This window comes from Pseudomonas sp. GW821-FHT11D10, assembly GCF_058808435.1.
Window position 1 is genome coordinate 55,678 of sequence record NZ_JBXARR010000001.1, and the last position, 57,671, is coordinate 113,348.

Here is a 57,671-nt window from a genome sequence, read left to right on the forward strand (position 1 = left end):
TGCTCGACACCAAAAATGCCGACACTCAAGCGGTGTTGGTCGATGCGCCGAAAATGGCGGATTACCTTGACGACGAATCCCGTGCCCACTTCGAAGGCCTGAAGGCCCGTCTGGATGCCGTCGGCATTCCTTACGTGCTGAACCCGAAACTGGTGCGTGGTCTGGATTACTACAGCAAAACCGTATTCGAATGGGTCACCGACAAGCTCGGCGCCCAGGGCACCGTCTGCGCGGGTGGGCGCTATGACGGCCTGGTCGAGCAGATGGGCGGCAAGCCGACCCCGGGCGTCGGTTTCGCCATGGGCATCGAGCGACTGGTGCTGCTGCTGGAAACCCTGGAGCAGATCCCGGAAGAAATCTCCCGTCAGGTCGACGTCTATCTCTGCGCCTTCGGCGAAGAAGCAGAGCTGGCCGGTCTGGCCCTGGCCGAGCGTGTACGCGACCAACTGCCCAACCTGCGCCTGCAAGTCAATGCCGGCGCCGGCAGCTTCAAGAGCCAGTTCAAGAAAGCCGACAAGAGCGGTGCGCTGTACGCACTGATCCTCGGTGACGACGAAATGGCCCAGCAAGTGGTAGGTTTCAAACCCCTGCGTGGCCAGGGCGAACAACAAAGCATTGCCTGGGATGCGCTCGCTGCACACCTGGCCACCTGCGTCGTGCAGGGTTGAAGCTGTCTAAACAGCCGATTTAGCGATTAAGGAGTATTGGGGTGTCGAGTACCGAAGACGAACAGTTGGCGGATTTGAAGGACTGGTGGACACGCAACGGCAAACCTCTGGTCACCGGCGGCCTGTTGGCGCTGGTCATCGTGTTCGGCTGGCAGGCTTTTCACAAGTATCAGAGCAACCAGTCGCAAGGCGCCTCGGTGCTCTATCAGCAATTGCTGGAAACCACGCTGACTCCGGACGGCAAGCCTGACGCCGCGCGCGTTGCGGATCTGGCCGGCAAGCTCAACAGCGAATTCGGCGGTTCTGCCTACGCGCAGTACGGCAGCCTGTTCGTGGCCAAGGTAGCGGTCGACAGCGGCAAGCTGGACGACGCGGCGACCGAACTCAAGGCCATCGTTGCCAAACCGGCCAACCCGGCGCTGGGCGAAATCGCCCGTCAGCGTCTGGCGCAGGTACTGGGTGCACAGAACAAGGCCGATGAAGCCCTGAAACTGCTCGAAGGCGATGCCGACAAGTCGTTCCTGGCCACTCGCGAAGAACTCAAGGGCGACCTGCTGGTACAGCTGGGCCGTACCGACGAAGCGAACGCGGCGTATCAAAAAGCCAAGGCGGCACTGTCGGATGAAGCGGCGGTCGGTGGCCTTCAAATCAAGCTGGACGACCTGGCCAAAGGGGATGCGTGACGTGATCCGTTGGAAGCATGCAGCATTGCTGGCTCTGGCCATTCTGGCCGCGGGTTGCAGCAGCAACAGCAAAAAAGAACTGCCACCGGCCGAGCTGACCGACTTCAAAGAAGAAGTGGTCCTGCACAAGCAGTGGAGCCGCTCGATCGGTGACGGTCAGGGCGAAACGTACAACATGCTGGTACCGGCGATCGACGGTGACACCATCTACGCGGCCGACGTGACCGGTATCGTGATGGGCCTGGATCGCGGCAATGGCGACGTGAAATGGAAGAAAGACCTCGAACTGCCTGTGTCCGGCGCCGTTGGCGTGGGTTACGGTCTGGTCATGGTCGGCACCCTGCGCGGTGAAGTCGTTGCCCTCGACGCCATCAACGGTGAAGAGAAGTGGCGCTCGCGCGTCAACAGCGAAGTCCTCGCGCCACCGGCCAACAACGGTGACGTGGTGGTGGTACAGACCCAGGACGATCGTCTGATCGGTCTGGACGCGTCCACCGGCAATCAGCGCTGGGTGTATGACAGCACTCCGGCCGTGCTGACCCTGCGCGGCACCAGCGCACCGATCGTCACCAACCGCCTCGCGGTGGCTGGGCTGTCGACCGGTAAAGTGGTCGCTCTCGACATTTCCAACGGCGTGCCGGTCTGGGAACAGCGGATCGCGATTCCACAAGGTCGTTCGGAACTGGAGCGCGTGGTCGACATCGACGGCGGTCTGCTGCTGTCCGGCGGTACCTTGTACGTCGCCAGCTATCAGGGTCGCGTTGCGGCACTGGATCTGGAAAGCGGCCGTCAACTCTGGCAGCGCGACGCGTCGAGCTACGCCGGTGTTGCCCAGGGTTTCGGCAACGTCTACGTAAGCCTGTCGTCGGGCACCGTTGAAGGCGTCGACGAGCGTTCCACCACAGCACTGTGGAGCAACGACTCGCTGGCCCGTCGTCAACTGTCGGCGCCGGAAGTGTTCTCCAGCTACGTTGCAGTCGGTGACCTGGAAGGTTACCTGCACCTGCTGAGTCAGGTGGACGGTCGTTTCGTCGGCCGCGAGCGCATCGACAGCGACGGCCTGCGTGCCCGTCCGCTGGTGGTGGGCGACACGATTTATGTGTATGGCAACAGCGGCAAACTGGAAGCCCTGACCATCAAGTAACAACTATGCTTGGGGTTAATCCCCAAGCGGCCTTGTATTTACAAGGCTTGCAGCACCCATGGGTGTTGCCCCGAGCACCAGCCGCTGCCTCGCAGCGGCTTTTGTATTTTCTGAAATAACGAAGTGGAGAGCCGCATGGTTCCCGTAATCGCCCTGGTGGGCCGACCGAACGTCGGCAAGTCCACCTTGTTCAACCGCCTGACCAGGACTCGCGACGCCATCGTCGGCGACTTGTCCGGTCTGACCCGTGATCGCCAGTACGGTGAGGCCAAGTGGCAAGGGCGTTCCTACATTCTGATCGACACCGGCGGTATCTCCGGTGACGAGCATGGTATGGACGAAAAAATGGCCGAGCAGTCGCTGCTGGCCATCGAAGAAGCGGATGTCGTTCTGTTCCTGGTAGATGCCAAGGCCGGTTTCACCGCCGCCGACCAGATGATCGCCGAACACTTGCGCAAACGTAACAAGCGTTCCCACGTGGTGGCCAACAAGGTCGACAACATCGACCCGGAAATGGCCCGTGCCGAATTCGCCCCGCTGGGCATGGGCCACGCGATCCCGATCGCCGGCGCCCACGGTCGCGGCATCACGCAATTGCTGGAAGCCGCCCTGAGCGATTTCCCGCGCGATGATGACGAGCCGGCCGAAGGTGAAGAGGAAGAAGTGGTCGCCGAAGGCGAGGAAGCCAAGCGCATTCCTGGCCCGAGCGAAAAGGATGGCATCAAGATCGCCATCATCGGCCGCCCGAACGTCGGCAAGTCGACCCTGGTCAACCGCATGCTCGGTGAAGACCGGGTTATCGTCTATGACCAGCCCGGCACCACCCGCGACAGTATCTACATCCCGTTCGAGCGTAACGACGAGAAGTACACGCTGATCGACACCGCCGGTGTGCGCAAGCGCGGCAAGATCCACGAGGAAGTCGAAAAGTTCTCCGTGGTCAAAACCCTGCAGGCGATCAAAGACGCCAACGTGGTGATCTTCGTGATGGACGCCCGCGAAGGCGTGGTCGATCACGACCTCAACCTGCTGGGCTTCGCCCTTGAAGCAGGTCGTGCGCTGGTGATCGCGATCAACAAGTGGGACGGCATGACGCCAAGCGAGCGCGACTTCGTGAAGGTCGAGCTGCAGCGTCGGTTGTTCTTCGTTGACTTCGCCGATATCCACTTCATCTCGGCACTGCACGGTACTGGCGTGGGCAACCTTTACGCCTCGGTGCAGAACTCGTTCAAGTCGGCGGTCACCCGCTGGCCGACCAGCCGCCTGACGCAGATTCTCGAAGACGCGGTCAGCGAGCACCAGCCGCCGATGGTCAACAGCCGCCGGATCAAGCTGCGTTACGCTCACCTGGGTGGTGCGAACCCGCCGATTATCGTGATCCACGGCAACCAGATCGAGAAAGTGCCGAAGTCGTACGTGCGTTATCTGGAAAACACTTATCGCCGTGTGCTCAAACTGGTCGGTACGCCGATCCGTATCGAGTTCAAGGGCGGCGAGAACCCGTACGAAGGCAACAAGAACACGCTGACCGACCGCCAGGTCAACAAGAAGCGTCGCTTGATGTCGCACAACAAGAAGGCCAGCAAGAAGCGTCGCGACAAGAAGTAAGGTCGTTGCGAACAGAGAGAAGGGGCGCCGTTTGGCGCCCTTTTTTTATGGACGTCGGATGGGCTATCCTCGGGCTCTCCCGCGCCGTCGTCAGAGCCGGGGCAGAGCAGGGAACCCCGATGATCACCAGCAAGCTGCCGAATGTCGGCATCACTATTTTCACGCAGATGTCTCAGCTCGCGGCGCAGACCGGAGCGATCAACCTATCCCAGGGTTTTCCCGATTTCGACGGCCCGCAGGCACTGCGCGACGCGGTCGGTCGACACATCGCCAGCGGCCATAACCAGTACTCGCCCATGACCGGCCTGCCGGCGCTGCGCCAGCAGATCGCGGCGAAAATCGCCCGCAGTTATGGCGCCAACGTCGATGCCGATACCGAAGTAACCGTGACCCCCGGCGCAACCCAGGCGATCTTCTGCGCCATCCAGGCGGTTATCCACAGCGGCGACGAAGTCATCGTGTTCGACCCGGCCTACGACAGCTACGAGCCAGCAGTAGAGCTGGCCGGCGGGCGCTGCGTGCATGTGCAACTTGGGCTGAAAGATTTCTCCATCGACTTCGACAAACTCAGCGCAGCCATGAGCCCGCGCACGCGGATGATCATCCTCAACACCCCGCACAACCCGAGCGGTGCATTGATCAGCCGCGCCGAGCTGGATCAGTTGGCTGCGTTGATTCGTGATCGCGACATCTACGTGATCAGCGACGAAGTCTACGAACACCTGGTATTCGACGGCGTGCCGCACGTCAGCGTGCTGGCCCATGAAGAGCTGTATCAGCGCGCCTTCGTGGTCAGCTCGTTCGGCAAGACCTATCACGTCACCGGCTGGAAAACCGGCTACGTCGTGGCGCCGCCGGCCCTGACGGCGGAGCTGCGCAAGGTGCATCAATACGTCAGCTTCTGTGGCGTGACGCCGTTGCAGTTCGCTTTGGCCGATTACATGGCCGAGCATCCAGAACATGTCGAAGAACTGCCGGGCTTCTATCAGGCCAAGCGCGATCTGTTCTGTGATCTGCTGGCGCCATCGCGATTCAGTTTCACCCGCGTCACCGGCACCTATTTCCAGCTGGTCGATTACTCGCAAATTCGCCCTGACTTGAACGATGTCGAGATGGCGATGTGGATGACCCGCGAGCACGGCGTTGCGAGTATTCCGGTGTCGGTGTTCTACCAGAATCCACCCGAAGGCCAGCGCCTGGTGCGCCTGTGCTTTGCCAAACGTGAGGAGACGCTGCGGGAAGCGGCGGCCAAGCTATGCGTGATCTGAGTGCGTTACCCGATCTCAATCTGGCGCTGATCCAGACCAGCCTGGCCTGGCATGATCGTCAGGCCAATCTCGAGCATTTCGACGCCTTGCTGGAGCAGGCGCGCGGTGCGGATCTGATTATCCTGCCGGAGATGTTCACCACTGGGTTCTCCATGGAGTCCGAAACCCTGGCCGAAGCCGAAAACGGCCCGACCAGCAAATGGCTGCGGATCCAGGCGGCGAAACTGAACGCGGTCGTCACCGGCAGCGTGATCATCCAGGCTGCCGACGGCAGTCACCGCAACCGCTTGCTGTGGGCGCGCCCGGACGGCGAAGTGCTGCATTACGACAAGCGGCACCTGTTCCGCATGGCCGGCGAGCACAACCACTACACCCCCGGCGAGCGCCAGGTGCAGTTCGAGCTCAAGGGCTGGCGGGTGCGGCCGCTGATCTGCTACGACTTGCGCTTCCCGGTGTGGAGCCGCGACGCCCAGGACACCGATCTGCTGCTGTACACCGCCAACTGGCCGGGTGCGCGACGTCAGCACTGGAACCGGCTGCTGCCGGCCCGGGCGATCGAAAACCTGTGTTATGTGGCGGCGGTCAATCGCGTGGGCACCGATGGCAAGGGTTTCGCGTATACCGGCGACAGTCAGGTGCTGGATTTCCAGGGCGAGAGTTTGCTGGCGGCGGGGGAGGCGGACGGGGTGTTCAAGGTGGTTCTGGAAGCGGCTTCGCTGGCCGCTTACCGGGAGCGGTTCCCGGCGAATCTGGATGCGGACACCTTCGAGTTCACCTGACATTTGCAGTGTCTACAAGGCCCTCTTCGCGGGCAAGCCCGCTCCCACAGTGTTCTATGGTGTACATGAGTCTGGGGTGCACCAGCGTCCCCTGTGGGAGCGGGCTTGCCCGCGAAGGGGTCATTACAGACAGCACTAAAATGGCAGGCAAAAAAAGGCCCCGGAATTCGCACTCCGGGGCCTTTTGCTTTGCAGCGGTCAGTTACGCCGCTTTCGCTTCCGGCTGGCTCAGCGAGCGATTCAGCGCGCTGAACAGGGCCTTGAAGCTGGCGGTGGTGATGTTTTCATCGATGCCCACGCCGTGCACCGCACGTTCGCCGTTCACACGCAGTTCGATGTAGGCCGCCGCCTTGGCGTTGGTGCCCGCGCCGATGGCGTGTTCGTTGTAGTCCATGATCTCCACCGGAATCGGCAGACCGGCCACCAGCGCTTCCAGCGCGCCGTTGCCCTTGCCGCGCCAGTGCAGGTTGGTTTCGCCCTGACCCTTGCTCGCCACTTCCACTTCGACGGCGCTGTTGCCGTTTTCTTCCTGCAGGCGATGGCTGACCAGCGCGTACGGGGTGTTGGCTTGCAGGTATTCGCTGTGCAGCAGCGCGTGGATTTGCTGCGCAGTCATCTCCAGACCCAGGCGATCGGTTTCACGTTGCACGACCTGGCTGAATTCGATCTGCATGCGACGTGGCAGGCTGATGCCGTATTCCTGTTCCAGCAAGTAGGCGATGCCGCCCTTGCCCGACTGGCTGTTGACGCGGATCACCGCCTCGTAGCTGCGGCCGATGTCGGCCGGGTCGATCGGCAGGTACGGTACTTCCCACAGGGCGTCGGATTTCTGCTGGGCGAAGCCCTTGCGGATCGCGTCCTGGTGGGAGCCGGAGAACGCGGTGTGCACCAGGTCGCCGACGTACGGGTGACGCGGGTGAACCTGAATCTGGTTGCACTCTTCGACGACTTTGCGCACGCCGTCGATGTCGGAGAAGTCCAGTTGCGGGTCGAGGCCCTGGGTGTACATGTTCAGCGCCACGGTCACGAGGTCGACGTTGCCGGTACGCTCGCCGTTACCGAACAGGCAGCCTTCGACGCGGTCGGCGCCGGCCATCAGGCCCAACTCGGTGGCGGCCACACCGGTGCCACGGTCGTTGTGGGTGTGCAGGCTGATGATCACGCTGTCACGACGGTTGATGTTGCGGTGGAACCACTCGATCTGGTCGGCGTAGACGTTCGGGGTCGCGCATTCAACAGTGGCCGGCAGGTTGAGGATGATCTTGTGCTCAGGCGTCGGGTTCCAGACCTCGATCACCGCGTCACAGACTTCCTTGGCGAATTCCAGCTCAGTGGCGCTGAAGGTTTCCGGCGAGTACTCGAAGGTCCACTCGGTGTCCGGCTGCATGGCTGCGTATTTGACGAACAGCTTGGCGGCGTTGACGGCGATGGCCTTGATTCCGTCCTTGTCCTGGTTGAACACGATGCGACGGAAAGAAGGAGAGGTGGCGTTGTACAGGTGAACGATGGCTTTCTTCGCCCCACGCAGGGATTCGAAGGTGCGCTCGATCAGGTCTTCACGGCCCTGGGTCAGCACCTGAATGGTGGTGTCGTCCGGGATGTGGCCGTCTTCGATCAGGGTGCGCACGAAGTCGAAGTCGGTTTGCGAAGCGGCCGGGAACGAGGCTTCGATTTCTTTCACGCCCACTTGCACCAGGGTTTTCCAGAAGCGCAGCTTTTTCACCGCGTCCATTGGCTCGATCAACGACTGGTTGCCATCACGCAGGTCGGAGCTGCACCAGATCGGCGCGGCATCGATGGTTTTCGACGGCCAGGTGCGGTCCGGCAGGTTGATCACAGGAAACGCGCGGTATTTCGAAGACGGGTCTTTGAGCATGCTCATCGGGAAATTCCTTATTGTCTGGGCCGAAAAGAGGCGGCCTGCCGGTGGAACGAACGTTCTTGGAAAAGCGTGGGACGAGGCGCAGCGATTCAGCCCGGCAGTCGTGCGCTGACGAGGCACAGGCTGCGGTGCTGGCGAAGCTGAATGAGGGTGTGAGAGGTTTTCATGCCTTCAACCCTAACCGCGGGGGATGAGGATGGCAAGCAGTCGAAAAAAATTGAGAGGAATACCCGGAAAGCGGTTTTTTCCGAGATTTTATTCTTGATATGGCTGTAATTGTTGGCGGGGATTGCGCGGACCATTCGTCGTGCGCAATCCCTGCTGGAATGGCTTCAGCCTGAAATCAAGGCTGGAAGGCCCCAATGAAAATCGCCGGATCGACCCGCGCATCGTTCAGGCTGACGTTCCAGTGCATGTGCGGCCCGGTCGCCCGACCTGTAGCGCCCACCTTGCCCACCACCGCACCGCGCGCCAGTTGCTGGCCGTTCTGCACATCAATCTTCGACATATGGCAGAACATGCTGATGAAGCCTTGGCCATGGTCGACGAACACCGTATTGCCATTGAAGAAGTAGTTGCCGATCAGGATTACCTTGCCCGCCGCCGGGGTCTTGATCGGCGTGCCGGCCGGCACTGCGAAGTCGAGGCCCGCGTGCGGATTGCGCTCTTCACCGTTGAAGAAGCGGCGCACGCCGAACTTGCTCGACAGCGGTCCGTTGACCGGTTTGTCCAGCAGCAGGTTGCTCGGCGTATTCGGGCTGAAACTGCGGTAGGCCTTGATCTGCTCGGCCAGTTCGCCCTCGATGCGCTTGAGGTTGGCCGGGTTCGGATTGACCTGCTGGGTGTTCTTCAGGGTGATGTGCTGTTCCGGGTATTTCTTGTTGCCGACATTGAAGTTGAGGCTACGGCCGCCACTGCTGATCTGCTGAACGCCGGGTTTGACGGTCAACGGAACACCGACAATCGCCAGCCAGTTGTTCTGTTCCTTGACCACCAGCACCGGTTTGCCCTGATACGTGGCTTTCGGCGCTTGCGCAGCGGTCCCCAGATCGACGACAGCCACGCCGCCCGGCACCGGTTTGTTCAGTAGCCGGGTGATGTAACTGTCGGCGTGGGCATTGAAGGAGGTCAGGCACAGCAACAGCAGCGGAGCGAGAAAACGCGGCATGGATCAGTCCAGTAAAGAAAGGGTGACGGGCGTCAGGTGATTGTCCTCGACGCGCACTTGCAGTTCGCCTTCGCCCAGTCTGGCCTTTAGGCGCTGGCCGGTGTGGGTCTGCGCGGCGTTGCGAATCGCGTTGCCGCGCTCATCCAGCAGAATGCTGTAGCCACGACCGAGGGTCGCCAGCGGGCTGACCACGTGCAGGGTCTGCATCTGGCTTTGCAACTGCAGGCGACGGCGTTTCAGGCCTTCGTTCATGGCGCGCGGCAAGCGTTCAGCGAGGCTGTCGAGGCGCTGGCGCAACAGGGCCAGTTGGCGTCCCGGATGCTGCCCGGCGAGGCGGGTTTCCAGGCGGATCAGGCGTTCACGACGGGTATTGAGCTGGCGCTCGAACGCCCGGCGCATGCGCATGTCCAGATCATCCAGACGCTGTGCCTGCTGGCGCAGACGCTCGCCGGGATGGCGCAAGCGGCGGGTCATGCCTTCCAGGCGCAGGCGATCACGCATCAGTCGGTCGCGCATGCGCATCACCAGTCGACGATGCAGGCTTTCGACCTGCCGGATCAGGTGGCTGGAATCCGGGGCAAGCAGTTCAGCAGCGGCGGACGGCGTCGGTGCGCGAACGTCCGCCACGAAGTCACTGATCGACACATCGGTTTCATGGCCGACCGCGCTGACGATCGGCGTCACGCAGGCATCTACCGCCCGGGCCACCGCCTCTTCGTTGAAGCACCAGAGGTCTTCCAGCGAGCCGCCGCCGCGAGCCAGGATCAGTGCGTCGAAACCACGGGCATCCGCCAGTTTCAGGGCGCGGACGATCTGCGCGGTGGCTTCGCGGCCCTGAACGGCGGTCGGGATCAGCGTCAGTTGCACCTGCGGCGCGCGGCGGCGGAACACGCTGATGATGTCGCGGATCACCGCGCCGGTCGGCGAACTGATGATGCCGATGCGCTGCGGGTGTGCCGGCAGCTGTACCTTGCGCTCGGCACTGAACAGGCCTTCGGCGCTGAGCTTTTCCTTCAAGGCATCGAAGGCCAGACGCAGGGCGCCATCACCGGCCGGCTCCACGGTGTCGAGGATCAACTGATAGTCGCCACGCCCTTCGAACAGCGAGACCTTGCCGCGCACCTTGACCGCCAGACCGTCCTTCAGCGCCTGACGCACCCGCGCGGCGTTCTGGCGGAACAGCGCGCAACGCACCTGCGCGCCGCTGTCCTTGAGCGTGAAATACACGTGGCCGGACGCCGGGCGGGCGAGGTTGGAGATTTCGCCTTCGACCCAGATGTTGCTGAACACGTCTTCGAGCAACACCCGCGCGCGGCCGTTGAGCTGGCTGACGGTCAGGACTTCGCGGTCGAGGCCGAGTCTTGCAAAGGGATCTTTAATCATGGGGCGCAGTTTAAAGGCATTCGCCGGTGAATGTCTGGAGGAAGTGTTGCACCAGAGGTGTGGGATTTTGCCGAGAAGCGAGGGCGACGGTGCTCTGGCAATCGCCGGTCAGCGATAGAAATCTCACGCCGGCGGGCGCGATGTCCTGCATTGATTCCGGTAGCAGGGCGATGCCGAATCCGGCCTGGATCAACTGCAATTGCGTGGTCTTGCGCGACATCACTCGTGCAGCCCGGGGGAAGAAACCGTGACGCATGCACAGGTCGGCGCACAAATAACTCAGCCCGCCGCGCTGCGGGTGCGGGATGGAGATGAAGGCTTCGTCTTTCAGTTGTGCCAGATCGACGGCCTCCGCCAACGCCAGTCGATGATCCGCCGGCACGGCAAGCAGCAAACGTTCGGTGTAGAGCGGCACAACCTGAACGCCCTCACGCTGGCGTAGCACTGGCAGGCGCAGAAGGCCGATGTCGAGCCGGCCCTCGGCCAGTTCTTCAAGTTGCGCCTCCGAGGAGAGGGTGCCGATATCCAGCGAAACGCCGGGCTGCTGCTCCAGATAAGTGCTCATGTCGCGCAACAACCGGCCACTGATCGGCACGGTGCTGGAGTGACACACGCGCAAGGTGCCGCGTTGGCCGTGGCCTATTTCCGTAGCCAGAGTGCTCGCCTTGTTCAGTTCATTGAGCAGGTTTCTCGCCCGGGGCAGGAACGCTTCGCCAGCGGCGGTGAGCCGGGGCTGGCGCGCGGTGCGTTCGAACAGCGGCGTTTGCAGGCGGGTTTCCATGTCCTTGATCTGCCGGCTCAGCGCCGACTGAGCGATGAACAGCCGTTCGGCCGCGGCGCTGAAGCTGCCGCTCTCGGCGATTTCCACGAAGTAGCGCAATTGGCGGGTTGAAAGCACGAGGCATGCCTTTTCGAGATGGCTTGGCGGTTTCGATGATATTAGTCGCAACCCTCGGCGCTGGCTAAAGTCATCGCAGGCTTATAAAGGAAGCGAGCGAATGAGTGTGGCGGGGTTGTTGAGCGAATGGTCGTGGGGCGCGCAGGGTTGGGTTGTAATTGGACTGGCCATCGCGCTGGCCTACATCGTGTTCGGGATTGCCGGTTTCGGTACGGCGCTGGTGGCGGGGCCGATTCTGATTCTGTTCATGCCGTTGTCGAAGATTGTGCCGTTGCTGGTGCTGCTGGATTTCGTCGCGGCGTTCGGCAACCTGCTGCCATCGCGGCGCGATGTGGCGAAACCGGAGTTGCTGCGGCTGTTGCCGTGCATGGCAGTGGGGTGCACGTTGGGGGTGATTTTCCTGCTTAACCTCAAGTCCGATCTGCTGTTGTTGCTGATGGGGTTGTTCATCAGTGCTTATGCAATCTACAGCTTGTGGATAAAGGCGCGACCGGCGCAGTTGTCCGCTGGGTGGGCGTTGCCGATGGGCACGGTGGGCGGTTTGTTCGGGGCGTTGTTCGGCAGCGGCGGCTTCCTTTATGCGATCTACCTCAACAGCCGACTGCCCAAGGACGCGGCGCGGGCCACGCAAAGTGCGCTGATCAGTTGCAGCACGGTGGTGCGTTTGAGCCTGTTCGCCATCGCCGGGGTGTATGCCGAGCTACCCTTGTTAATGCTTGCGCTGTGCCTGTTGCCGGCCATGGCGCTGGGCTTGTGGGTCGGGCGGCGGTTGACCATGCGCCTGTCCCGCGAGGCCTTCGTGCGGCTGGTGACCTGGCTGGTGCTGGCGAGCGGGATTGCGCTGATCGGCCGCTATTTAAGCACTTGACCGGATTTTGTCAGGGATTAAGCTGCCGGCCGCGTTCGTCGCAGAACATCCTTTGACGCAGCAGGCTTGCACCATGAATTCCCAAAGCATCATCGTCCCGAAAATCTCCAACCTGCCCGTGCACGAGCCCCGGGCCCGGGCGATCCTGCGCTGGCTGGTGCGCAAGAACATCGTCAAGGAAGAGCTGAGCACCTGCGGACGTACCGGCAATCGCATGGCCTACGCCATCGCCGATGGTGCTCGCGCGGTGGTGCTGCACCCCGAGGCGCTGCCGTTCGGTGAGCCGATCAATGGGCTGGAGGTCATCACCAAGCGCTGCATCTACACCCCGGCCAAAGGATTTCTCGAAGAAGCCGGGTGCGCCGAATGCCGTCAGGAGGTCGGCGAAGCGCTGTTCGAAAGCCTGGAAGACTGGATGCCGGGCCGCACCGACAATTTCACTTGCCCAGAATGCGGGCACGAAGACGACATCAACGGCTTCCTGTATTTGCAGGAGTGCGGTTTTTCCAACCTCGGCTTCATCTTCAATAACTGGCTGGAGGCGGGGTTCAAGCAGAGCTTCATCGACGAATTCGCCGACTGGCTGGATCAACCGGTGAGCTGGGTCAAGGTCGAGTTGTAGGGGGCGCTTTTCCCGTACATCAGCAACATTGATATAAGACAAGTTTTACATTGAACCCGAAGGGGTGTCTGACTATAATGGCGCGCTTCCATTTTCCCGCTCGGGAGCCCCCGCGATGCTGCGTATCAGCCAAGAAGCTCTGACCTTCGACGACATTCTTTTAGTGCCCGGTTATTCCGAGGTGCTTCCTAACGAAGTCAGTCTCAAGACCCGCCTCACCCGTGGCATCGAACTGAATATTCCTCTGGTTTCTGCCGCCATGGACACCGTTACTGAAGCCCGTCTGGCAATCGCCATGGCTCAGGAAGGTGGCATCGGCATTATCCACAAGAACATGACCATCGAGCAGCAAGCTGCCGAAGTTCGCAAGGTCAAGAAGTTCGAAGCCGGTGTGGTCAAGGACCCAATCACCATCGAGGCTGACGCCACGGTTCGTGATCTGTTCGAACTGACCCGCATGCACAACATTTCCGGCGTTCCGGTTCTGCACGATGGCGACCTGGTCGGCATCGTCACTTCCCGTGACGTGCGTTTCGAAACCCGTCTGGATGCCACCGTTCGTGAAGTGATGACGCCTAAAGAGCGTCTGGTCACTGTTCGCGAAGGCGCCGACAAGAACGAAGTCCGCGAGCTGCTGCACAAGCACCGCCTGGAAAAAGTCCTGATCGTCGACGACAAGTTTGCCCTCAAAGGCATGATGACCGTCAAAGACATCGAAAAAGCCAAGGCCTACCCGCTGGCCAGCAAGGACGACCAAGGTCGTCTGCGCGTCGGCGCTGCGGTCGGTACCGGTAAAGACACCGGTGACCGCGTTGCAGCCCTGGTCAATGCCGGCGTGGACGTGGTGGTGGTCGACACTGCTCACGGTCACTCCAAAGGCGTGATCGACCGCGTTCGCTGGGTCAAAGAGAACTTCCCTGAAGTGCAGGTGATCGGCGGCAACATCGCCACCGGCGCAGCCGCCAAGGCTCTGGCCGAAGCTGGTGCCGACGCCGTCAAGGTCGGTATCGGCCCTGGCTCGATCTGCACCACCCGTATCGTCGCCGGTGTCGGCGTTCCGCAAATCAGTGCCATCGCCAACGTTGCCGCTGCCCTTGAAGGCACCGGTGTTCCGTTGATCGCCGACGGCGGCATCCGTTTCTCCGGTGACCTGTCCAAGGCCATCGTGGCCGGTGCGTCCTGCGTGATGATGGGCTCGATGTTCGCCGGTACCGAAGAAGCGCCGGGCGAGATCGAACTGTTCCAGGGCCGTTCGTACAAGGCTTATCGCGGCATGGGCTCGCTGGGCGCCATGTCCCAGGCTCAAGGTTCCTCCGACCGTTACTTCCAGGACTCCTCGGCAGGCGCCGAGAAACTCGTTCCGGAAGGCATCGAAGGCCGTGTTCCTTACAAGGGCACCCTGAGCGCGATCATTCACCAGTTGATGGGCGGTCTGCGTTCCTCGATGGGTTACACCGGCAGCGCCAACATCGAAGAAATGCGTACCAAGCCTGAATTCGTGCGGATCACCGGTGCCGGCATGGCCGAATCCCACGTTCACGACGTGCAGATCACCAAGGAAGCGCCAAACTACCGCGTAGGTTGAGGCTTCAAGCAAAACGTTAAATGACCGGGGCTGTTTTATTCAGCCCCGAGTCGTTTCTGAATCAAAGACTGTTTCTGAATTACTTAGACGAGACTGAATCATGGCCCTCGACATTCACGCTCACCGCATCCTGATCCTCGACTTCGGTTCGCAATACACCCAACTGATCGCCCGCCGCGTGCGCGAGATCGGTGTGTATTGCGAACTGCACCCGTTCGACATGGACGAAGATGCGATCCGCGAATTTGCGCCAAAAGGCGTGATCCTCGCCGGCGGTCCCGAGTCCGTGCACGAAGCCAACAGCCCGCGCTGCCCGCAAGCGGTGTTCGACCTGGGCGTACCGGTCTTCGGTATTTGCTACGGCATGCAGACCATGGCCGAGCAACTGGGCGGCAAGGTTGAAGGCTCCGAACTGCGTGAGTTCGGTTATGCCCGCGTTGACGTGGTCGGCAAGAGCCGTCTGCTCGACGGCATCGAAGACCACATCGACGCCGACGGCCTGTTCGGCCTCGACGTGTGGATGAGTCACGGTGACAAGGTCACCAAGATGCCGGAAGACTTCCACATCCTGGCCAGCACCCCGAGCTGCCCGATCGCCGGCATGTTCAACGACGAGCGCGCCTACTACGGCGTGCAGTTCCACCCGGAAGTGACCCACACCAAGCAGGGCGGTCGCATCCTGTCGCGTTTCGTTCTCGACATCTGCGGCTGTGAAGCCCTGTGGACTCCGTCGAAGATCGCCGAAGACGCCATCGCCAACATCCGCGCACAGGTCGGTACCGACAACGTGCTGCTGGGTCTGTCCGGCGGTGTGGACTCCTCGGTGGTTGCGGCACTGCTGCACAAGGCCATCGGCGACCAGCTGACCTGCGTCTTCGTCGACAACGGCCTGCTGCGTCTGCACGAAGGCGAGCAAGTGATGGCCATGTTCGCCGAGAACATGGGCGTCAAGGTGATCCGCGCCAACGCGGAAGACCAGTTCCTGAACAACCTGGCCGGCGAAGCCGATCCAGAGAAGAAGCGCAAGATCATCGGCCGTACCTTCATCGACGTGTTCGATGCCGAATCCTGCAAGCTGGACAACATCAAGTACCTGGCTCAGGGCACCATCTACCCGGACGTGATCGAATCGGCTGGCGCGAAAAGCGGCAAGGCCCACGTGATCAAGTCGCACCACAACGTGGGCGGCCTGCCGGAAGAGATGAACCTGAAACTGGTCGAGCCACTGCGCGAACTGTTCAAGGACGAAGTCCGTCGTCTGGGCCTGGAACTGGGCCTGCCGTACGACATGGTCTACCGTCACCCGTTCCCGGGCCCGGGCCTGGGCGTGCGGATCCTCGGCGAAGTGAAGAAGGAATACGCCGACCTGCTGCGTCGCGCCGACCACATCTTCATCGAAGAACTGCGCAAGGCCGACTGGTACCACAAGGTCAGCCAGGCCTTCGTAGTGTTCCAGCCAGTGAAATCGGTTGGCGTGGTCGGCGATGGCCGTCGTTACGCCTGGGTCGTGGCCCTGCGTGCCGTGGAAACCATCGACTTCATGACCGCACGTTGGGCACACCTGCCTTACGAACTGCTGGAAACCGTCAGCGGCCGCATCATCAATGAAATCGAAGGCATCTCGCGCGTGACTTACGACGTGTCGAGCAAGCCGCCGGCGACTATTGAGTGGGAGTGATCCCGCGTCGCGCCCTCTAGAGTTCGAGGTTGGATTCGCGGAGGCGCAAAGGGGTTATAAAAAATGCCAGTCAGTTAATCTGACTGGCATTTTTGTTTTTGGGCGGAAAGTGCGGAGGCAGGCGCAGGTATTAGAGGAACTGTGACCGAATCAAATCCGTATCGAACGGTGTTATCCCTTGATCAGGTGCAAACACCGCTTGTGCCTGCTGCGGCGAAGCCACTCGTTCGCCTCGTGCTCGTACATGCAAATCGAACAAAGTCTCCAGATCAGGCCGTGGTGTATGTACCAAAGCCCGCAGCATCAACGAAATCCCGCTGAGGTTGTTCCCGACATTGTTCCACCGGGGAGCTGAGGTCAGTCCCAGGTCGGCCCAGATCACGCGCCGCTCCTGCAAGTCCATCACGAATGGCAGACAGATCTGTGTGTCGGAAGCGATATCGATACGATCGAAGACCGTTCGTGGCTCGAATACTTCTCCCGATGCCGTGTCGGTGCGGGCCATCCAGCCAGCGAAGCACTCTGGAAGATCGCAGTACGGCTGCTGGGTGTACGAGTTGATGGACGTGACGACATAACGGATTCCCTTCTCGACAAGGACGTCAAGGTCGAGGTCGATGAACTCCGAGGCCCCTTCGGGTGCGTCGACGATGTCGCCGCTGTGGCAGCCGCCGTAATCTCGCAGGTTGTAGTACGCAACCGTTTCTCTGAACACGAAGTTGGCATCGAAAAATGCGGCGGACAAATCGATGTCCGTGCGTGAACGGCCGTTTTTCCACCACAGGAACAGACGAATGAAACGTGTGTCAGGCATCGGCAAACGGCTGCCCCGCACCAGTGTCCGTAGCGATTTCGAAGAAGCGCGTTGTGCCAGCGGTACCCTGTATTCGTGCAATTCTGGATCGATGTAGCAGCGACCCAATGGCGGGAGTGTCGCAAAACGCGTTACCAGAGCGTCCTCGCAGATTCGGGCTGCACGGGCCAGCACCTCGGGTGCGAGAGGCTCTCGGTCATCCTTGATGCCATAGACTTTGGCGAATGAACCTTTGGGTGTGAACGCCCGAAGAGGCAAGGGGCGCGGCGCACGTGACTGGGCCAGCAACTGCAGCAGGACAGGCGAGGACACTTGTGGGGCAACAGTCTTGAACGCGTCGAGAACCGGCTCTGGTTCCGTCGCGCGCCGCAGGGTCGCGTCCAGCCGTCGTGCGAACTCGCCGGGACGACTCTGTAGTACGGGCACAAGCTCGGCAATATCGCGCTGGGCGAACAATGTTTCGACACGTGAACCAAACGAGGCAGGCGCTTCGTTGCGACGCGCCGCCGTAATGGCGGCCAGCGCTCGTGGGTATTTATCGGCGTAATCGCCCGGATGAAGTACTTCAGCCAGGCGTTTCCATCGCTCGGCTTGCCGCATCACGTCTTCTGTAGCGTTGGGTATTCGATCGAGCAGGCTCAACAGCAGACGGCGCATCGAGCGCTTCATCGCTTTGAAACGTGTCGTGGCGGTCGCCAGTGACACGTCCCCTCCATTCAGCGCGATCGCAAGGCGTAGCACATCAGTCGCCGTTTCGACGTTTTGCTTCAGGAATGCATCCACCCGAGCATCGCCAGCTACATGCAGGATCAGTGTGCCGCCAACTTGTGCCCGGATCTCCCGGAACGGGACGACCTCAGGCAGCAGACGGAACACATCACTTTTGTATGCGCGGATAAACCAGATGACATCGGCCACTTCTTCTGCGGAGAGCGAGGTGCGTGATGAAACCAGTGGCTCGAGCAGTGACTCGAACTCAGGGATGCTTCCAGGTTCGATAACCCAGGAAATGAAGTTGCCTTCAAGCAGTGGAGGTCGAGATTCTTCAGTCGCGGGTAAACGTCGAAGCGTGTGGTAATGCATGACGGCGTTGAGGTACAGCTCGGCCTCCGAGGCCGTCAGAACCTGCTCTGGAAAGCCAGGATAAAACGGCCTGTGGTGCACATGAGCGCCACTCCTGCGCCGAAGCACTCTGACAATGTCACGCAACCAGGACTTGAGTTCTGTCGCCGACAACAGGCCGATTTGTTCAATCAGAGGCTCTGACAGTACGCAGCGGAACGCCGCGATTTCCCGGACAGCCGACGCGACCTGAGCGCGCGTGGCACCACCAGTGCCCATCGGGACGTGAACTTTGCTGCGGCGACGCAGGAACAGCTCCTGATTCATGCTTGATTTTCTCCCTGGGTCGCCGTCGTGAGCGAGCTGCAGCGTCATGTCTACAGCCGATATGAAAACGCCTGCTGGGAGCAGGCGCGGTGTGGAGAGCGGAACCCCTAGTTCATAGGGTTTAGAAGGAAGGTGTTCCATAGCCACGCCGGCATTCTACGGAAGGTTTTCGCTTTTTGTCAGGTTGCTGCGTTTTTCAACAGTAACAAGCTGCTTCGCGAGTGGAGTGGAGTGCTGCCCCTGCGGCCTGCGGTCACGGCCGCTTTGCTGTTTCTTTCTCAATTGCAGGTGTATCGTATTCGCCCTTTACGGGCCTGCGGGCCCGCCGCAGATACGTGAGGTAGTTGAGTTCATGTCCTTTACCCGTCGCCAAATCCTCGGTGGCCTGGCCGGTCTTGTTGTCGTTGGCGTGGGAGCGGGGGGCGCGTCGCGTTACTGGCTGGGCAAGATGGCTGATGCCGATGCGGGGCATGACTATGAGCTGATCGCCGCGCCGCTGGATGTCGAGCTGGTGCCAGGGCACAAGACCGAAGCCTGGGCGTTCGGCCCGTCGGCGCCGGGTACCGAGTTGCGCGTGCGTCAGGGCGAGTGGCTGCGAGTGCGCTTCATCAACCATCTGCCGGTGGCGACGACCATTCACTGGCACGGTATTCGCCTGCCGCTGGAAATGGACGGCGTGCCCTATGTCTCGCAATTGCCGGTGCTGCCGGGCGAATACTTCGATTACAAATTCCGTGTGCCGGATGCGGGCAGCTACTGGTATCACCCGCACGTCAGCAGCAGCGAAGAACTCGGTCGCGGGCTGGTCGGGCCGTTGATTGTCGAGGAGCGCGAGCCGACCGGGTTCAAGTATGAAAAGACCCTGAGCCTGAAAAACTGGCACATCGATGACGAGGGCAACTTTGTCGAGTTCAGCATTCCGCGCGAAGCGGCCCGTGGCGGTACGGCGGGGCGGCTGTCGACCATCAACGGTGTGCCTTCGCCGGTGATCGAGTTGCCGGCGGGGCAGATCACTCGGGTGCGCCTGCTCAACCTCGACAACACCCTGACCTATCGCATCAACATTCCCGGTGTCGAAGCGCAGATCTATGCGCTGGACGGCAACCCGGTCGAGCCGCGGCCGTTGGGCAAGGAATACTGGCTCGGCCCGGGCATGCGCATCTGCCTGGCGATCAAGGCACCGCCGGCCGGTGAGGAACTGTCGCTGCGTAACGGCCCGGTGCGTCTGGGCACTCTGCGTTCGGTAGCCAACAATGACGCGCCGACCGAATGGCCGAAGGCATTGCCCGCCAACCCGGTCGCCGAGCCGGACCTGGCCAATGCCGAGAAACTCAACTTCAATTTCGAATGGGTCGGTTCGGTGTCGGTGAATGTCGACAACGGCAAGCCGCCGAGCCTGTGGCAGATCAACGGCAAGGCCTGGGACATCACCGACAAGACTTGCGCCGACCGGCCGATTGCCAGCCTGAAACTGGGCCAGAGCTATATTTTCGAATTGAAGAACATGACCCAGTACCAGCACCCGATCCACCTGCACGGCATGAGCTTCAAGGTGATTGCGTCGAATCGGCACAAGATCGTGCCGTACTTCACCGACACTTATCTGCTGGGCAAGAACGAGCGCGCACAAGTGGCGCTGGTGGCGGATAACCCGGGTGTGTGGATGTTCCACTGCCACGTGATCGACCACATGGAAACCGGCCTGATGGCCGCCATCGAGGTGAAGTGATGCGCCAGATTCGCCCCGCGGCGATCATCGACCGCAGCCGTGACCGCGATTTCATGCGCGAAGCCCTGGCGTTGGCCGCCCAAGGCGCGGCCCTCGGCGAAGTGCCGGTGGGCGCGGTGCTGGTGCAGGACGGCGAGATCATCGGTCGCGGCTTCAACTGCCCGATCACGGGGAGCGATCCGAGCGCGCATGCGGAGATGGTTGCTATCCGTGCCGCCGCTCAGGCAGTCAGCAATTATCGCCTGCCGGGCAGCACGCTCTACGTGACGCTGGAACCGTGCAGCATGTGCGCCGGGCTGATCGTGCATTCACGGATTGCACGGGTGGTGTACGGCGCGCTGGAGCCCAAGGCCGGGATTGTGCAGAGCCAGGGGCAGTTCTTCACTCAGGGCTTTCTCAACCATCGAGTGCTGTATGAAGGCGGGGTGTTGGCGGAAGAGTGCGGGGCGGTGCTGACTGAGTTCTTCAGGGCGCGACGCGCGAAACCTGCAGACTGAATAAAAAACTGTGGGAACGAGCATGCCCACTCCCACAGTTTTTTTAGTGTTCGGAAGATTTACTTCTTCGCGACGATTACGGCCCGCATCGGCGCCGGCAACCCTTCGATCGTCTTGCTGTGATCTTCCGGATCAAGGAAATCGCTCAGCGACTGATACTTCATCCACTCGGTCCCACGCTGCTCTTCAACAGTGGTGGTGCTCACGTCCACGCATTTCACATCCGTAAACCCGGCACGACGCAACCACAGTTCCAGCGCCGGCACGGACGGCAGGAACCACACGTTGCGCATCTGCGCATAACGGTCTTCCGGCACCAGCACCTGATGCTTGTCACCTTCGACCACCAGCGTTTCCAGCACCAGCTCGCCACCCTTGACCAGGCAATCCTTCAGCGCCAGCAAATGCTCGATCGGCGAACGACGGTGATAGAACACGCCCATGGAAAACACCGTGTCGAAGCCTTCCAGATTCGGCGGCAGGTCTTCAAACGGGAACGGCAAGTGCCAGGCATTCGGCTCTGACAGATAACGCTGCACCGCCTGGAACTGGCAGAAGAACAGCCAATTCGGATCGACGCCGATCACGCTGTCGGCGCCGGCACCGAGCATGCGCCACATGTAATAGCCGTTACCGCAACCGACATCGAGGATGCGTTTGCCCTTCAGGTCCAGATGCGGAGCGACCCGCGACCACTTCCAGTCCGAGCGCCATTCGGTGTCGACGTGCACGCCGAACAGATCGAACGGCCCCTTGCGCCACGGCGACAGGCCCATCAGCGCGGTGCGCATCTGGGCACGGGTTTCATCGTCACAATCGGTGTCCAGCTTCAGGCCGTCGAGCAGGTCGACTTCGCTCGGCTGGATCTTCGGCAAGGCGTCCAGCGCACTTTGCCAGCGCTCCAGATCGCCGTGGCCTTTCTCCATTTTCTTGTCGAGCTGCACTTGCAGGGTGTTGGCCCATTCGGCCAGCGGCGTGCCGGCCAGACGGCGGGCGAGGGGGGACAGATCAATCATGGCAAGGCAATCAACGAGGCAAAGTTAAGACACTGGAACCACGGCACGACTTTCGAGAACCCGGCGGCCAGCAGGCGCTCGCGGTGTTCTTCGAGGCTGTCGGGCTTCATGACGTTTTCGATGGCGCTGCGCTTCTGGGCGATTTCCAGTTCGCTGTAGCCGTTGGCGCGTTTGAACGCGACGTGCAGATCGGTCAGCAGCGCGTGTTCTTCGGCATCGTTGAAGCGCAGCTTCTCCGACAGAATCAGCGCGCCGCCCGGCAGCAATGATTGGCGAATGCGCGACAGCAATGCCGTGCGCTGATCCGGGGCGATGAATTGCAGGGTGAAGTTCAGCGCCGCCACCGAGGCCGGTTTGAAATCGAGGGCGAGGATGTCGCCTTCGATCACCTCGACCGGCAGCAACTCCTGGAACATCGAATCCTGACCGTTGAGGTACTCGCGGCAGCGCTCGGCCATCGCCGCCGAGTTATCCACAGCGATGACCCGGCAACCGTCGGTGCGCACGTGACGGCGCAGCGCTTGGGTCACCGCACCGAGCGAGGCGCCGAGGTCGTAGAGCACGCTGTTCGGCTGGGCGAACTGCGCCGCGAGCACGCCGAGGTTCTCGACGATGGTCGGGTAACCCGGCACCGAACGCTTGATCATGTCCGGGAACACCCGCACCACGTCTTCGTTGAAGGCGAAGTCAGGCACCTGTGCCATCGGCTGGGCGAAAATGCGATCGGGTTCTTTGCTCACGGCGGTTCCGGCGGTGTCGATGAAAAGGCCGGCATTTTAGCCAAACTGGCGCGCAGATGCGCGGGTTGTCTGATAAACCGTGCTGGTCGGAGTCAGGCTAAAGTTCAAAACTCGATCAACTTAGCCTGAAACCTTCTCGGGTCCAGATTGCTGCAAGACTTACGAGATAATGTAAATGGCTGCGAAATTTCCGTTCACATCGTTTCCTGGTTCAACTACCCCTCCATAGTCCTGCACGGTCTGGATGGCGTATACGCCGGAGATGCTCTTGGAGGAGTGATCTACCGTGAGTTTCAGGGTCAAAGATGTCGCGGTATATCGAGTGTTCGCCCAGCCTGTTCTGACATCAACGTGGACGCCCGGATCATTGAGTTTGTATTCGCCACTTTGGATGTCGGGAGCAAAGTTGAATTCGAGATTCTCAATTTGCTGCTCAAACTCCTCCTGCGCTCCCGTAATCCTTAAAAAATTGCTGAGAAAGCAATTCACGATTGGGAAGTAGAAGGCCTCGCCGCTATCAATCTGGCATTTGAAGGTGTTGTTCGTATCGGCGTTTTTTTTCTGATTATTCATGGTCGATCCCTCGGGCGGTTGACAGGCGGTTTGCTGTCTCACACTGCACTTTAAGCTGAGGGATGCGCGGATTTAACTGTCGGAAATGACAGTTTTTAATGCGATTTTCTAATGAGCTCGACGCTTTTTATCGCAAATCGGCTTTAGCGTCATTCGGATGCTTGAACGCCGAGGCGACGATGCCCCACTGTCCCAACCAGTAACTGAGGATGATGATGTAAGGCGCTGCATTGAACGGTGAGACAAACCGGTTGATGCCGATCACGCTGTCGGAGAACACGAAGGCCACCGCACCACCCGCAGCGAGCAGCGCAGAACGTTGCGGTACGCCGCTGCCGAGTCGGGCGAGGGCGCGCCAGAGCATGGCGCTGATGGCCGTTCCGTAGACGATCACTGGCACGGTCAACGGGCCGAGTCCGCTGCTGATCAATATGCCCAACAGCACGGCGCCCACGCTGAGCGCCAGGATCAGCGGCAGCAGGGCCATGCGCCGGCAATCGCTGAGGTAAGCCTTGAGATACGCCAGATGCGCGACCAGAAACGCGCCGAGACCGAAGACGAACAAATCCCCCGGCCACGCCAGCAGCACATCGCCGATCAACGAGAAAATCAGGCCGAGACTGATCCAGCGGCGATAGTCGCTGGGCGGCGCATCGTGCAACCAGCCGAGCAACGCCAGCACCGGCAGCGGTTTGACCAGCAGGCAAAGCAACGCCGCGTGGGTGCTGACGCCATAGAGAAAGGTCACGGCGCCCATCAGCGCGAGGATCAGCCAGCCCACGATCAATTCACCGAAATGGCGCAGTCAAAGGTTTCCACCGGCAACACTTCCGGCGCCCACGGTTGCTGCGAAGTCAGGCGCAGGCGTCCGGTGCCCGTGGCGAAAGCCTGGAAGCGCCAGGTCGAGAGACCGGCCGCGCCGACCACGCCGGCATCTTCCGGGTTGCTGTAGACCTCGGGGCTGAGGGCGCGCAATACGCCGCCGGCGGAATCCTGGATGGCCCAGCGGTAGCCGGTGGTGGGGTTGCTCGGTAGGGTGACGATCAGGTTTTGCCCGTTGGTCAGCCGCACCGGGCATTCGCTCTGTTTTTCCACGGTCACGTTGGTTTTCGGTTGCGTGGCGCAGGCGGCCAGCAGGGCGAGGGACAGAGGGACAAACAGGCGAAGGGGGGACATGGATTCAGTGGCTCCGGCGTTGGCGACGAACGGCGAGCATAACTGAAGATGAGACAAAGTGTGACAACGCGAAGCTTGGGGTCATTCTTCAGCATCGCCGGCCCTCACCCCAGCCCTCTCCCGGAGGGAGAGGGAGCCGACCGAGGTGTCTTTTGAGGTACTTCGACCTGAAAGATCGAGTTGATTATGGATTCAACGCATAACGTTCAGGTCGGCGTATGGCTGAAGCATCGCACGGTCAGCTCCCTCTCCCCCCGGGAGAGGGCTGGGGTGAGGGGTAGCGATGCCAGCCCCCCTCAATAGCTCAAGTCGTCATCAAAAAAGCACCTTCGCCACATCCGCAAACTTCTTGGCGAAATGCACGGTAATGCCTTCTTTCAGGTAATCCGGCAGCTCTTCGAAATTCCCCCGATTCGCCTCCGGCAGAATCAACTCGAAAATCTTCTGCCGCCGCGCCGCGATCACCTTCTCGCGCACGCCGCCAATCGGCAGTACATGCCCGGTCAGCGTCAATTCACCGGTCATCGCCACACCTTTTTTCGGCGCCTGATTACGGGCGAGCGAGAGCAGGGCGCTGGCCATGGTCACGCCGGCGCTCGGGCCGTCCTTCGGCGTTGCGCCTTCCGGCACGTGCAGGTGAACGAAGGCTTCGTCGAAGAATTTCGGATCGCCACCGAAGGATTTGAGGTGCGAACTGACGTAGCTGTAGGCGATCTCTGCCGACTCCTTCATCACATCGCCCAGTTGCCCGGTGAGTTTGAAACCGCGATTGAACGTGTGAATCCGCGTGGCCTCGATCGGCAGGGTCGCGCCACCCATGCTGGTCCAGGCCAGGCCGGTGATCACACCAGTGCCGGACAGCACTTGCTCGTTGCGGAACACCGGATGGCCGAGGGACGCTTCGAGGTCTTTCGGGCCGATCTTGATCACCGCTTTCGGATCGTCAATCAGCTTCATCACCGCTTTGCGCACCAGTTTGCCCATCTGTTTTTCCAGCTGACGCACGCCGGCTTCACGGGCGTAACCGTCGATCAAGGCCTTGAGCGCCGTGTCGCTGATGCTCAGGCTGCCCTTGGATACGCCGGCCTTTTCCAGCAGTTTCGGCCACAGGTGACGCTTGGCGATGGCGACTTTTTCTTCGGTGATATAGCCCGACAGGCGAATCACTTCCATCCGGTCCAGCAACGGGCCGGGAATCGAATCCAGGGTGTTGGCGGTGCAGACGAACAGGACTTTCGACAGGTCCATCCGCAGGTCCAGATAGTGGTCGAGGAATTCGACGTTCTGTTCCGGGTCGAGGGTTTCCAGCAGCGCCGAGGCCGGGTCGCCCTGGTAGCTCTGGCCCATCTTGTCGATCTCGTCGAGCATGATCACCGGGTTCATCACTTCGACGTCTTTCAACGCCTGCACAAGTTTGCCCGGTTGCGCGCCGATGTAGGTACGGCGATGGCCCTTGATCTCGGCTTCGTCGCGCATGCCGCCGAGGCTGAAGCGGTAGAACGGCCGGCCGAGGGATTCGGCGATGGATTTGCCGACGCTGGTTTTACCCACGCCCGGCGGGCCGACCAGCAGCACGATGGAGCCGCTGATCTCGCCTTTATAGGCACCGACCGCGAGGAATTCGAGGATCCGGTCCTTGATGTCGTCGAGGCCGGCGTGGTGTTTGTCGAGGATTTTGCGCGCGTGCTTGAGGTCGAGTTTGTCCTCGCCGTACACGCCCCACGGCACCGAGGTCGCCCAGTCGAGGTAGTTGCGGGTGACCGCGTACTCCGGCGATCCGGTTTCGAGGATCGACAGCTTGTTCATCTCTTCTTCGAGGCGCTTTTGCACCTGCGTCGGCAGGACTTTGCCTTCCAGGCGCTGCTCGAACTGTTCGAGGTCGGCGCTGCGGTCGTCCTTGGTCAGGCCGAGTTCCTGCTGGATGACCTTGAGCTGTTCCTTGAGGAAGAACTCGCGCTGATGCTCGCCAATCTTGCGGTTCACTTCGGCGGAGATTTCTTTTTGCAGGCGCGCGACTTCGACTTCCTTGCGCAGCATCGGCAGGACTTTTTCCATGCGCTTGAGCATCGGCACACAGTCGAGCACTTCCTGCAATTCAGGGCCGGTGGCGGAGGTCAGGGCGGCGGCGAAGTCGGTCAGCGGCGACGGGTCGTTGGGGCTGAAGCGGTTGAGGTAGTTCTTCAGCTCTTCGCTGTACAGCGGGTTGAGCGGCAGCAGTTCCTTGATCGCGTTGATCAGCGCCATGCCGTAGGCCTTGACCTCGTCGGTTGGCTCGGTGGGCTGGTGCGGGTATTCGACTTCAACGAGATAGGGCGGGCGGTGGTGTTTGAGCCAGGTCTTGATCCGGACGCGACTCAGGCCCTGGGCGACGAATTGCAGTTTGCCGTTTTCGCGGCTGGCGTGGTGCACCTTGACCAGGGTGCCGTATTGCGGCAGTGCCTTGGTGTCGAAGTGGCGCGGGTCTTCCTGGGGTGTGTCCATGAAGAACAGGGCCAGGGAGTGGTGTTCGGATTTGCTGACCAGTTCGAGGGTTTCGGCCCAGGGTTCTTCGTTGACGATGACCGGCAGGACTTGGGCCGGGAAGAACGGGCGGTTGTGGATCGGGATGATGTAGACCTTGTCCGGCAGGTTCTGGCCGGGCAGGGCGAGGCCTTTGCCTGGGACGTGGTGTTCGATGTGTTCGGCGTCGGTTTCGGTGATGTCGTCGGGGTTCTCGGGGAATTCTTGCTGGTCGCTCATGGGGCACCTGCGCAATTGGGTATGGGTGTTAGATGGGGCAGGCTTTGGGTGGTTTCAATGGGTCGGGATGTTTCTGCTTGTGTGTTCAGGGTTTTGACAGGGTTTTGGGTTTTGGACTTGGCGGCCTTTGGGCCGGCCATGCTGGGGATTTATCGAGTACATATCCGTTTCTTCGGGTGCGCCCGCTGGCGGTTTCGCCCTTACGGCGAGGCACTTTTTTCAAACGCCAAAAAAGTACCCAAAAAGGCTCGTCCCGGCGTTCGGCCCTCGCAGGCTCGGGTTCCTTCGCTCCGGCGTCCCTCCGGGGGCATCGACTTCGTCGATGAGTTCGGCTTCGCCAAACGGCGCTGCGCGCCAATCCCCGGATGAACACCTCCACTCAGCCTTCCGAAGGGACGGGTGGATCAAGATCAAGAGCTTTGTCGAGCTAACGCTCATCCTGTTTTTGGGGAGCCATGCGCGGGTTGGTCGACCGGGGAATGGAACCTGGCAGGGCGTAGGCCCTCCCGCGCATGGCTGTAACTTGATCGTTCCCACGCTCTGCGTGGGAATGCAGCCCGGGACGCTCTGCGTCCCAATCGATCTGCCAGCGAGTGCAGTCTGTGGCTGGCAGTCGATTTTGTCAGGGCGACTTTGATCGTTCCCACGCTCCGCGTGGGAATGCAGTCCGGGACGCTCTGCGTCCCAATCGATCTGCCAGCGAGTGCAGTCTGTGGCTGGCAGTCGATTTCGTCAGGGTGGCTTAGCTGGGTGTCGGGTAACGCTGCACTTCGACGTTATCCAGCACCCGATTCACCGCCAGTTCCGCCAGCATGATCACTTGCTGAATCCCCAGGATCCGATGCCGCTGCGGCGTATCGACAAAAGCCGCCACATCACTGGCCATGACACTGGCTGTGGCCAAAGACTCACAGGCATGAGCCAACAGGGTTTCGTCGTCCATGTCCGGGGAGATCTGGAACATCTGGCTCGGTCGGCGACCGGGGCATTTTTTCGGAAGAGGATTGAAGTGATGGTCGAGCGCGCGCTCGGCGGCGTCGTGGAGTTTCTTTGAATCGGCGGATTCGTAGGGTGAGGTGTCGTTTGATTCGGGGGGATTGGGTGTTGGCTTTTTCATTTTTTACTCCTCAGGAATTGGTCCATTCCTCTAATTGCCGCGACGCAAAAAGAGGGGTGGCAGCTGTACGCGGGTTCGCGGACCGACCTGAGGCATTCGGCATACCCGAAGGTATCCCGCGCACAGCCACCATAAACAAGCACTTGAGGTGCTGCTGTTAAGCGGCGGCAATTATGCCTCAGAAGTTGGGCCGCGACGCCCGTTCGCTGAATTTGCAGCGACCCCCAAAGCCTATCCACCCCATTTCCGAGCCACAACCGACGCGACATGTCAGAAACATTCCCTGCAAACCCCCTGTCTGTAGGACATAAACACCCCGTTTAAAAAACGCAGCCCACAAAAAAAGGCGACACGCCTCACAGGGCGTCGCCTCTCTCTTTACCGCCGCTAAAGCTTATTCCGGCAGTTTGTAAGCAATCACATAGTCACCCATCTTGGTGCCCAGCGAGCCGTGACCACCGACAACGAGCAGGACGTATTGCTTGCCGTCCTTGCCGGTGTAGGTCATTGGCGTCGCTTGGCCGCCGGCAGGCAGACGCGATTTCCACAGTTCTTTACCGGTGTTCACGTCGTAGGCGCGCAGGTACTGGTCGAGGGTGCCGCTGAGGAAGCCGACGCCGCCGGCGGTGACGATCGAGCCGCCCATGCTCGGCACGCCCAGGGTGAAGCCGATCGGGATTGGCGAGCTGTCGCGGCTGGTGCCGTTTTTGCGTTTCCAGACGACTTTGCCGGTGGTCAGGTCGATACCGGCGACGTAGCCCCAGGCCGGGGCCTGGCACGGTACGCCCAGTGGCGACATGAACGGGTGCATGGTCACGGCATACGGCGCACCGGTGTTTTTCTGGATGCCGGAGGTTTCGCTTTCGCGCTTGCTGTCGGCGGGTACGTCGGCACGCGGGATCATTTTGGAGACGAAAGCCATGTAGTTCGGGCTGGTGAACAGCATCTGGCGAACCGGGTCGACCGAGACGCCGCCCCAGTTGAACACGCCGACGTTGCCCGGGTAGATCAGGCTGCCCTGTTCCGACGGAGGCGTGTATTGGCCTTCGTAGCGCAGTTCCTTGAACTGGATGCGGCACAGCATCTGGTCGAACGGGCTGGCGCCCCACATGGCTTTTTCGGTCAGTTCCGGGGCCAGCAGGTTCAGGTCCGAACGGGCCTGGGTCGGGGCGGTGTGGTCGCCTTTCACGGCGCCTTGCGGAACCGGGATTTCCTTGATCGGAATGATCGGCGTGCCGTCACGACGGTCGAGGACGTACAGGCTGCCTTGCTTGGTCGGGGCGATCAGCGCAGGTTTGATGCCGTCGGCGGTTTTCATGTCCAGCAGGGTTGGCTGGCTGCCGACGTCCATGTCCCACAGGTCGTGGTGGGTGAACTGGTAGTTCCAGCGCACCTTGCCGGTGGCCAGGTCCAGCGCGACCAGGCCGGCGCTGAATTTCTCGGCACCGGGGGTGCGATCGCCGCCCCACTGGTCAGGCGTCTGGTTACCCAATGGCAGATAGACCATGCCGAGTTTTTCATCGACGCTGGCCAGCGACCACATGTTGGCCGAGTTGCGGCTGTAGGTCTGGCCCGGGGCCAAGGGTTCGGTGGCGTCCGGGTTGTTGCTGTCCCAGTTCCACACCAGATGACCGTCGCGCACGTCGTAGGCGCGGATCACGCCGGACGGCTCGTTGGTCGATTCGTTGTCGGTGACGTGACCGCCCATGATCACCAGATCACGAGTGATCGCGGCAGGCGAAGTCGAGTAGTAGCCACCGGCGGTGAACGGGCCGATGCCTTGGGTCAGGTCAACCACACCGTTGGTGCCGAAGCCTTCGCAGATCTTGCCGGTGTCGGCGTTCAGTGCGATCAGGCGGGCATCGGCGGTCGGCAGGTACAGGCGACGCGGGCAGGCCTGGGCGACGGCTTTGCCGGCCTCGGAGATGACGGCGGACGCCGCGTTTTCAGACTTGGCGTAAGCGGCTTCGTCGTAGTACGACACGCCACGGCAGGTCATGTGGGCGAAACCCTTGAAGCCTTCCGGGCTTTTGATCTGAGGGTCGAAGCGCCACAGTTCCTTGCCGGTGTCCGGGTCCAGCGCCAGCACTTTGCTGTGCGCGGTGCAGGCGTAGAGCATGCCGTTGGCTTTCAGCGGGGTGTTTTCGTTGGTCAGTTCGACCGGGTCATCAGCGGTCGGCAGGTCGCCGGTCTGAATGCGCCAGGCTTCTTGCAGCTTGCCGACGTTGGCCGGGGTGATCTGCTTCAGTGGCGAGTAGCGGTCACCGAACTCGGTGCGGCCGTAGGCCTGCCAGTCGCCGTCCGGCATTTGCGGGGCGGTGCTGGTGGTGTCGGCAGTGTCGCGACCCAGTTCGCCGAAGGTTTCGCCCGGGTGGGTGAACAGGCTGGCCAGGGCGGTGACGCCGGCCAGAATCACGGCTACGGTCAGGCCGCCGGTGCCCATCGGCGCCGGGCCAGCGAGCAGAAGCGGACGACGGAACCACGGCAGCAGCATCACGAAACCGAGGACAAACCACAGCGCCAGACGCGGCACCAGTTGCCACCAGTCCAGACCGACTTCCCACAGCGCCCAGACGGTGCTGGCGAACAGCACGATGGCGTACAGGCCCAGTGCTGCGCGACGGCGCATCAGCATCAGAATGCCGGTCAGCGTGATGCCGATACCGGCCAGCAGGTAATACAGCGAGCCGCCGAGCGTACTCAGCTTGATTCCCCCGGCCAGCATGGCCAGGCCCATCAGCAGAAGCAGAATGCCGAGCAGGTTCGGCAGAAGACGGCTTCGACTCGAAGCACCTTCAGTGCTCATAGTGTGGTTCTCCGTGACGTTTCAAGTAGTCCCGCGCTGTAGTCACTGTAGATGACGATCGGGCGCGGGCATGGTTCAGATAAAAACTTGTCTAGCTATCGAATTTCATCTGCAGGCCTGAGCGGCCTGCATTGGGTCAGAACGACGACTGGATCTTGATCCCGCCAATCAGCGCGTCGTCGACCTTGTCCACACCGCCCGGATGGCGGATGTATTGCAGGTTCGGGCGCACGGTCAGCCAGTTGGTGACGTGCACGCCGTAATAGAGTTCGGCGCTGTATTCGGTGTCCTGCGGTGGCAGGAACGACGGGTCGTCATAGTCGTAGACGGCGCGGACCTGGTTGGTCGCTTCGGCGTTCTTGCGGTAGGCCGGATTGACGTGAACGCGGGCCAGGGCGAAACCGATGTCGTCCTTGGCGCGGGCGTCGAACAGGCCTTTGTAGACGACGCCGGCCTGAACGTAGTTGTCGATGGCGTTGGTTTTCTTGTCGTGCATCGTGCCGTTGGCGAACACGCTCAGACCACGGGAATTGTCGCTGGCGACGCTGGTGATCTGCTGCTGCACGCCGAGCCACACGCCGTGTTTGCTCGAGGCGCTGCGATAGGCTTCGCCGCTCAGGGCGGCCGGCTGGCCGTTGCTGTCTTTATAGGCGTCGGTGGCCTTGGCGTTGCTGTAGTAGTAACCGGCGCGGTATTCGCCCGGCAGGCCGTTGAGCTTCGGCTTCCACACCAGTTCGATCGGCAGGATCGCGCCCTGGGTGCCGCTGCCGCTGAGCTTGAAGCCGTTGCCGCGATCGAGGTTCGACGGGTTCTGCTCATAGGCACCGACTTGCGCGTACAACTCCGGCGTCAGGTGATATTTGACGCGCAGCGCCCATTGGCTGACCGGCCAGTTGTACCAGATGCCGCCGACCCAGTTGCCGACCTGGGAGCCGCAGAACGCCAGGTTCTGGAAGTCGCACGGGAAGGTGTTGAAGTCTTCGCCTTCACCGAAGCGGCCAACCTTGATGTCGAGCTTCTGGTCGAGGAATTTCTGCTGGTACCACATCTGCGTCAGGCGGGTGGTCTGGCCGCGGCCCCAGACTTCCTGAGCCGAAGTGAAGCCTCCGACGCGCGGGTCGTTGATGCGGTCGTTGCTGATATTGTTGCCGCTGCGCTTGGTCACGGTCAGCTGGAATTCGGCGTCGTTCCAGCCCAGCAGTTTTTGCAGGTCCAGATGAGTGCCGAGGCCCCATTGGTCGCTGTAGCGTGCGGTGCGGTCGTGGTCGTAGCCGCCGTGCAGGTTGCTGCCCATTTCGCCGGTGTAGTCGAGCTTGAAGTCGATACCTTTTGCCGCGAGTTCGCTGCGGGTGCCGTTCCAGTCACCGAGCATCCACGGTGATTCACTGTCGAAGGCCGGGGCGGCCTGGGTGCAGGTGGCGAGGCCAAGGGCGGTGCAGCCGCCGATCAGGCGCAGGGTTGAGATAGCGCTGTCTCGGGAGAACGGAAAATCGGGCATGAATAGGGTCTTTCTTGATCTTTTTGGGGGATAAGCTGGCCGCTACGATTTGACGCAGGCAGTGAAGCGATTCAGCAGAAGGGCGGCAGGATAATGTCCTGTTACAAAAACACAAAGTGCTTTTGCAGACATGAACCCTTTCGGATTCGGTAACAGTGCGGCAATACAGCGCATTGCGGGCGTTGGCGCAGGCTGCGATCTTCTCCGGTTGGCCTACATTTAACCCAAGGCCTTCCACCCGCCCATGCCCTCGGCTAAGGTGCGCGGCTTCTGCATTTTCACTTCGCCCAAAGGCCCGGCATGAACGACCACAACCCCGATCCGCTGCACGGCGTGACCCTCGAACAGATCCTCAATGCACTGGTGACCCACTACGAATGGTCGGGCCTGGCCGAGCGCATCGACATCCGTTGCTTCAAGAGCGATCCGACCATCAAGTCGAGCCTGACCTTTTTGCGCAAGACGCCTTGGGCACGAGAGAAAGTCGAGCGTCTGTACGTGAAGCTGATGCGCACCAAGCGTCCGCTCTGAGATGAACGCCGAGCTGCGGCGACGCCTGATCACTTCTGCCGCGGTGCTGGGCTGGGCCGGGCTGGGAATTCAGCTGTACCTGATTTTCTTCGCACGCTTGAGTGTCGGCGCCAGTCTGCTGGGCGGGCTGGTGAGTTTCTTCAGTTACTTCACCGTGATCACCAACACTTTGGTGGCGGTGGTGCTGACCTGCGCGGTGACCGATCGCGAATCCGCTGCACGGCGCTGGTTTTTGCAGCCGTGGGTCAGTAGCGGGATTGCCGTCAGCATTGCCGTGGTCGGCCTGGCCTACAGCATTCTGCTGAGACATCTGTGGCATCCGCAGGGCTGGCAGTTTATCGCCGACGAATTGCTCCACGACGTGATGCCGCTGCTGTTTCTGGCGTATTGGTGGTTGTGTGTGCCGAAGGGCACTTTGCGTATGAAGTACCTGCCGCTGTGGCTGATCTATCCGCTGGTGTACTTCGCCTATGCGCTGCTGCGCGGGCATTTGCTGGGGGCTTACGCCTATCCGTTCATTGACGTGGCGCTGCTGGGTTATCCACAGGTGTTCATCAATGCCGGGGGGATTCTGCTGGGGTTTGTGCTGATTGCGTTGCTGGTGATTGGGGTTGATCGCTGGCAGGGGCGGCGCCGTTAACAGCGCCGCCGCGCGCATTTACTCTTCTTCGGAGCCCTCGGCACGCCAGTAGCCGACGGCTTTGACGAACTGCTCGTCCAGCCCGTGCTCATCGAGCAGTACCCGGCGGATCTGCCGCGAAACCTTGGTCTCGGTCGCCACCCATGCATACAGATTGCCCTTGGGCACCTGCAATTGTTTGACGGTGGTCAGCAGGTTGTCTTTGCCACCCTCGCGCAAAACCCAGATCACATTGACCTGCGCCGCGCTTTCCAGCGTTTGTTGCTCCTTGCCGTTTTCCACCTCGATCACCACCAACGCCTTGCGATTGGCTGCCAGACCTTCAAGTCGGCGGGCGATGGCAGGCAGGGCGGTTTCGTCGCCGATCAACAGATAGCTGTCGAAGATGTCCGGCACGATCATCGAGCCACGCGGGCCGCCGATGTGCAGGAACTGCCCCGGTTTGGCCTGTTCGGCCCAGGTCGAGGCAGGGCCGTCGCCATGCAGGACGAAGTCGATGTCCAGTTCAAGCTTGTCGAGGTCATAACGACGCGGGGTGTAGTCGCGCATTTCGGGCATCGGCACATCACTCTTGCCGGCGCCGAGCACCAGGGTTTCCAGCGCGGCGGCCTGTTCGGCGTTCTGCGGGAACAGCAGCTTGACGTGATCGTCGGTGCCCAGGCTGATGAACCCGGCCAGTTCCGGCCCGCCGAGGGTGATGCGGCGCATGCGCGGGGTCAGGTCGAACACCCGCAACACTTCCAGGCGACGACGTTTGATTTCATGCATGACGCGGTGAATGGTTTGGGTATCGACTTCAGTCATTCGGCTTTCTCCGGGGCAGATTGAACGGCGGGGCCGTCGACGATGGCTTTGGCGGTGTCGTTGAGCAGGTCGCGCACCCGCAGGATTTCTTCCGGGCTCCAGCGCCCGTGGTGCATCTGCAAGGCGTGGCGCAGGTTGTGCACCGCTTCATGGATTTCCGGCGGCCGGTCGTGGCCGCGCAACGAGCGCTTGCTGACGTCGATGCGCATGCGCACGCCGTCCAGCGCCACCGCTTGTTCGCTGAGGGATTGGCGGCCGGCATCGGTCACCGCGTAGCGCTTTTTGCCGCCTTCGGCGTCGCCGGTGATCATTTCGCTCTCTTCGAGGAATGTCAGGGTCGGGTAGATCACGCCGGGGCTGGGGCTGTAGGCGCCATCGAACATGGTTTCGATCTGGCGGATCAGGTCGTAGCCGTGGCACGGCTGTTCGGCGATCAGCGCCAGCAGCAGCAATTTCAGGTCGCCCGGGGCAAAGACCCGTGGGCCGCGACCGCCGCGCTCGCGGCCGTGGCGTTTTTCGAAGCCGTCACGACTGTCGCCGTGGTCGCGGTGGGGGGAATGATGGTCTCTCATTTCAGTCTTCTCTCGTCGTGTTTAGATACAACTTAAGATATATCTTTGTGGCCGGGCAAGGCCTTTTTGCCTGAGAGGAAATGGCAGCTGACGAGTGGTGGGGGAGGTGGGCTCCGGTTTTTCAATGAGTTCGAGTCATTTTTCATTCGATAAAGAAATAACCTTAAAGTTAAAGCTATCACTCTATTGATGATCGAGCTTATATTCTAAAAATAGAAAAAAGTGGCGCTTTGTATTGTTGAAAGTGCTGTAATGTTTTTACTTTTTAACTGTCGGTAGGTTGTTGCTTACAGTCACTGTTTCATATTTCTTGATTTTGATATTTTTTCTTTCAAGCTGCGAGGTTGTTTAACTACGCGTTCGTGGGAAGTTGCCTGCTTACATTCTTGGTTCAAGAGTCGATCATGCCCCGGCGTTGAACTTTCATGGTTTCAGGCCTTATCGGCCGGTATGACATGAACTTCAATGTTTCGATTCCTTAAAAGAAAACAGGTACTGACCGATGTTCAAGAAAATCGCAATCACCGCTTCCCTCGCCGCTCTGGCCCTCGGCTCTTCCGTAACGTTCGCCGCCGGTGAAGCGCGTCACTCCATCAGCCTCATTGCTCACGTGCCGACCAACGGATTCTACGTGGTGCCGACCGATGCGGATCTGGTTAACAAGGATCAGGACATGAGCTATCAGCCAAGTACCGGCAAGATGCGCGATGTCAATGGTTTCTTCGATGTCCGCAACAATAACGGATCGGTTCATGCCAGCCTGGAAAGTGTTCCGCAGTTGATCTACGGAAATGAAGTCATTCCTCTGGAAGTGGCATTCAACAACAAGGTACTGACCCAGACTCCGCAAATGGTCGTGGGCGAATCCGAATCCGACGTGAACTACCGTGCACCGCTGAAGATCAGCGCCAAGGGCACCACGTTCAACCCGGGTGACTACACCGGAACTGTCGCGATGACCTTCGACGCCGTGCCTCCAGTTGGTGGTTCGCGTTGATCAAGCGTTTCGCGCTCACTGTCCAGTAGCGTTTCCCGGCGGGACAAACACTCCCCGATTGTCCCGCCGGACCTTACCCCGTTCGAAATCAGAGTAAGAGTTCATGTTCCCGATGACACCCATCGCAGTCGCGCTTGCGCTGCTGTTTTGTGCCGGTGCGATGGCGGCCCCTGCTCCTGCGGGTACGACACCCCGCAGTCTGCTGGCGCAAGCCAAAGGTTTGCCGGCGGATTTCGAGGAGCATTTCTTCGACGTACCCCTGGCGGTGCGGGTCGAGCTTGATCAACAACCTCTGGGCGAGGCCCTGGTGGTGCTGTCGCGTGATGATCGCATCACTCTGCTCGAATTCACCGATACCAGCGAAAACCGCTACGGCCCCGCCGAGCGGGAAAAGTGGGCTGCTTTCCTCAAGCCAGGTGTTCCATTGGGAGATTGCTCCGGGTCTTGTCCCGATGACGTGCTGGCGGTGCACTACAACCTGGAAAGCTCCCTGGTCTCGATCCTCACCCGTAATGCCGAGCGCGGATTTGAGGCCAAGCGTTATCACGACCAGCCTGTGGAAGGCAGCAGCGGTCTGATGGTGCGCAACCAGCTCAATCTCAATGGTGGCCAGGATCAGGACCTGGGCGGACGCTTTGGCCTGGAGGCCAGCGGCAGCCTGGGCAACTGGAGCCAGGCGTTCAACATGCAACTGGCACGCATGGGCGGCCCCGACGACAAGCTTTACCACGCCGTGCATGAGCTTTACACCCAGCGCGAGCTGCAAGGCAGCTTTTTTCGCCTGGGCTATTTCACCCCCAATTCCGAAGGCCTGACCCGCCAGCCGCGTACGTTTGGCACCAGCCCCGACACGGCGGTCGGCGTGATGTACGGCAGCTCCGACAGCCTGGCCATCAACAATGCGATGCCCAGCGTCTACCCGATTTATGTCACCGCCAACCGTCAGGGTTCGGTGGAGATCTATCGCGACGGCCTGCTGATCAATACCCAGTCGGTGCCTGCCGGATTGCAGACCCTGGATACCCGGCCACTGCCTGGCGGCATTTATGAAGTGGAAGTGCGGCTGGTCGAAGACGGGCAGATAACATCCAGCACACAGGAACTGGTCTACAAACCGAACAACTGGCGCAACCTCGACGAGCGCTGGCGCTACAACCTGTTCGCCGGTGAAGAGAGCAAACTGCTCAGCAACTGGGATCAACAGGCCAGCGGCAGTCCTACGGCGGGAGCGTCGATCAACTACCTGTCGCATCCGCGGGTGATTCTCGGATTGTCGGCAAGACAGATCCGGGAAAAACTGCAATACGGCACGTCCATCGACTGGACCCTGGCCAATCACCTCAGCCTGTATGCCAACGTCTACCAGACCCGGGACTACGGCACGGGACTGGATCTGCAAAGTCTGTACAACTATGGCGCCGGCAGCCTGATCCTCAGCCACACTCGCAGCTGGCTGGACACCACCAATCTCTACGACACCCTGCCTGACGGCACCCGTGTGCGACAACGCAACGTGTTCGTCGGCCAGACCAGCAACTCGTCGCTGGCGATCAACCATCGGGTCGATCAGCGCAACTCCCTCAACGCCCGGGTTTCTCACAGCGAAGGGAACGTCGAAGGCGTCGGTATCGATCTGGGCTGGAACCGGCGCGCGGTACTGTTCGGCAACGATGCCAACTGGCGCCTGTCGCTGTTCGATCGTCCTGGCAGTTTCAGCAGTGGAGATGACCGCAGCCGTGGCGTTGACCTGAGCCTGAACCTGGCCATCGGCGCTCCGGGCCAGCAGTTGACCGGCAGCATCGGCTCTCGCACCGATCGTGACGGCGGTCGTGACAACAATGCTTCTCTGGGGTGGCGCCAGGACTTCAAGGAACACGTGCTGCAAAACGTCTCGGTCACCGCGCTGAGCGATACCTACGGCATGGGCCTGTCGAGCCTGGCCAATTTCCGCACCGACACGGTCAATGGCGACGGTTTCGTCCAGCGTTCGTCCTACAACAACAATTTTACCGGTGGCCTCAACCTCGACAGCACCCTGGTGGTGGGCGGACAGAAGATGCTGATGACCAGTGAATACGAGATGCGCGGCGCCGGCATGATTGTCGACGTTGAGTCGGACATCGACGGAATCGTCCTGCGGGCCGATGACCTCAGTGGTGGCGGTGCGGCCTTGAAGCCGGGGCGTAACTTCATCCCGTTGACCGCGTACCAGAACAGCTCCGTGAGTTTCGACTTCGAGGGCAACCATGTGCCCGCCGCGACCATCGTCCCGCCGCGCACCCGTTATCACCTGAACAAGGGCGGCGTGGATTACCGGCAGATTCGGGTGATGAGAACCCTGACCGTGCTCGGCCGCCTGATCGATGAACAGGGCCGGCCGCTCAAGGGCCATCACGTGATCAATCACGCCAGTCGCGGGGTCACGGAAGTCGACGGGTTCTTCTCGATGGAAATGAACGCCGGCTCCCCGACCCTCGAAGTGCGCCGCGATAACAACCTGCTGTGCCAGTTCCGCCTCAACGAAAAAGACCACCGAAGTGAAAACAGCGTGCTGATGATCGGCGACCTGCGTTGCACGCCGGACACCCTGGCCGATCTCACGTCCACCGAACAGAAGGCGGGTTGAGACCATGAAAAGATCTCCGTACTGGCTGGGCCTGCTGGCCGCGCTGAGCCTGCCTTCGGCCGAGGCGGTCAATCAGGAAATCCGGGCGCTGTTCCAGCCCGATTCCTCGCAGCCGAACAAAAATGTGTTCGCCAACAAAACGCCGAACAGTGGTTATTGCGCGAACTACCCGGATCAGTGCTCCGCGAACAACATGTTCAGCATTCAGATTCCGGTGCGGTTCGAATCCACACGCGCCATTGCGCCTGGCGATGATTTGGGCGTGAGGGCACCGGCCAATTGGCGGCGTTTGACGGTCACGAACCAGGACACACAGGAAACCGAAACCGTTGAAGTGCGAATCATCGGTATCGGGTCCAACTTTTTCCTGAGCGATTCGGCTGCCAGTCTTGTGGGGGTGACGGACATCCTCGAAGGTCATCAGAAACTCTGGACGAACAACAGTTGGGTCTATGCTCCGTCCCCCTGTGAATACAGCGGAGTGGGGGGCTACACCCCGGCGAGCTACAGGTTTTTCTGGAAAGCGCCCGTAGAGGCCGCCTGTACCAAAGTGGCTGCGTTCCGTATTCCGTCGATGTCCTTCGACACCCTCGATTTTGCCTACGAATTGCGCACACCCAATCCTCTGTCCATGTCTTCCGGGCTGTACACCGGATCGCTGTCCTACACCCTCGGTCCCACCGGTGATTTTCAGATGGGCTCGATGATGGTGCCGGATGACAGCAATCTGACACTGGACTTTGTTCTGGACGTGCAACACACGTTGAAAGTCGACCTTCCGCCCGGTGGAAACAAGATTGCGCTGGAGCCCGCAGGAGGTTGGCAACGCTGGATCGACAGCGGTCAAAGACCGACCTCGATTTTTCGCGACCAACCGTTTTTCATTTCCTCGTCATCGCGCTTCAAGGTGATGTTGCAATGCAGTTCGCTGGGCGGTTCGGACTGCGACATCGGTAATAACCAGGTGGGCTATTCCAAGTTTCAGGTACGACTCACGATGCCACCGGGCGTTGTCGGCCCGGGCAATCACGACGGCTGGTTCGGCACTCTGGTTCATAACCTGTGGATCGGGCCGTTCGAACCCAGCCGGTACATCGACCGCAAGCAGGGAATGCTGCGCTTCTTCATTTCCCCCCGATTCATGGATTTTCTCAGGCCCGGCATGAACGGCACGCTGACGGGCAACGCCACGATCATTTTCGATTCGGAAGTATGAGTGCCCGACACGCGGCCATTCCGGTTTCTCATGAGGTTGAAACGATGACACGATTGTTTTTTCTGTTGCTGTGCGCGATGTTCTGGACGACGGCCAACGCCGGGCCGCAGATCAATGTGGGGACGGTGTACGACTACCTGGACGGCGAGAAGAGCACCTACCTGAAACGGGTGTTCAACAGTGGCGACAGCACTGCGTTCGTCAAGGTCAACGTGCTGGAGATCGTTTACGACAGCGACGGTCAGCCCAAGGAAATCCCGGTCACCAATGCCGCTGATGGTGCGTCGCGCAACGGCCTGATGGCCAGCCCGGCACGGCTGATCATCCCGGCCCAGGGTATGCAGGGTACGCGCTTGCTGTACATGGGCGAGCGCGATCGTGAGCGCTATTTCCGGGTGCGATTCGTGCCGGTGGTGCCGGAGAAGGAGGACGACTTCGTGATTTCCAGCGAGGAGCGCGAAGACTACAAGAAGACGCTGTCGGCCGGCGTCAATGTGATGACCGGATTCGGCACGGTGTTTTTCGTACGCCCGAATGATGCCCGCTACGACACCGTCCTCAATGACACCGGTAGTCGGTATGAAGTGCGCAACAACGGCAACACGGTGGTGGTGGTCGACGAGTTCAAGAGCTGCTCGCTGGACAAGGAGACCGATTGTGGTGCGACCGTCAAACACCACGTCATGGCCGGCCGCACGTTCGGTTTCGATAAGGAAAAAGGCCGCGAATACCGCTTCAAGCTCGTCGAAGGCGAGCGCAAGCAGGATCTCAAGATAGTCAGTCGCTGACACACGGAACCTCCGATGAACAGACAATGCATAGCCGCCGCTCTGGCGGCAATCAGCGCATGGGTCGACACCTCGGCCTGGGCCGCGCGAGAAACGCTGCAGTTCGAAGTTACGCTGACGATCCCCAGCCGATCGTTTTACATCATGCCTACGGAGCCGGACTGGATTCATCAGCCTCAGGTTCTGCTCTGGAACTACCCGGATTCGACCCTCGGCGGCTTCAGCAAGAACTTCGAAGTGCGGCATGACACCAGTGCCATCGAGGCTCGCCTGGAAAGTGCGCCGTACCTGTCCAATGGCAGGCCTGGCGAAAATATCGACCTGCGCGTGCGCTTCAACAATGTAGAGCTGAGTGCCGATCCGACATTTCGTCAGGTGCTGTCAAAAGAGGAGGCCGCGACAGGCAAGCGTGTTCCGCTGGAGATAGACCCGATCACCCCGGTGGGCGGTTACAAGACCGGCGAATACGTCGGCAACGTCCTGGTGCTGTTCAACGCCAGGGCCCCAGGCGAATAAGTGGTGACGACCGGCGTCCGTTCTTCGTTTACGGAACATGAAAGGTCGCAGTCAACACCTGCCACAAAGCCGCCAGGGAGGCGGCTTTTTATCGATACAAAGGGAAGTGACATGATCAAGCAAGCGGTCATTGCCGTGTCCGTGGGCGTTTCGACGCCGATGTCCGGAGGCGTTTTCGCGGCGCAGGAGAAACACATCTTTGAAGTCTCGGTGGACATTCCGACCCTGGAGTTTTATGTGATACCCAGCGAATCGGACTGGATCCATCATCAGCAGACGCTGCCCTGGGACCTGAGGACGTCCACCCTGGGTGGTTTGCGCAAGAACTTCGATGTGCGCACCGACAGCAGCGCCATCGAAGCCCGTCTCGAAAGTTTCGCCATTCTCTCCAGCGGCCAGGACTCGCGGGATGACATCAGCCTGCGCGTCACCTTCAACGGCGTCGAACTGAACCACAACCCGGTACCGCGTCAGGTCGTGTCCCGCGAGGAGGCGGTGGCGGGCAAGCGGGTGAGCCTTGAAATCGAACCCCGTGTGCACCCGGACGGGTATACGCCGGGAGACTACTACGGCAGCGTCAACATCATTTTCAACGTGGCGGCCCCGGCGGGTTGAACGCTTGAAAAACAACAGACCGATTGCTGAGCAAGGAGCTGGTAATGGTTTCAGGGTTGCGAAAGATCCACAGATTCAATCAGGCAATTGGGTGGGGCGGGGTATGCGGGTGGTTGCTGTCGAGCGCCGCGTACGGAGTGTCTCAGGAAATCCGTGCAGTCTACATTCCCGATCCGGCCAATCCACAGACCAACACTTTCATCAACCAGACGCCCCAGAGCGGTTATTGCGGTACATACCCCAACGATTGCAAACCTTTGTCCGGAGTCAGGCTGCCGTTGCGTTTCGCCTCGGTTCAGGCGGTCGAACCAGGGGCGTCCGAGCGCAACGGTGCGATGTTCAGCATGCCCGCACAATGGCGCAGTCTGGTGGTCACCAATGTGTTCACGGGTGAGTCGGCGACGGTGGAAATGCGTATTGGAGGATTCGGTTCCCAGTACGTGCTGAGCGACACGGCGGTCAACCTGACGGGTGAAGCCAACGATCAGCAGGCGCACCACAAACTGTGGGGAACCAGTTGGGGATTTGCGCCGTTACCTTGCCGCGGCGCAGCGATGTCATCCTACGGACCGGACTTCTACCGTTTCTTCTGGAAAACTCCTGCCGAAGGGACGTGCGCCAAACAGACGGCATTCATGATTCCGTGGATGTCTTACGGTTATCTGGATGTGGCCTATGAGCTGCGTACGCCGAACCCGCTGCAGATGTCGGCCGGCCTGTACACCGGCGCACTGACTTATGGCGTCGGTCCCGGTATGGACATCGACACCGGCGACAATCTGTTGCCGGACAATTCGGCCGTGACCTTCAGGTTCGTGCTGGATGTGCAGCATGTGCTCAAGGTCGACATCCCCCCCGGCGGTAACAAGGTCGTACTGGTGCCGCAAGGCGGCTGGCAGGCCTGGCTGCAACAGGGGCGCAAACCGGTGCGATTGTTTCGCGACCAGACCTTCAACATTTCGTCGTCGTCGCGGTTCAAGATGTTTGTCGAATGCCAGTACGGCGGCGCGCAGTCCTGCGGGTTACGGGATACGGAGGGCGGAGGAGCCGATGCACAGGTGTTCGTGAGCGTCAGCCTGCCCGACAGTATCACCGACGATGCAGGCCAGCCGGTGCGCCGTCGACCGCTGACCTCCAGCCCGAATGCACCGGGCTTTCAACCGGACCGGTTTCTGGACCGGACCGCGGGCACGTTGCATTTCGAAATACCCAGGGACTACGTCGAACAGATGCTGCAGCCCGGCCAGGCCAGACGTTACGCCGGCAATGTCACGGTGATCTGGGATTCAGAGGTCTGACGCCCACCCCGAAGGCAACCGGTCCGGTTGCCTTCGGGTGACTCCGATCGGGTCAGATCCTTGCGCGGGCCATGGCCTCGCGAGTCAGTCTTCGTTTCAACGTTTTTTCCTGCCGGCCAATGCCTTCAAGCAACTCGTCGTCAGTTTTCTGGCTCATTTTTTCCGGCGTGAAGACCACTGCGTCCGGTATGGACAGTTTGCGCGCCAGTTCGGCGAGTGCCCGCCTGAGTGGCGGTGAACGATCCGCTGATTCGACCCAACTCGCCTGGGCTGCCCGCAAATCGATCAGCAGATCGGCCTTTTCCTGATGCGCACGAGTGTTGGCTTCGATCTCTCCCGGCCAGGTCTCACGCAGATACTGATCCCAGAAGGGTTGGTCGAGCATCTGGTCGATCAGACCGTCACCGGCTTCATCATCGAGAATGCTTTCGCAGGCGGCATCAATGTCTTCATCGCTGACCCCGGCAACGTGACGGAATTTCATGGCTTCGGACTGCCAGGGCAATTCAAGGCGTCTGGCCAGACCGGTTTCATAGGCCAGATGGACTTCAACTTCGTCCGGTTCGCCTTCTCGGGTGGCGATATCGGCTCGGGCGATCTCTTTCACTTGCTTGAGTCGTGCAGCGCCTTTGGCCAGTGTCACCAATCGGCGTTCAAGCTCCTCGGGAGAGCTGGAAAAGGTGCGTGCCTCCGATTCCAGTACACGTATTCCCATGCTGTTGAACAGCTGGGCCCCGGCATCTTCGCAACCTTCGGGATGAGTGGACATCAGGAACAGTTCTTCGCGCAGCCGGGTGTCGATGTCCATGGCGTCGACCATTCGCCAGACACGGTCGGTCAACTGATCCAGGGCCTCGCCACCCTGTTGGTAGTCGGCAGAACGGGTCAGGTCTTGCAGTACCCTGAAAAAACCATCGGAACCAGGCTCGCTTGCCAGTTCGTGCCACGCTTCTGGACGAAGAGCCCCGATGCCGGGCGTTTCATCAGCCAGTTCGGTGTCCACGGAAACCGGCCATCGCTCCAGCAAATCTTCGGCAATGGTCGCGTAGCTTTGCGAAGGGCGCATACCCACTGACCTTCGATATTGCTCGTAGGTGGAGCGGGCTCCTCTGGTCAGTTGATCCAGATGGACGCGAGTACGGGCGATCAGTCGTGCTTCATTGGAACCGGGCGCCACTTCGGGGATGTACCTGAGCGGATTGTTGCCCAGATCGAGAAAGAACCCTCGGGGGCGGGGCACATCGAACAGGCCCAGCGGCCAGGCGTCGATCTGCGTATTGATCAGGCTCAGGATTCGCAACCTTGGCATGCGCCCGACCGACAGGGGCATGCTGACGGGATTGTTGTCCAGTCTCAGGATTTCCAGGCGTGTCAGCGTGTTCAATTGCTGCGCATTGGTGGGTGTCAGTTGCAGCTGGTTGTCGCTCAGACGCAGGGTTTCCAGACGCAGCATCTGACCGACGCTGGCCGGCAGGGTCTTGAGACCGCAATGTCTGGCACTCAGATGCCGCAGCTGAGGGAAATCCTTCAACAGCCCGTTCGAGGCCGAGGAGAACCCCTGACCGTCCAGGTTCAGTGTCGTGACCTGATCGAGCCAGGGTTTGAGTTCGTCGGGCAACTGCTCCCACCAATGTTGAAGGTCATGGGGCAGCATCTCTTTCGACAGGTCCAGCGCGTACCCGCTCTCAAGGCTGGTGCTGCGCTCCTGGAACACCTCGGATCTGCGTTTGAAACACTCCAGCAGGCGGTCGGCGATGAATCGACCGCCTTTGTGCTGAAAGTCATGATAGGCACGGGGCAGGTTGGCATCAGGGTTGTCGGCGTCCCAACTGCTCAGGTAGCTCTGTCTCCAGGCTTCCAGTTTTTCCTTCAACGTCTTGAGTTCACTTTCAAGCCGCGCGATTTTCCAGTGCGCATCTCCCGTGGAGTGCAATGACCGGGTGAACGCCGTCACTTCTGTTTCGCTGAAATGCGGGTAGAGATTTCTGACTTTCTCTTCCACGGTCAGCGGCGCCTTGGACAGCCTCGGGCCGCGCACCAGCAGTTCCGTTTCCAGCGGGATGAATGGGTGGACGAAGGGGCGGGCCAGCAATGTCCTGCGTTCGGCCGGCGTCTCGCTCATGTCCATCACCCATTGCCTGAACATTTGCCCCTCACCGATGCGATAACCCAGCGCCCTGAGCTTGGTTGCGGGGATGGCTGACAGTACGGCGTCGTAGAAATTTGCAGCCTCGTGCAGTCTGTTGTGATTTGCGTCATGCACCTCATAGCGGCCGTGTTCGTCCCTGATCAGCCTGCGCACCATGGTGGCAGCATCAGGGCCCGCGCTGCAGCGCAGCTGGCCGTCGTCCGTGCCTTCGCGCACCTCGATGCGCCAGTCCTGGTAAGTGTCGGTGTGGACCTTCAAGGCATTCAGGGCGAGGCGTTCGGTGTCGGGTATCAGCAGTGCCGGATCATGCACGCCCTCATTGGCCCGGGTCGCCAGAACCTCGAATTCGATTTCGCGAGCCTGACTCTTCAGGCGCAGCGGGATGCGTTGCTGGTCGGTCATGATGCGGTGTTCGGCAGCTGTCGCCTCGCCTGCCACCGATTCGGCGAGCCGTGCAGGCAACCGCGGAAAGTGGCGCTGGATCAACTGGGCCCCGGTATCGGGCGTGCGATTCTTGAAGTTGTACTGATACTCGAAAATCTCCGTTCGCCGGGTAACCGCGAGCTCGGCCAACTGGTTGCGCAACACTTGCACCCGTTGGGCTTTCGGGTAGTTCCCGCCAAGCAGGGATTGCGTGTCGGCGTCGTCGAGAAAGTCCACCAGCCGCTCAGGGAGTTTGTTGTCCATTACATCGGCAATGCCGATGGACAATGTCTGACGGGAAGATGCCCGAGGGTTGCCGTATTGCCTGTAAGCACCGGTCAGATCGTTGTTTTGCCAGACCTTCAGGGCCTTGTCGGCAGGCCAGCCCGGCATGTCAGGGACTATCCGGTCAATCCAGTGCGATTCGGGATAGAGCGGCTGTCCGGTACGAATGAGTTCGCCGACGTTTTTGGCTTCCTGCCAGGTCTTGAAGCGGGTGAGCGTATCGTCCAGCAACGGCGGTGGCGGGCTGTTTTCCACATGCATCCGGCGCAGCGAGTCGAACGGCGTGCCACTGACGCGGCGTATTCGTTCCAGCTCGGCGTCACTCAAACCGTCGACCGGGTGACCCATTCGGCGCATCAGGCGCGCGCCTTCCCACTCATGGGGGGACTCGGCCTCGTGAGTCCAGGCCCCCCGGCCGTTGTGCTGCAGTCGTGGTGAATAAGCCTGCGTTCGGGAAGGGTGCTCGACACGATAGTGGCCACTGTTGCGATCGAGCCTGACCGCATAGTGCCTGCCCTCCAGCGGCAGTACAGATTTGCCTGCATGTTGATGCAGACCCAGGTCATTCGGCCTTGAGCCACCCGGCGGCGTCAGTTGGGACTGCTCGTACGGTTTGAGATCCGGGTGCCACAAGCGCGTGCGGCCATCGAACGAACGCACCGCTTTCATGTTTTCAATCAACGGAGACAGCTTCAGCAACAACGGCTTGGCGATGACGCCGCCAATGGCAAAAGCCGCCAGTTGCAGAACATCGTTGACCACCCCCACCACATGCTCCGCGGCCTCTTCCCAATGGGCCAGCGTCAGATCCACCACACCTTCGATGACCTCGTTGGTCAATTGCCATGCGGTGTAGCCGAGCATTGACAGGCCGACGACAGGCACGAAGGGCGCAGCCACCATTACCGCTACGTTCAGGATGTCCTGGACAATCTTGAAGACGTTCGCCCACCAGTCTGCGCGCGCGCTCTTGTCCGCTTCGGCGGTAGGCACGGCAATGTTGCGTGCATCGTTGAGGATCTTGTCGAGCTGGCGCTGATAGAGAGATTCCCACAGTGGTCCGGTGATGGCTGTTGCGCCGTATTGCAGGTTCGGGTTGCTGACCGGTGTTTCGTGCCAGGACGGACGCGAGTCTCCGCGTTCGTGTGGATACCATTTCACATGCGTCAGACGCTGTTTGAGATCGGCGAAAAAGTGCCCGCGCTCATGGTGATCGACGAACTGGCTGAAGAACTGCCAGTAATTGCCACTGGTGGAGGCCAGGGTTTCGTTCCTCTGCAACTGACGAGACAGTTCCTTGAGAAAGGCGAGGTGGGAGTCGTACTCCTTCAACGGGTGTTCGGGGTCGTGCGGAACGTAGGCGATGACCCGCGAGGAATGCTGCGGCTGAGCGGGATCGGGACGCAGGATCAGGATGCCGGTCATCTTCAGATCCATGATGTTCAGCTCGCAGGCCTGCATCGGCTGCTGGCCGAGCTTGAGCGCCACGCGGCCATCGAGCAGCGTACGGATCAGTTGAAAGCCTTCGCGGCTGATCTCCTTTCGTGCCAATGCCATATGCGCGGCTGCCTGCAGCGTGGCCTTGTGACTCTGCAAAACCAGTGACTGCACATGGCTGCGCGCCACTGGTTCCTCGTTCAACAGCATTTCCTGCAGGTGCGCTTGATAAAGCCTGCCGACATCCAGTTCCCGACACAGGGTCTGGAACTGGGCAACGGTCATCATTCGATCAAGTGGTGAAATATCGTACTGATCGCTCACATGTTCTCTTCTGACGAGAAACGTGGAGTTCGACGCGTAAGTTTCGTTATAGGAAAAGTTGTTCAACGCGGCTTCGAGCAGTGACACTTTTCTTGTGGTTGAACCACTCAACGTTTCTATCACGTACCAAGGCGATCTGGCTTCGCGATACAGCATCAGAACCGTTCTCTCGATATCGACGTCGATGCCGGTTTTTTCCCGCAAACGGGCCTTCAGCAGTGGTGCGGCAAACGAGTGAATGTCTTTCAGTCGAGTCAGTGTCTTGTCGGCGCTGTTTCGGGCTGACCAGGCGTTTTTGTTGACTCGGGCCAGTTGCGACGTCATCCATGGCTCACGGCGGGGTTTGATCTTTTTCAACGCTTCGCCGTGGTGCGGCTGCATATCGATAAATACCGGATCGATCCGCGATTTGATTAATTCGTAATGTTGCCCTTTGTATTCAGTTGTTGCGGTCATGGGTACAGCCTTGAATAAGTCAGGAAGGTTCAGCCTAACGTTCAAGGCAGCGGAGAATTAGTTCAAAAGCCTGCTGTTCGACGGTGTACCTGGCAGTCGAAAGATTGAATATTGGAATACATAAAATAAATAGTTATTGCCTCCACAACTTCAATCGGCTTTAAACGGAGGCAGGCTCGTCAGCGCCACTTGAGGAAGTTGCGGCGGCCGGCATTGCGAATCACCGCCCGGTTGCAGATACGGCATCAGGATCGGTGCCATGCCCTTGAGCACCTGCACCGGCAGGGCCGAAGTGAACTTGAAGTTCTCCGCCGAGCGCCCCGGCACGAACGCGGTAAGCGTGCCGAAATGGTGGTCGCCGATGTAGAACACGAAGGTCGCCGTGCGGTTGATCGACTTCGAGCTGAGTATCCGCCCGCCGGAGCCGATCGCCTCGATCCGGTTGTCACCGGTGCCGGTCTTGCCGCCCATGGTCAGCGGTGTTCCATCGTTCAGTTTGAAACTGCCGGAAACACGTTTGGCCGTTCCCGAGTCCACCACTTGCGACAAGGCTTCGCGCATTGCGGTGGCGACTTCGGACGGCATCACCCGTTTGCCGACGTGAGGGTCATTGACCAGTTTGGTTTCGTAAGGCGTGCCGGCGGCGAAGTGCAGGCTGTCGATACGCAGGGTCGGCATGCGCACGCCGTCGTTGAGGATGGTGCCGATCAACTCGGCCAGCGCGGCAGGGCGGTCGCCGGAGCTGCCGATGGCGGTGGCCAGCGAGGGCACCAGGTGATCGAACGGATAGCCGACTTTCTGCCAGCGCTGATGGATCTCGAGGAACGCCTCGATCTCCAGCATCGTGCGAATGCGGCTGTCACGGGCGCCCTTGTGCTTGCTCTTGAACAGCCAGCTGTAGACTTCCTGACGCTCGAACTGGCTGGCCTTGACGATGTCCTTGAAGGTCGCGTCGGGGTGGTTGAGCAGGTAGCCGATCATCCACAGGTCCAGCGGGTGAACCTTGGCGATGAAACCCTGATCCGGCAGGTCGTAGGTGCCGGGGCCGTAGGCCAGATAGAGCCGTTCCAGGCGTTCGTCGGTGAGTTTTTCGGTGATTTTGACGCCCTTGAGGTGCGAGCGCACGAAGGTGTTGAAGTCTTCCTGGCTGGCGTTGGGCAGCAGGTAACGGTGCACGGCGGCCATGCGGATCGGGGTCGGGCGCATGCTGTCGAGGAAGGTGTCGAGCCGGGCCTGGGTGTCCTTGTTCCGGTACTTTTTCCAGAACTTGAGCAGGAACGAAGTACCTTCGCGGTCGGCAAACGAGGCGAGGTATTCCTGACGGCGCGGGTCGCGGTCATCCTTGAGCAATTCGGCGCTGTTGTTGGGACCTGAGTAGGTGGTGTAGCGCACCAGATCGCGCATCAGGCGAATGAACGGCAGGTTGATCGACTCACGCAGGGCATCGCGCAGGGTCGGCAGGCGGCCGTTGTCTTCCTTGCGAAAGTTATGGAACACATGCAGGCCGCCACCGGTGAAAAACGCTTCACCTGGGCTGGCCGAGTATTTGCGGTCGAGGGCGGCGGAGAGCATTTTCGACAGGTCGTGATCCTTGTTCTGGATCAGGTAATCGATCACCCACTGGCTCAGGCGATCCTGATCCGGGACGTCGACTTTCTTCAGTTCCGGCACGGTCATGGCGCCGTACTTGTCATGCAGCTCCGCGATGATTTGCAGGTAGGTGGTCAGCACCCGCATCTTCGCCGTGGAGCCCAGTTCCAGCTTGCTGCCTTCGTTGATGTCGAACGGCTGGTCGGTGCTGTCGGTCTGCACCCGCACGCGCGAACCGTCCGGAGTCAGCTCGAACAAGGTGAAGCTGTAGCGCACCTGAGTGGTGCTGGTGGGCGTCAGCAGGCGTTCGCCCATCAGGCCGACTTCGGTCGCGTAGGCCGGGTCGGCCAGTTTTTTCAGGTAGGCGGTGGCCTGGGTTTGCAGCTCGCCTTGCAGGGTGCTGGTGGCAGACAGGTCGAGGCGGTCGAGGTCATACAGCGGACGGTTGAGCATCGATGCCAACCGGCTGCGGGCGACACTGATGCCCTTGTTGGTTTCGATCGGTTGAATTGTCGGCTGGGTCTGCCAGTCGCGATAGCTGATGGTGCTGGCCAGCGCGGCATCGGCCAGGGCGGCGTCGATCACGCCGTTCTGTTTGAGCAGGCGCAAGTGGCTGTTGGTCAGTTCGACCAGCTCTTCGCGGCCCTTGGTCAGGTAATGCGAAGGACGGCGCTGAGCGATCATCAACGAGAGCATTTCACGCAGGGCCAGGCCCTTGTCCGCCATGGTCTTCGGATCTGTGGCGGTACTCGCGAGTTTGCGGTTGGCCTCGTTGAAATCGGCGCCATACCAGACCCGCAGCCCCTCGGCCATGCCGTGCACCTCACCATGCCCCGGCACCGCCGACAGCGGCACGCTGTTGAGGTAGTCACGAATGATGTTCTGCCGCGCCGGCAAGGTGTCCGGGCCGCCCTGATAGGCGCGCACGCTGGCGGAAATCATCTGGCGGATCTTCTCCGCGCCGGACACCGTCAGCCCGTCGGGCGAGTGGCGGTATTTCTCAAGCTGGGTAGCCAGGGTACTGCCGCCGGCCGACTGCCCCGGCAAGTGCAACAACTTGGCGACCTGCGACCACGCGGCCATGCCGAAGCGCGGCCAGTCCACTGCCGGGTTGGCCATGGGTTGCTTTGGGTCGAGCAGAAAACGGTTTTCGATGAACAGCAGGCTGTTGACCACCACCGGCGGGATCGAATCGAAACTCGCGTACAGCTGCTGCGGATAGTTGTACTGATACAGCGGCGCGGCGCGGCAATCGGTGATCGACAGCCCGGCCTGGATCTTTTCGGAGTAGGGCACGAACAGGCCCTTGTCGGTGTAGTTGAGCAGGGCCGGGGAGAAGCGCGTCTGCTCGGTGATCACGTAGTTGCGCTTGATCAGCCGTGGCAGGAACTCGTCCAGCGAGCTGTAGCCCAGACGCAGATCGAATGGCCCGTTGCCCGGATAGCGGATCGCTTCGCTGGGCCCCGGTTGCAACTCGTACTTGAGCTTGGCGGCGTACTGGCTGACCTCGCGGGACTGAAAACGCGAGGTGCGCATTTCCTTCATCGCAGCCAGGCCCACGACAATCGCGATGATCACCAACAGGAGCCAGAAAGCCTTCCACCCATGCCGGTTACGACGGGGTTTTTCAGGTACAGGCGCTTCATCCACACGTTCAGTCGGAACCACTTTTTCACTCGAATCGGTTTGCCACAAAGCGCCCATAGTCGATTGATCCATTCACGCAGATTGATCGGACTTGACTGAAGCTTAGTCGGTGGTTGGCGCGGGTGAAAAAATTGTGAAGGTAGGACCCTGAACAAATCTGCAAATCCGGCTGCAACCCGCAGGCGAATGATCGAAAGCCTTAAAAGGCCGGAACAGAGAGGTCTTGAGGCTGCTGCGACTTTGGTCGCGGCATGACGTTGCACCATTGCTGTGCAATACTCGGCGCCCATTTGCGCGGTGAATAATCCTCGAAATGCAGGATGGTTTGTCTCGTAAACCTTGCGTTTGGCGAGGTTTACGTCTGAATCAGATGCCTTATAGAGTGAAAAAACCTGTCGCAAGCTTTTTATACTGCACGCCCCGCTGATCCCGCAGGTTGCTTCTGCGGGACGATCCTGCCCACGAAGCAGGGCCGGTTTTACCCAGGCGCAGGCTTATCGGCCGACGCTTGAACACTCGGTGGTCACATCCAATAACAAGACGAGGAAGTCCCCCATGCCAGTCGGCAATCACCCGCCCCATGGCGAAACCGCTCAAGGCGGTCCGCTCAAACGCGAACTCGGTGAACGGCATATTCGCCTGATGGCGCTCGGCGCCTGCATCGGTGTCGGTCTGTTTCTCGGTTCGGCCAAGGCCATCGAAATGGCCGGCCCGGCGATCATGCTGTCTTACATCATCGGCGGTCTGGCGATCCTGGTGATCATGCGCGCCCTCGGTGAAATGGCCGTACACAACCCGGTCGCCGGCTCCTTCAGCCGTTACGCACAGGATTACCTCGGCCCGCTGGCGGGCTTTCTGACCGGCTGGAACTACTGGTTCCTGTGGCTGGTGACCTGCGTCGCCGAAATCACGGCGGTGGCGGTGTACATGGGCATCTGGTTTCCCGATGTCCCGCGCTGGATCTGGGCGCTGGCGGCGCTGGTCAGCATGGGTTCGATCAACCTGATCGCGGTCAAGGCCTTCGGTGAGTTCGAATTCTGGTTCGCCCTGATCAAGATCGTCACCATCATTGCCATGGTGCTTGGCGGCATCGGCATCATTGCCTTCGGTTTCGGCAACGACGGCGTGGCGCTGGGGATTTCCAACCTGTGGACCCACGGCGGCTTCATGCCCAACGGCGTGACGGGCGTGCTGATGTCCCTGCAAATGGTGATGTTCGCCTACCTCGGCGTGGAGATGATCGGCCTGACCGCCGGTGAAGCGAAGAACCCGCAGAAGACCATCCCGAATGCGATCGGCTCGGTGTTCTGGCGGATCCTGCTGTTCTACGTCGGCGCGCTGTTCGTGATCCTGTCGATCTACCCGTGGAATGAAATCGGCACCCAGGGCAGCCCGTTCGTGATGACCTTCGAACGTCTGGGCATCAAGACTGCCGCCGGCATCATCAACTTCGTGGTGATCACTGCGGCGCTGTCGTCCTGCAACGGCGGCATCTTCAGCACCGGGCGCATGCTCTACAGCCTGGCGCAGAACGGCCAGGCACCGGCCGGTTTCGCTCGCACCTCGAGCAACGGCGTACCGCGTCGCGCATTGCTGCTGTCGATCTTCGCGCTGCTGTTGGGCGTGCTGCTCAACTATCTGGTGCCGGAAAAAGTCTTCGTCTGGGTGACCTCGATTGCCACCTTCGGCGCGATCTGGACCTGGGTGATGATCCTGCTGGCCCAGCTCAAATTCCGCAAAGGCCTGAGCGCCAGCGAACGGGCCGGCCTGAAGTACAAGATGTGGCTGTTCCCGATCAGCTCGTATCTGGCGTTGGCGTTCCTGGTGCTGGTGGTCGGCCTGATGGCGTACTTCCCGGACACTCGCGTGGCGCTGTATGTGGGCCCGGCGTTCCTGGTGCTGCTGACCGTTTTGTTCTACGTGTTCAAGCTGCAACCAAGCGATGCGTCCCAGGGCGCGGTGCGTTCGGCTTCGTAATTCGTTGTCGCTGAAACATGAAAGCCCCGGTCGAAAGTCCGGGGCTTTTGTTTTTCCGGGATAAAGATATTGAACGGCCTGGACATGCCCATCCGCTCGTCTGAAAGGGCCGCTAACCTGTAATTCCTGACAGTAGCGGCTTTCCAACGTTTAGTGATCGAATCGGTGGCAACCAATTCAGAGGCACGGACATGAGGATGAGTGATTATGTCGACCGAGAACTCGGCCGCCGTCAGGTCGTGCTGTTCTTCCTGCTCGCCACGCTGCTGTACATCCTGCCGCTGATCCTCGCCGACTTCCCCTACATCGACGACAACTGGCGCACCCTGGCTGCCGGCAATGCCTGGGCGGGGCAGGGGCGATTGTTCATGGACTGGCTGTATCAGGCGCTGACCTTCACCGGCGCTGCACCGAATATTTTCCCATTGCCGCTGTTACTCGCCACGGTAGCGATGTCGTTCGCGTTGACCCGGCTGACCTTCCACTATTTTCCCGAACCAACGCTGGCCTGTTGTCTGGTGCCGTTGCCGCTCTGGTACAACCCGTTCCTGTTGCAGAACCTGTCCTATCAATACGACGGGCCGGGCATGGCCCTGAGTCTGGTCGCGGTGATTTACGCGATCACTTTTTGCGGCGCTTCACGCATTCAGCGATGGCTGGTGCCGTCGGCATTGCTGGCGCTGGCGATCGGGTTGTATCAGATCAGTCTCAATGTGTTTCTCGGGCTGTGCTGCCTGGAGCTGCTGCGCAATGTTCATCGGCGAGTGCCGTGGGGAGAGCTCTGGCGCCGGTCGGGCTGGCGGCTGGCGCAACTGCTGCTGGCGGCGTTGATTTACAGCGTCACGGCCTATCCGTTCACTGACCACGGACGCACGCAATTGCTAAACATGAGCGCTGATCCGTTGCTGCAGATCGGCATCAATATTGGTCGGGTGATGGAGAAGGTTGCGCTGCTGTTTCACGGCGGCTACACGGTGGTTTTTATTGTATTGGTGCTGTGCGCCGTGTTCGGCGCCGTGCAGTTGGGGCGGCAGATTGGCAAGCGCAACATGTCGCGCGCCAGGGGCTTGCTCCTGAGCTTCAGCTGCCTGCTGGCACTGCCGCTGATTGTGCTGCTGGTGCCGGGCATGACGCTGTTGTTTCGCGATTTCAACGAAGGCGCACGCACCCTGATGGGGTTCGGCGTGCTGTTGATGTTGCTGTTCTATCTGGCTTGGCTGGGGTTGATGCCGCTGCATCAACGGTTGCCTCTGGTGTTGGCGATTCCGCTTCTGGCCACGCTGTCGCTGTCCTTCGCTTATGGCCGGGTGCTGACGATGGAAAAAACCTTCGCCAGCAGTGCGCTCTACAGCCTGAGCCACGACATCTCATCCCATCGCGAGCTGCGCGAAGCCAAACGGATTTATATCTCGGTGACGTACTCCGACCGCTGGCTGGCGGGGGCGGTGGGTACGTTCAAGCAGTTGCCGGTGCTGCAATATCTGCTGAACATCGATTACTTCATGCTCGCCGAAAATCTGCCCTCGGCCGGCATCACCAACGTGGTCGCCGAGCGCGAGCGGCGCAACGCGACCCATGTCGGTCTGATGGGCTATCCACCCTTGGTGGACAGCCTTTATTACCGCCTCTATCTGATCGGTGACTACGGCTTCATCGTCATGAAAGAGCCGCCCCACGGGCGGTTGTTGCAATGGTGACCGTTGGTCAGAAACCAGCGGCTACCTGTAATTTCTGACAGTAGACGTGTCCCTGCGCCTTGCCCTAGCGTGAAACTCCGCCCCGAGCAGCAACAAGGATCTGCGATGAATATCTTGTGGAAGGGATTTTCCGCGCCAATGATCATCGGACTCGCCAGTACCCTGATCCACTGGCAGATCTTTTTCGTCCTGATCACCGCGGCTGAATTCGATCAGTCAGCGAGCAACTTCGCCGCATTCTGTTTCGCCGCAGCATTCTCGTTCTACATGAATGCGCTGTATACGTTCGAGCTTGAAACGCCCTTGTTGCTGTACCTGGCGTTTATCGGTGTGGTGAGCATTGTGAGTTACGGCGTCGGCCTGATTGGCGATGATCACCATCTGCCAGGGTTGATGACGGTCGCGCTGTTCTCGCTGTTGAATGCACTACTGGGCTACTGTTTTTTCCGGTTTGTGTTGTTTCGCCGTTCTCGGACCTGAAAGCGCCAGCCTGACTCGGCTGGCGCTTTGAAACCGATCAGGCCGCCGCGATTTCCTGCGGCTCAAAACTGTCCGCCCGCGCCATCTGCCACATCCGCGAATAGAACTCGCCGTTCACTTCCCCGGTGAGCAATTCCCCCGGTTTCAGGAACACGTGCAGCTGCGAGAACAGCTTGATTTCGGTCGCCGACATGCGCCGCACCAGATGCTTGGCCGACAGTTGCGACGGATGATCGAGGCCGGCGGCGGCGAGCATTTCCGCCAGGGCCTTCAACGTATTGCGATGGAAGTTGTAGACCCGCTGGGCCTTGTCCGGCACCACCAGTGCGCGCTGACGCAGGGTGTCCTGGGTGGCGACACCGGTCGGGCATTTGTTGGTGTGGCAGCTTTGCGACTGTATGCAGCCGATGGCGAACATGAAGCCGCGCGCGGAGTTGGCCCAGTCGGCGCCGATGGCCAGCACGCTGGCGATGTCGAAGGCGCTGACGATCTTGCCGCTGGCGCCGAGCTTGATCTTGTCCCGCAGATTCAGGCCCACCAGGGTGTTGTGCACGAACAGCAGGCCTTCGCGCATCGGCACGCCGATGTGGTCGGTGAACTCCACAGGCGCGGCGCCGGTCCCGCCTTCCTTGCCGTCGACCACGATGAAGTCCGGCAGGATGCCGGTTTCCAGCATGGCCTTGGCGATGCCCATGAACTCCCACGGATGGCCGAGGCAGAACTTGAAGCCCACCGGTTTGCCGCCGGACAGTTCACGCAATTGCTGGATGAAATGCATCATCTCGATCGGCGTGGAGAACGCGCTGTGTCGCGACGGCGAGATGCAGTCTTCGCCCATCAGAATTCCACGCGTATCGGCGATTTCCTGGGTGACCTTGTGCTTGGGCAGGATCCCGCCGTGGCCGGGTTTGGCGCCCTGGCTCATCTTGATTTCGATCATCCGCACTTGCGGAGTCTGCGCCTGGGCGGCGAAGCGTTCCGGGTCGAAGCGGCCGTCGCTGGTGCGGCAGCCGAAATAGCCGCTGCCCAGCTCCCAGGTCAGGTCACCGCCGTGTTCGCGGTGATAGGGGCTGATGCTGCCTTCGCCGGTGTCGTGAGCGAAGTTGCCGAGTTTGGCGCCCTGGTTCAGCGCGCGAATCGCGTTGGCGCTGAGCGAGCCAAAACTCATGGCCGAGATGTTGAACACCGATGCCGAATACGGCTGGGTGCACTGCGGGCCGCCGACGGTGACGCGAAAGCTGCTCGGGTCGCTCAACGGCGCCGGGCGCATCGAATGGCCGATGAATTCGAAGCCGGATTGGTAGACGTCGATCAGGGTGCCGAACGGCTTGTCGGCGGTTTCATTCTTGGCCCGCGAGTACACCAGCGATCGCTGGGCGCGGGAGAAGGGCAGGGCGTCGCTGTCGGACTCCAGCAGGTACTGGCGGATTTCCGGGCGGATGCCCTCGACCAGATAACGGATGTTGCCCAGGATCGGGTAATTGCGGCGCACCGCGTGCGGGCTCTGCATCAGGTCGAACAGACCGATCAGGCTCAATACGCCGGTGACGGCGGTGATCGGCCACAGCCAGTCATGTTCGAGAAAGGGCAGGCTGGCGAGGGTGAAAATCACGCAGACGGCAAAGAAGGCGTAGCGGCTCAGGAGTGACAGGCTCATACGGTTTCCTTGGTTCGGACGGTTTTTTGCGGCAGTCAGGCGTTCTGCGCCTGCAGAAAGATCGAAAACAGCTCCGACTGGGATTTGATCCCCAGCTTGCTGTACATGTGTTTCTTATGGACTTTCACGGTTTCAACAGAGATTTCCAGCTTACGGGCGATTTCTTTACTGGAGCAACCGCTGAGCATCAGACGCCCGACGTCCAGTTCCCGGGCGGTCAGTTGCGCGCCCTTGAGCTGCTGCACCGACGCTTCGAGCTGCACCCGCCAGTCCGGTTGCGCAGGCGCCGGGGCCAAGGCCACGGTTTCGTTGATTTCATAGGGCAGGCGCTGACGCAACAGGCCGAGCACCCACGGCTGGATCAGCGACAGCAGGGCAATCTGCTCGCCGGTGAAGCGTTGCTGGCTGCCCAGCGACAGGCACAACGTACGGTCGCCTTCGAGCTGGCAATTGAACTGGATTTCGTCGGCCACCACATTCAGACGAAAGTATCGCTGGTAATACTCGGTCAGTTCGAAGTGCTCCGGCGCGACCTCCGACAGGCGATACAACCCGGTGCGCGATTGTTCGCGGCAGGCAATGTAGAACGGGTCGAGCAGGTACAGACCGCGCAGGTAG

General features: G+C 60.5%; 44 protein-coding genes (2 of these 44 only partly in view). 24 read left to right on the forward strand and 20 right to left on the reverse strand.

What is annotated here, in order from left to right:
- The 6 genes from hisS to AC1RT4_RS00330 form a co-directional block, all read left to right on the forward strand.
- Nucleotides 1-668, forward strand: the 3' portion of a protein-coding gene (hisS, locus tag AC1RT4_RS00305) for a histidine--tRNA ligase (protein ID WP_085606838.1). It extends 622 nt beyond the left edge of the window; the window shows 668 of its 1,290 coding nt (coding positions 623-1,290); its start codon lies off the left edge, out of view; its stop codon occupies nt 666-668.
- Nucleotides 669-709: 41 nt separating this feature from the next.
- A complete protein-coding gene (locus tag AC1RT4_RS00310; protein WP_007956678.1) occupies nt 710-1,351 on the forward strand; it encodes a tetratricopeptide repeat protein in 642 nt (213 codons plus the stop codon).
- On the forward strand, nt 1,344-2,495 hold the full coding sequence (gene bamB / locus AC1RT4_RS00315; RefSeq protein ID WP_039765728.1) for an outer membrane protein assembly factor BamB: 1,152 nt from the start codon (nt 1,344-1,346) through the stop codon (nt 2,493-2,495). Before AC1RT4_RS00310 ends, bamB begins: the two co-directional genes overlap by 8 nt.
- Before the next feature lie 135 nt (nt 2,496-2,630).
- Nucleotides 2,631-4,103, forward strand: a complete 1,473-nt coding sequence (der, locus tag AC1RT4_RS00320) for a ribosome biogenesis GTPase Der (protein WP_007956675.1) — start codon at nt 2,631-2,633, stop codon at nt 4,101-4,103.
- Nucleotides 4,104-4,222: 119 nt separating this feature from the next.
- Nucleotides 4,223-5,371: a pyridoxal phosphate-dependent aminotransferase gene (locus AC1RT4_RS00325; RefSeq protein WP_493082778.1), complete on the forward strand. Its 1,149-nt coding sequence runs from the start codon at nt 4,223-4,225 to the stop codon at nt 5,369-5,371.
- On the forward strand, nt 5,359-6,150 hold the full coding sequence (locus AC1RT4_RS00330; protein ID WP_273898782.1) for an amidohydrolase: 792 nt from the start codon (nt 5,359-5,361) through the stop codon (nt 6,148-6,150). The genes AC1RT4_RS00325 and AC1RT4_RS00330 overlap by 13 nt, the downstream gene beginning before the upstream one ends.
- A 202-nt stretch (nt 6,151-6,352) precedes the next feature.
- Here the strand turns inward: AC1RT4_RS00330 and leuA are convergent, their stop codons facing one another.
- The 4 genes from leuA to AC1RT4_RS00350 all read right to left on the reverse strand — a co-directional run bounded on the left by leuA (nt 6,353) and on the right by AC1RT4_RS00350 (nt 11,481).
- Complete coding sequence (leuA, locus tag AC1RT4_RS00335; protein WP_007956672.1) at nt 6,353-8,032, reverse strand: 2-isopropylmalate synthase; 1,680 nt, start codon at nt 8,030-8,032, stop codon at nt 6,353-6,355.
- Nucleotides 8,033-8,375: 343 nt separating this feature from the next.
- Nucleotides 8,376-9,200, reverse strand: coding sequence for a peptidoglycan DD-metalloendopeptidase family protein (locus AC1RT4_RS00340; protein ID WP_493082781.1), 825 nt, complete (start codon nt 9,198-9,200; stop codon nt 8,376-8,378).
- A gap of 3 nt (nt 9,201-9,203) precedes the next feature.
- The gene (gene xseA, locus AC1RT4_RS00345; RefSeq protein ID WP_493082783.1) at nt 9,204-10,583 is read right to left on the reverse strand and encodes an exodeoxyribonuclease VII large subunit; all 1,380 of its coding nucleotides are present in this window, start codon (nt 10,581-10,583) and stop codon (nt 9,204-9,206) included.
- A 10-nt stretch (nt 10,584-10,593) separates the two neighbouring features.
- On the reverse strand, nt 10,594-11,481 hold the full coding sequence (locus AC1RT4_RS00350; RefSeq protein WP_493082785.1) for a LysR family transcriptional regulator: 888 nt from the start codon (nt 11,479-11,481) through the stop codon (nt 10,594-10,596).
- 100 nt (nt 11,482-11,581) lie between these two features.
- Between AC1RT4_RS00350 and AC1RT4_RS00355 the strand changes: the two genes are divergently transcribed.
- The 4 genes from AC1RT4_RS00355 (at nt 11,582) to guaA (ending at nt 16,234) form a co-directional block, all read left to right on the forward strand.
- Nucleotides 11,582-12,349 (forward strand): sulfite exporter TauE/SafE family protein, encoded by a 768-nt coding sequence (locus AC1RT4_RS00355; RefSeq protein ID WP_074691031.1) that lies wholly within the window; start codon nt 11,582-11,584, stop codon nt 12,347-12,349.
- Between the two features lie 73 nt (nt 12,350-12,422).
- Nucleotides 12,423-12,971 carry a sugar ABC transporter ATPase gene (locus AC1RT4_RS00360; protein ID WP_192562299.1) on the forward strand — a complete coding sequence of 183 codons (549 nt, stop codon included), beginning with the start codon at nt 12,423-12,425 and terminating at the stop codon, nt 12,969-12,971.
- Nucleotides 12,972-13,086: 115 nt separating this feature from the next.
- A complete protein-coding gene (gene guaB, locus AC1RT4_RS00365; RefSeq protein WP_011335798.1) occupies nt 13,087-14,556 on the forward strand; it encodes an IMP dehydrogenase in 1,470 nt (489 codons plus the stop codon).
- A 100-nt stretch (nt 14,557-14,656) separates the two neighbouring features.
- Nucleotides 14,657-16,234, forward strand: coding sequence for a glutamine-hydrolyzing GMP synthase (gene guaA, locus AC1RT4_RS00370; protein WP_108590389.1), 1,578 nt, complete (start codon nt 14,657-14,659; stop codon nt 16,232-16,234).
- A 130-nt stretch (nt 16,235-16,364) separates the two neighbouring features.
- Here guaA and AC1RT4_RS00375 read toward each other — a convergent pair whose 3' ends face one another.
- Nucleotides 16,365-18,437 (reverse strand): TerD family protein, encoded by a 2,073-nt coding sequence (locus AC1RT4_RS00375; protein ID WP_493082788.1) that lies wholly within the window; start codon nt 18,435-18,437, stop codon nt 16,365-16,367.
- A gap of 352 nt (nt 18,438-18,789) precedes the next feature.
- Between AC1RT4_RS00375 and AC1RT4_RS00380 the strand changes: the two genes are divergently transcribed.
- Together AC1RT4_RS00380 and tadA are read left to right on the forward strand one after the other, a co-directional pair.
- Nucleotides 18,790-20,166: a multicopper oxidase family protein gene (locus tag AC1RT4_RS00380; RefSeq protein WP_493082790.1), complete on the forward strand. Its 1,377-nt coding sequence runs from the start codon at nt 18,790-18,792 to the stop codon at nt 20,164-20,166.
- Nucleotides 20,166-20,663 (forward strand): tRNA adenosine(34) deaminase TadA, encoded by a 498-nt coding sequence (tadA, locus tag AC1RT4_RS00385; RefSeq protein ID WP_096818572.1) that lies wholly within the window; start codon nt 20,166-20,168, stop codon nt 20,661-20,663. Before AC1RT4_RS00380 ends, tadA begins: the two co-directional genes overlap by 1 nt.
- A 59-nt stretch (nt 20,664-20,722) precedes the next feature.
- On the opposite strand, the gene cmoB is transcribed toward tadA, so the two are convergent.
- The 9 genes from cmoB to AC1RT4_RS00430 form a co-directional block, all read right to left on the reverse strand.
- On the reverse strand, nt 20,723-21,679 hold the full coding sequence (gene cmoB, locus AC1RT4_RS00390; protein WP_493082792.1) for a tRNA 5-methoxyuridine(34)/uridine 5-oxyacetic acid(34) synthase CmoB: 957 nt from the start codon (nt 21,677-21,679) through the stop codon (nt 20,723-20,725).
- A complete protein-coding gene (gene cmoA, locus AC1RT4_RS00395) occupies nt 21,676-22,383 on the reverse strand; it encodes a carboxy-S-adenosyl-L-methionine synthase CmoA (RefSeq protein WP_493084394.1) in 708 nt (235 codons plus the stop codon). Before cmoA ends, cmoB begins: the two co-directional genes overlap by 4 nt.
- Nucleotides 22,384-22,578: 195 nt before the next feature.
- A complete protein-coding gene (locus AC1RT4_RS00400) occupies nt 22,579-22,992 on the reverse strand; it encodes a hypothetical protein (protein ID WP_493082794.1) in 414 nt (137 codons plus the stop codon).
- A 127-nt stretch (nt 22,993-23,119) separates the two neighbouring features.
- On the reverse strand, nt 23,120-23,773 hold the full coding sequence (locus tag AC1RT4_RS00405; RefSeq protein ID WP_493082796.1) for a lysoplasmalogenase: 654 nt from the start codon (nt 23,771-23,773) through the stop codon (nt 23,120-23,122).
- A gap of 2 nt (nt 23,774-23,775) precedes the next feature.
- Nucleotides 23,776-24,168 (reverse strand): protease inhibitor I42 family protein, encoded by a 393-nt coding sequence (locus AC1RT4_RS00410; protein WP_493082798.1) that lies wholly within the window; start codon nt 24,166-24,168, stop codon nt 23,776-23,778.
- Between the two features lie 315 nt (nt 24,169-24,483).
- Nucleotides 24,484-26,907, reverse strand: a complete 2,424-nt coding sequence (gene lon, locus AC1RT4_RS00415; RefSeq protein WP_493082800.1) for an endopeptidase La — start codon at nt 26,905-26,907, stop codon at nt 24,484-24,486.
- A 742-nt stretch (nt 26,908-27,649) separates the two neighbouring features.
- On the reverse strand, nt 27,650-28,024 hold the full coding sequence (locus AC1RT4_RS00420) for a DUF6124 family protein (protein WP_493082802.1): 375 nt from the start codon (nt 28,022-28,024) through the stop codon (nt 27,650-27,652).
- Between the two features lie 394 nt (nt 28,025-28,418).
- Complete coding sequence (locus AC1RT4_RS00425; RefSeq protein ID WP_493082803.1) at nt 28,419-30,830, reverse strand: glucose/quinate/shikimate family membrane-bound PQQ-dependent dehydrogenase; 2,412 nt, start codon at nt 30,828-30,830, stop codon at nt 28,419-28,421.
- Nucleotides 30,831-30,966: 136 nt separating this feature from the next.
- A complete protein-coding gene (locus AC1RT4_RS00430) occupies nt 30,967-32,328 on the reverse strand; it encodes a carbohydrate porin (protein WP_493082804.1) in 1,362 nt (453 codons plus the stop codon).
- 300 nt (nt 32,329-32,628) lie between these two features.
- Between AC1RT4_RS00430 and AC1RT4_RS00435 the strand changes: the two genes are divergently transcribed.
- Complete coding sequence (locus AC1RT4_RS00435) at nt 32,629-32,859, forward strand: VF530 family protein (protein WP_007956650.1); 231 nt, start codon at nt 32,629-32,631, stop codon at nt 32,857-32,859.
- Nucleotide 32,860: 1 nt separating this feature from the next.
- Nucleotides 32,861-33,499 carry a Pr6Pr family membrane protein gene (locus AC1RT4_RS00440; protein WP_493082806.1) on the forward strand — a complete coding sequence of 213 codons (639 nt, stop codon included), beginning with the start codon at nt 32,861-32,863 and terminating at the stop codon, nt 33,497-33,499.
- A gap of 18 nt (nt 33,500-33,517) precedes the next feature.
- Here the strand turns inward: AC1RT4_RS00440 and AC1RT4_RS00445 are convergent, their stop codons facing one another.
- Both AC1RT4_RS00445 and AC1RT4_RS00450 read right to left on the reverse strand, forming a co-directional pair.
- Nucleotides 33,518-34,303, reverse strand: coding sequence for a siderophore-interacting protein (locus AC1RT4_RS00445; protein ID WP_493082808.1), 786 nt, complete (start codon nt 34,301-34,303; stop codon nt 33,518-33,520).
- Nucleotides 34,300-34,875, reverse strand: a complete 576-nt coding sequence (locus AC1RT4_RS00450) for a PadR family transcriptional regulator (protein ID WP_011335784.1) — start codon at nt 34,873-34,875, stop codon at nt 34,300-34,302. The genes AC1RT4_RS00445 and AC1RT4_RS00450 overlap by 4 nt, the downstream gene beginning before the upstream one ends.
- 502 nt (nt 34,876-35,377) lie before the next feature.
- Between AC1RT4_RS00450 and AC1RT4_RS00455 the strand changes: the two genes are divergently transcribed.
- From AC1RT4_RS00455 to AC1RT4_RS00485, 7 genes are all read left to right on the forward strand, one after another.
- Complete coding sequence (locus tag AC1RT4_RS00455) at nt 35,378-35,872, forward strand: CS1 type fimbrial major subunit (RefSeq protein ID WP_493082811.1); 495 nt, start codon at nt 35,378-35,380, stop codon at nt 35,870-35,872.
- Nucleotides 35,873-35,975: 103 nt separating this feature from the next.
- The gene (locus tag AC1RT4_RS00460) at nt 35,976-38,498 is read left to right on the forward strand and encodes a TcfC E-set like domain-containing protein (RefSeq protein ID WP_493082813.1); all 2,523 of its coding nucleotides are present in this window, start codon (nt 35,976-35,978) and stop codon (nt 38,496-38,498) included.
- Between the two features lie 4 nt (nt 38,499-38,502).
- A complete protein-coding gene (locus tag AC1RT4_RS00465) occupies nt 38,503-39,714 on the forward strand; it encodes a hypothetical protein (RefSeq protein WP_493082815.1) in 1,212 nt (403 codons plus the stop codon).
- Between the two features lie 44 nt (nt 39,715-39,758).
- Nucleotides 39,759-40,502 (forward strand): molecular chaperone, encoded by a 744-nt coding sequence (locus AC1RT4_RS00470; RefSeq protein WP_493082817.1) that lies wholly within the window; start codon nt 39,759-39,761, stop codon nt 40,500-40,502.
- Between the two features lie 15 nt (nt 40,503-40,517).
- Nucleotides 40,518-41,018 (forward strand): CS1 type fimbrial major subunit, encoded by a 501-nt coding sequence (locus AC1RT4_RS00475; RefSeq protein ID WP_493082819.1) that lies wholly within the window; start codon nt 40,518-40,520, stop codon nt 41,016-41,018.
- A 111-nt stretch (nt 41,019-41,129) separates the two neighbouring features.
- Nucleotides 41,130-41,633: a CS1 type fimbrial major subunit gene (locus AC1RT4_RS00480; RefSeq protein WP_102620797.1), complete on the forward strand. Its 504-nt coding sequence runs from the start codon at nt 41,130-41,132 to the stop codon at nt 41,631-41,633.
- Between the two features lie 137 nt (nt 41,634-41,770).
- Nucleotides 41,771-42,931, forward strand: coding sequence for a hypothetical protein (locus AC1RT4_RS00485; protein ID WP_493082821.1), 1,161 nt, complete (start codon nt 41,771-41,773; stop codon nt 42,929-42,931).
- A 52-nt stretch (nt 42,932-42,983) separates the two neighbouring features.
- Here AC1RT4_RS00485 and AC1RT4_RS00490 read toward each other — a convergent pair whose 3' ends face one another.
- Both AC1RT4_RS00490 and AC1RT4_RS00495 read right to left on the reverse strand, forming a co-directional pair.
- Nucleotides 42,984-48,005 (reverse strand): NEL-type E3 ubiquitin ligase domain-containing protein, encoded by a 5,022-nt coding sequence (locus AC1RT4_RS00490; protein ID WP_493082823.1) that lies wholly within the window; start codon nt 48,003-48,005, stop codon nt 42,984-42,986.
- A gap of 150 nt (nt 48,006-48,155) precedes the next feature.
- Nucleotides 48,156-51,299: a transglycosylase domain-containing protein gene (locus AC1RT4_RS00495; RefSeq protein ID WP_493082825.1), complete on the reverse strand. Its 3,144-nt coding sequence runs from the start codon at nt 51,297-51,299 to the stop codon at nt 48,156-48,158.
- A gap of 498 nt (nt 51,300-51,797) precedes the next feature.
- Here AC1RT4_RS00495 and AC1RT4_RS00500 point away from each other — a divergent pair, with 498 nt between their 5' ends.
- The 3 genes from AC1RT4_RS00500 (at nt 51,798) to AC1RT4_RS00510 (ending at nt 55,396) form a co-directional block, all read left to right on the forward strand.
- Nucleotides 51,798-53,219 carry an amino acid permease gene (locus AC1RT4_RS00500; RefSeq protein ID WP_493082827.1) on the forward strand — a complete coding sequence of 474 codons (1,422 nt, stop codon included), beginning with the start codon at nt 51,798-51,800 and terminating at the stop codon, nt 53,217-53,219.
- A 191-nt stretch (nt 53,220-53,410) separates the two neighbouring features.
- Nucleotides 53,411-54,916 carry a glucosyltransferase domain-containing protein gene (locus AC1RT4_RS00505; protein WP_493082829.1) on the forward strand — a complete coding sequence of 502 codons (1,506 nt, stop codon included), beginning with the start codon at nt 53,411-53,413 and terminating at the stop codon, nt 54,914-54,916.
- Between the two features lie 69 nt (nt 54,917-54,985).
- Complete coding sequence (locus AC1RT4_RS00510; protein WP_493082831.1) at nt 54,986-55,396, forward strand: GtrA family protein; 411 nt, start codon at nt 54,986-54,988, stop codon at nt 55,394-55,396.
- Nucleotides 55,397-55,433: 37 nt separating this feature from the next.
- Here the strand turns inward: AC1RT4_RS00510 and AC1RT4_RS00515 are convergent, their stop codons facing one another.
- Nucleotides 55,434-57,053 carry an FMN-binding glutamate synthase family protein gene (locus tag AC1RT4_RS00515; protein WP_064383868.1) on the reverse strand — a complete coding sequence of 540 codons (1,620 nt, stop codon included), beginning with the start codon at nt 57,051-57,053 and terminating at the stop codon, nt 55,434-55,436.
- 35 nt (nt 57,054-57,088) lie between these two features.
- Nucleotides 57,089-57,671: the 3' portion of a helix-turn-helix transcriptional regulator gene (locus tag AC1RT4_RS00520; RefSeq protein WP_011335770.1), read on the reverse strand. It continues 218 nt past the right edge of the window; the window shows 583 of its 801 coding nt (coding positions 219-801); its start codon lies beyond the right edge, outside the window; it ends in the stop codon at nt 57,089-57,091.

Coding starts and splice junctions, on each gene's coding strand:
- AC1RT4_RS00490 (WP_493082823.1), bottom strand. CDS start 48,005: ATGACCGCAACAACTGAATACAAAGGGCAACATTACGAATTAATCAAA.
- AC1RT4_RS00330 (WP_273898782.1), top strand. CDS start 5,359: ATGCGTGATCTGAGTGCGTTACCCGATCTCAATCTGGCGCTGATCCAG.
- AC1RT4_RS00465 (WP_493082815.1), top strand. CDS start 38,503: ATGAAAAGATCTCCGTACTGGCTGGGCCTGCTGGCCGCGCTGAGCCTG.
- AC1RT4_RS00355 (WP_074691031.1), top strand. CDS start 11,582: ATGAGTGTGGCGGGGTTGTTGAGCGAATGGTCGTGGGGCGCGCAGGGT.
- AC1RT4_RS00430 (WP_493082804.1), bottom strand. CDS start 32,328: ATGCCCGATTTTCCGTTCTCCCGAGACAGCGCTATCTCAACCCTGCGC.
- bamB (WP_039765728.1), top strand. CDS start 1,344: ATGCGTGACGTGATCCGTTGGAAGCATGCAGCATTGCTGGCTCTGGCC.
- AC1RT4_RS00495 (WP_493082825.1), bottom strand. CDS start 51,299: ATGGGCGCTTTGTGGCAAACCGATTCGAGTGAAAAAGTGGTTCCGACT.
- leuA (WP_007956672.1), bottom strand. CDS start 8,032: ATGAGCATGCTCAAAGACCCGTCTTCGAAATACCGCGCGTTTCCTGTG.
- guaA (WP_108590389.1), top strand. CDS start 14,657: ATGGCCCTCGACATTCACGCTCACCGCATCCTGATCCTCGACTTCGGT.
- AC1RT4_RS00425 (WP_493082803.1), bottom strand. CDS start 30,830: ATGAGCACTGAAGGTGCTTCGAGTCGAAGCCGTCTTCTGCCGAACCTG.
- AC1RT4_RS00480 (WP_102620797.1), top strand. CDS start 41,130: ATGATCAAGCAAGCGGTCATTGCCGTGTCCGTGGGCGTTTCGACGCCG.
- cmoB (WP_493082792.1), bottom strand. CDS start 21,679: ATGATTGATCTGTCCCCCCTCGCCCGCCGTCTGGCCGGCACGCCGCTG.
- AC1RT4_RS00380 (WP_493082790.1), top strand. CDS start 18,790: ATGTCCTTTACCCGTCGCCAAATCCTCGGTGGCCTGGCCGGTCTTGTT.
- AC1RT4_RS00435 (WP_007956650.1), top strand. CDS start 32,629: ATGAACGACCACAACCCCGATCCGCTGCACGGCGTGACCCTCGAACAG.
- cmoA (WP_493084394.1), bottom strand. CDS start 22,383: ATGGCACAGGTGCCTGACTTCGCCTTCAACGAAGACGTGGTGCGGGTG.
- AC1RT4_RS00410 (WP_493082798.1), bottom strand. CDS start 24,168: ATGTCCCCCCTTCGCCTGTTTGTCCCTCTGTCCCTCGCCCTGCTGGCC.
- AC1RT4_RS00400 (WP_493082794.1), bottom strand. CDS start 22,992: ATGAATAATCAGAAAAAAAACGCCGATACGAACAACACCTTCAAATGC.
- xseA (WP_493082783.1), bottom strand. CDS start 10,583: ATGATTAAAGATCCCTTTGCAAGACTCGGCCTCGACCGCGAAGTCCTG.
- AC1RT4_RS00360 (WP_192562299.1), top strand. CDS start 12,423: ATGAATTCCCAAAGCATCATCGTCCCGAAAATCTCCAACCTGCCCGTG.
- AC1RT4_RS00500 (WP_493082827.1), top strand. CDS start 51,798: ATGCCAGTCGGCAATCACCCGCCCCATGGCGAAACCGCTCAAGGCGGT.
- AC1RT4_RS00325 (WP_493082778.1), top strand. CDS start 4,223: ATGATCACCAGCAAGCTGCCGAATGTCGGCATCACTATTTTCACGCAG.
- AC1RT4_RS00470 (WP_493082817.1), top strand. CDS start 39,759: ATGACACGATTGTTTTTTCTGTTGCTGTGCGCGATGTTCTGGACGACG.
- der (WP_007956675.1), top strand. CDS start 2,631: ATGGTTCCCGTAATCGCCCTGGTGGGCCGACCGAACGTCGGCAAGTCC.
- AC1RT4_RS00420 (WP_493082802.1), bottom strand. CDS start 28,024: ATGAAAAAGCCAACACCCAATCCCCCCGAATCAAACGACACCTCACCC.
- AC1RT4_RS00445 (WP_493082808.1), bottom strand. CDS start 34,303: ATGACTGAAGTCGATACCCAAACCATTCACCGCGTCATGCATGAAATC.
- AC1RT4_RS00440 (WP_493082806.1), top strand. CDS start 32,861: ATGAACGCCGAGCTGCGGCGACGCCTGATCACTTCTGCCGCGGTGCTG.
- AC1RT4_RS00455 (WP_493082811.1), top strand. CDS start 35,378: ATGTTCAAGAAAATCGCAATCACCGCTTCCCTCGCCGCTCTGGCCCTC.
- AC1RT4_RS00505 (WP_493082829.1), top strand. CDS start 53,411: ATGAGGATGAGTGATTATGTCGACCGAGAACTCGGCCGCCGTCAGGTC.
- AC1RT4_RS00340 (WP_493082781.1), bottom strand. CDS start 9,200: ATGCCGCGTTTTCTCGCTCCGCTGCTGTTGCTGTGCCTGACCTCCTTC.
- tadA (WP_096818572.1), top strand. CDS start 20,166: ATGCGCCAGATTCGCCCCGCGGCGATCATCGACCGCAGCCGTGACCGC.
- AC1RT4_RS00515 (WP_064383868.1), bottom strand. CDS start 57,053: ATGAGCCTGTCACTCCTGAGCCGCTACGCCTTCTTTGCCGTCTGCGTG.
- AC1RT4_RS00450 (WP_011335784.1), bottom strand. CDS start 34,875: ATGAGAGACCATCATTCCCCCCACCGCGACCACGGCGACAGTCGTGAC.
- AC1RT4_RS00460 (WP_493082813.1), top strand. CDS start 35,976: ATGTTCCCGATGACACCCATCGCAGTCGCGCTTGCGCTGCTGTTTTGT.
- AC1RT4_RS00475 (WP_493082819.1), top strand. CDS start 40,518: ATGAACAGACAATGCATAGCCGCCGCTCTGGCGGCAATCAGCGCATGG.
- guaB (WP_011335798.1), top strand. CDS start 13,087: ATGCTGCGTATCAGCCAAGAAGCTCTGACCTTCGACGACATTCTTTTA.
- lon (WP_493082800.1), bottom strand. CDS start 26,907: ATGAGCGACCAGCAAGAATTCCCCGAGAACCCCGACGACATCACCGAA.
- AC1RT4_RS00375 (WP_493082788.1), bottom strand. CDS start 18,437: ATGAATCAGGAGCTGTTCCTGCGTCGCCGCAGCAAAGTTCACGTCCCG.